Consider the following 46,665-nt stretch of genomic DNA (forward strand, 5'->3'; position numbering starts at 1 on the left):
ACCACCACGCGCTTGATCGGCACCTCGTCGTGCAGCGGCTTGAGGGCCACCACCAGCTGGGCGGTCGAGCAGTTGGGGTTGGCGATGATGTTCTTGGGGATGGAGTTGACGGCGTCCGGGTTCACTTCCGGCACCACCAGCGGCACGTCCGGGTCCATCCGGAAGTGGCTGGAGTTGTCGATGACGATCGGACCGGCCGCGCCGATCTTCTCGCCCCAGGCGGCCGAGATCGACCCGCCGGCGCTCATCAGCACGATGTCGACCGTCGAGAAATCGAACTGCTCCAGGTCCTCGCACTTGAGGATCTTGTTGCCGAACGAGACCTCGGTGCCGATGGATTTGCGCGAGGCGATGGCGTGCATCTTCTCCACGGGGAATTTCACTTCCTCGAGGATGTTGAACATCTCGCGGCCCACGTTGCCCGTGGCGCCGACCACGGCGACCCGGTAACCCATCGCAGTCTCCAATCTTTAAGCCCCCGAAGGGGAAATGCGCCGTCCCGTTACGCCTCGTATCGCGGGTAAGCAAGGGCAGGGTTTTCCAAAGGCGGCGGCTTATGGCCGCGCTTGAGGGAATATTTTTGCGGAGGCTCTTGGCGACCGTCGCGCAGGGGCCGTCGGACCTTCCGTCCAACTGGACAGCGAGCCCGCCGCGAGCGCATACCCACGCCATGCGCAAGCACGACGCCGACGTCATCATCGCCGGGGCCGGCATGGCCGGAACCACCCTGGCGCTCGCCCTCGCCTCGGCCGGGGTCAAGCCGCTGCTGGTCGATCCGCAGCCCTTCGACGCCCAGCTGGCCCCGACCTTCGACGGCCGCTCATCGGCCATCGCCTATTCGTCGTTCCGCCAATGGCGGGCGATCGGCGCGGGCGAGGCCCTGGTGCCCCACGCCCAGCGGATCGAGCAGATCCTGGTCACCGACGGCAAGGCGCCGGGCGCGGCCTCGGGCAAGCCGTCCTCGTTCTTCCTGCGCTTCGACAGCGGCGAGATCGCCGACCGCTCGGAAGGCGAGCCGCTGGGCTACCTGATCGAGAACCGCCAGATCCGCGCGGCCCTGTCGAAGACGGCGCTGGACAAGGGCCTGACGGTCATCGCGCCGGCGGGCGCGGCCGGCCTGGAGATCGACGCCGCCGAGGCCCGGGTGACCCTGACCGACGGCCGGGTGCTGAGCGCGCCGCTGGTGGTCAGCGCCGAGGGCCGTAATTCCGTCCTGCGCAAGGCCGCCGGGATCGGCGACATCGGCTGGGGCTACGGCCAGAGCGGCGTCGTCGCCACGGTGCGGATGCAGCGCCCGCACGAGGGCGTGGCCCACGAATATTTCCTGCCCAGCGGGCCGTTCGCCATCCTGCCGCTGACCGACAACCGCGCCAGCCTGGTTTGGACCGAGAGCACGGCGCGGGGCGAGGCCCTGCGGGGCGCTTCGCCCGAGGCCTTCCACGCCCACCTGATGCGCCGGTTCGGCGATTTCCTCGGCGAAGTCGAGATGGCCGGACCGGTGTTCGTCTATCCGCTGTCGCTGTCGCTGGCCGAGCGCCTGACGTCGCCACGCCTGGCTTTGATCGGCGACGCCGCCCACGGCGTGCACCCGATCGCGGGACAGGGCCTGAATCTGGGTCTCAAGGATGCCGCGGCCCTGGCCGAGGTGGTGGTCGAGGCGATCCGCAACGGCGAGGACATCGGCGCCGAAGCCACACTCGAGCGCTACGCCCGCTGGCGGCGGTTCGACAACGTCACCAACGCCCTGGCCTTCGACGGCTTCGTGCGGTTGTTCTCGAACGACAACGCCCTGCTGCGCGTCGCGCGCGGCATCGGCATGGCGGCGGTCAACCGTATCGCCCCGGCTCGCCGGTTCTTCATGCACGAAGCCGGCGGCGGCGTGGGCGACCTGCCGAAGCTGCTGCGCGGGACGGCGCTTTAGGGCGGTTAGTGGTCCTCGTCCTTCGACAGGCTCAGGATGAGGACCAATTCAGGCTCGGCGCTCGATCGAAAACCTCATCCTGAGCTTGTCGAAGGACGAGGTTTTCGCTGCGCCGGGTCTTACTCCCCGTCAGCCAAACTCCGCGCCTCTTCCGGCAGCATGATCGGCACGCCGTCGCGGATCGGGTAGGCCAGCTTGGCCGTGTGGCTGACGAGCTCGCCGCGGGCGCGGTCGTAGAACAGCGGGGCGCGGGTCACCGGGCAGACCAGCACCTCCAGCAGGCGCGGATCGACATCGACGGGCGGGGGCGGAGGAGCGGCGGTCATGGCCCTGTTCTAGAGCCCACCGCCGAAATGGGAAAGCCCCGCCGCCGGACGTCCCGGAACCTCCGTGCGTGGCCGCGGTTGTCGCAGGAGCGATAACAACGATCCTGGAACCTCATTCATGACCGTCATCGAACGGACCTTCCTGGCCGCCGCCGCGGCCACCAGCGCCCTGACCCTCGCCGCCTGCGGCTCGATGGGGGGCGGCGACGGCGGCTATTCCCCGCGCCTGGCGACCAAGGCCAGCGACGAAAAGGCCTTCGCCTCGACCTTCGCCTCGTGCCGCGACGAGGTGCGGGCCGGCAAGACCAGCGGCTTCAAGGTGCACCCGGCCAGCGCCACCGCCCGCGACCTGCCGCCCGGCCCGACCGGGCTGGTGCTCAAGGTCCCCTACGACAAGGCCAAGGGCAGCAAGAGCCAGCGCGCGGCCTATGACGAGCGCCACAAGGCGGCCGTGGCCCAGTGCCTGTCCGAAAACGGCTACCAAGTGGCCGCCTGGGATGCAGTGAAGCCGTAAGGCCGGCGTCTTTCGGACAGAGGCTTTTCATCGCGTCGCGACATGCTACCGTGAGTGGTGTTTTATCGGGAGCTCGCCGTGTCGATATTCAAGCCGTTGATCCGCTTCGCCGACTTTCGGGGGCGTTCCGACCGATCGGAGCTCCTGCAGTTCCTGATGCTGTCCCTGACCCTGCTCTTGAGCGTGGCTTACCTGTGGGGGATGGGGTGGGGCTTGGCTGACGGCCTGAGGGGCGCCCCGCCGCGGTCGCCGGCCCCCGTGGCGCAGTACCTGGGCCTGCTCCTGCTGCTCCCGGCCCTGTCGCTCAGCATTCGCCGCCTGCACGACATCGACCGCAGCGGCTGGTGGCTGCTGCTGAACCTCGTGCCGGGCGGGATCGCCGTGCTGATCGTCTTCCTGCTGCAGGACGGAGGCGTCGGCGACAACCGCTTCGGCCCGCCGCAACCGACCGCTCAGGCCGGCGGCGCGACGGCATCGGCCTGAGCCATCGCCTACTGCAACAACGGCGGGTCGTCGTCGTCCTGGGCGGCGTCGATCTCCAGCAGGGTGACCAGGGTGCTGCGGCGGTCGGCCAGGGTGCGGGCCTCCAGCAGCGCCTGCTTTTCCAGAGGATCGAACGGCAGGGCCATGGCCAGGCTGTTGATCAGGGCGTCGGACGGCGCGGCCTGGGCCTCGGTCCAGTCGATGGCCAGGCCGCGGTGGTCGAGATAGCGGCGCAGGGCGCTGAGCAGCGGCGCGCCGTCGCCGGCGGGCTCCTGCTGGTCTTCATGAAGGTCGAGGTCGTAGGGCGCGAAGTCGGCCCGTACCTGACGATAGGGCGTGCGCACCGGCAACTCCTCACCGACCTGGAACCGCGCCACGCCCGTCAGGGTGATCAGGTAGCGGCCGTCGCTGGTCTCGGCGAAGCTGGTCACCCGGCCCGCGCAGCCCACCGGCGCCAGCGAGGGCCTCTCGTTATCGCCGCCCGCTCGCGTCTGCACCATGCCGATGATCCGCTCGCCCGACATGGCGTCGTCCAGCATGTTCAGATAGCGCGGCTCGAAGATGTTCAACGGCAACTGACCGCCCGGCAGCAGCAGGGCGCCGTCCAGCGGGAACACGGGTATCACCAGCGGCAAATCGAGGGTCTTCCGGTAAACGCCCGGCATGGCGGCCTCCTTGACTGGAATTGTGAACGGCGTGGTCCCGCCAGGGTTTCCTAGCTGAACAGGATCGACGACAGGCGCTTGCGGCCCTGCTTGGCCACTTCCGAGGTCGGACCGGCGGCCTCGAACACGGTCAGCAGCTGCTTGCGGGCGGCTTCGTCGTTCCAGGCGCGGTCGCGCTGGATGATGGTCAGCAGGTGATCGCTGGCCGCGTCGAGGCGCCCGGCGCCGGCCAGGGCCTTGGCGAGTTCGAACCGGGCCTCGTGGTCGTCGGCGTTGGCGGCCAGGCGCTGCTCGAAGGCGGCCGTCTCGGACGGAGCGGCCTCGGCCAGCTTCAAGGCGGCGCGGACGCTTTCGAGGTCAGGATCCTTGGCGGTCGTCGGCGCCATGGCGGCGATCTCGGCCGCGCGCTCCAGGTCGCCGCCGGCCAGGTAGACGCGGGCCAGACCGCCCAGCGCCTTGATGTTGTCCGGCTCCATCTGCAGCACCTGGGCGAAGGCCTGGGCCGCGCCGCCCAAGTCCTCGACGTCCAGGCTCTCCTTGGCCATGGCCAGCAGCTCGTCGACGGCGCCGGCCGCGGGCGGACCCGAGATGCGCTCGACGAACTGCTGGATCTGGCTTTCGGGCAGGGCGCCCTGGAAGCCGTCCACGGGCTGACCGTCGACGAAGGCGTAGACGGTGGGGATCGACTGCACGCGCAGTTGGCCGGCGAAGCCCGGGTTCTTGTCGACGTCGATCTTGACCAGCTTGACCGCGCCCTTGGCGGCGTTGACCACCTTTTCCAGGGCCGGGGTCAGCTGGCGGCACGGGCCGCACCAGGTGGCCCAGAAGTCGACGATCACCGGCTGGACCTTCGAGGCCTCGATGACGTCGGCCAGGAAGCTGTCGTCGGTCCCGTCCTTGATGTGCTCGCTCTTGCCGCCGCCGGCCTGGATGGGGGCGGGCTTTTCACCGATCAGGGACATGGGGGGTCTTCTCTCACGCGCGGGTCGTTCAGCGCCGCAACATGGTCCTTGAGCGCGCGGTTCGCAATCGTCGCCGTCAGCCGTGGCCGAGGATCGCCCACAGGACCCCCGCGCCAGCTCCCAGCAGGCCCAGCCAGGTTAGCACCATGCCGATGGCGCGCGGCGGCACCTTGGCGCCGGTCAACATGCCGATGGCGTGGATCAGCCGGCCGACGCCCAGGGCGATGGCGCTGGCCAGCACCAGGATGGTCGGTGCGCCCTGCAATTCGGCCAGGCCCATCGCGATCAGGCCCAGCGGCATGTACTCGATGAAGTTGCCGTGGGCGCGCATGCGGCCGGCCAGCACCGCGTCGCCGCCTTCGCCCAGTGAGATCCGCGTGCGTGTGCGGCGCAGGGCCACGGGCAGGCTTAGCCCGACCAGGCCCGCGACGCTGGCGATGCAAAGAACGGACGTGATCGGCAGCCACACCATGGTTTCATCCCCTTTTGGTTATTGTGGGCGGATGATGTGGCTTATGGTTGTGTCGCGCAAGGGCGCCGGGTCGCCCGGGTCCTCGGGTCCTCAGCCCACCACGGCCATCGCCTCGAAATCGACGATCATCGGCTCGATGCCCAGCGCCGCCAGGAATTTGCGGAAACCCGCCTGGCTGACGGCGGTGGTGGCGTCGTTCTTCAGCGGATGGAAGTTGACCGGATCGGCCTGGGCCAAGGCCTTGTCGAGCACGAAGCGCACCTTGCGGTCGCCGTCGTTGATCAGGCCGAAGGCCGTCACCGAGCCCGGCGTCACGCCCAGCGTCTCGACCATCATCGCCTCCGGGCCGAACGACAGCCGGCCCGAGCCGATCACGTGGTGCAGCTTCTTGAGGTCGATCGCCGTCTCGCCCAGGGCCGAGATCAGCCACAGCTGGCCCTTGGCGTCTTTCAGGAACAGGTTCTTGGTGTGACCGCCGGGCAGGGCCTTCTTGATCTCCAGCCCCTCCTCGACGCGGAACACCGGCGGGTGGTCGAGGGTGGAATGGTCGACGCCGTGGGCGTCGAAGAAGGCGAACAGGTCGGCGCGGGTCTTCATGCGCCCGTTCTAGCCAGGAGAGGGGCGGCCGGTCGAGCCGGCGCGCCCCCCATTTTTGGCGCTACTGGGTCAGCGGGCGCAGGATGATCTCGACCCGGCGGTTCTGGGCGCGGCCCTCGGCGGTGTCGTTGGTGGCGATCGGCTGGCGCTCGCCCTGGCCGGCCACGAAGACGCGGTCGGGCAGCACGCGGCCGGGGCCGGTCAGATAGCCGGCCACCGAGCCGGCGCGGCGCTCCGACAGGGCCTGGTTGTAGTCGTCCGGACCGCTGCTGTCGGCGTGGCCGACCACGTCGATCGTGGTCTGGGGATAGGCGTTCAGGGTGCGGGCCACGTCGTCGAGCACGCGGGTGAACTGCGGCTGCACGTCCGACTTGTCGACGGCGAAGGTCACGTCGCTGGGCATGACCAGCACGATCTGGTCGCCGTTGCGGCGGATGGCGACGCCCGAGCCTTCCAGGCTGCGGCGGAAGTCGGCCTGCTGGCGGTCCATGTAGTTGCCGACGGCGCCGCCGGCCAGGGCGCCGATGCCCGCGCCGATCAGCGCGTTCTTGCGGCCCTGCTCGCCCTTGTTGGTGTTGGTCAGGTAGCCCAGCAGCGCGCCGCCGGCGGCGCCGGCCAGGGCCCCGGTGCCGGTGTTGTTGCGCACCGGCATGCCGGTATAGGGGTCGGTGGTGGTGCAGGCGGTCATGGCGCCGGCGCCGATCAGGAGGGCGCCGAGAGCGGCGGCGCGGAAGGCGGTCTTGTTGGTCATCTGCCGTCTATCCCGTGAAGTGTCGGATCAGCGGGTGAAACGCACCCGTTATGGTCAAGTTCCGACAAACGACATGAGCGGGGGATCAACGGCCTTCGTTCCGCCGCCTCTTGGGTGTAGTAAGGCCCGTCTTACTAACTCTGAAGGCCAACCGTGTCCGCATCCGCCATCGAGCCCGTCTCGTTCACTCTCTACAGCAAGGACTTCGACCGTTTCGCCCGCGAGCTGGGCGCCTCGTTCGAGCGCTATGGTTTCGCCGTGCTGGCGGACTATGACCTGCCGCAGGACCGGATCGACGCGGCCGTCGACGACGCCAAGGCCTTCTTCGCCCTGCCGGTCGAGACCAAGAAGCAATATGCCGGGGTCAAGGGCGGCGCGCGCGGCTACATCCCGTTCGGGGTCGAGACCGCCAAGGGCGCGACGCACCACGACCTGAAGGAATTCTGGCACATGGGCCGCGACCTGCCGCCCGGCCACCGCTTCCGCGCCACCATGGCCGACAACGTCTGGCCGGCCGAGATCCCGGCCTTCAAGCACGACGTCAGCTGGCTCTACAACGCGCTGGACGGCATGGGCGGCAAGGTGCTGGAGGCGATCGCCACCTACCTGAAGCTCGACCGCGACTTCTTCAAGCCGACCGTCGAGAACGGCAACAGCGTGCTGCGCCTGCTGCACTATCCGCCGATCCCGCAGGACGCCACCGGCGTGCGCGCCGGCGCCCACGGCGACATCAACACCATCACCCTGCTGCTCGGCGCCGAAGAAGGCGGGCTGGAGCTGCAGGACCGCAACGGCGAATGGCTGCCGATCAACCCGCCGCCGGGCTGCATCGTCGTCAATATCGGCGACATGCTCGAGCGCCTGACCAACCATGTCCTGCCCTCGACCATCCACCGCGTGCAGAACCCGCCGCCCGAGCGCCGCGGCGTGCCGCGCTACTCGACGCCGTTCTTCCTGCACTTCGCGTCGGACTACGAGATCAAGACCCTGCCCAGCACCGTCACCGCCGAGAACCCGGACCGCTATCCGGACTCGATCACCGCCGACGAATTCCTCCAGCAGCGCCTGCGCGAGATCAAGCTGGCCTGACCGGCCGGTTCTGGTCCCTGAACGCCAAAGGCCCCGTCCTTGCGGACGGGGCCTTTTTCATGGGCCGAATTCGTGGGGCAGGCCCGCTATTTTGCGATCCGTAGGGCGGAAATGTCCTGGGCGATCGACTTGAAGGTCGCCTTCAGCTCCGAGCCGGTGGAGGGGAACTTGGCCTTGTCGCTGTCGGTGGCGCACTTGGTCAGCATGTCCTTGGCGTCGGCGTCGCTGCCCACGTCGAAGCCGACCGTGTAGATCACGATGTTCTTCTTCTTCATCGCCGTGCAGGTGGCCTTGGCCTGGTCGAACAGGTCGCCATTGGTGGCCGAGCAGTCGATCTTGGTCCCGCTCTGGCCGGAATCCTTCGACATAACCCCCCGACAATAGCCGGTGTTGAAGGCGCCGTCGGTCATGATGATGACCACTTTGAGCAGATCGGTCGCGCCGTAGGCCGCCGGCTTCTGGGTGCTGCTGGACCATAGTGAGCTGAAGTTGGGCGAGACCATGTACCAACCCCAGTCGATGCCGATCTGGCCGGCGGTCGAGCCCGAGGCGGTGAAGGCGGTGATCTTGGCCTTCAGGGCGGTCTTGTCGCTCGACAGCGGCATGATCTCCTCCGAGGGGCAGGTCGTGGCGCTGTAGTAGTGGCGGCCGACAAGGGCGGTGCTCGGCGAGTCGTCGGTATAAGCGTAGTCGGTCGAACCGGATGTTCCCGAGCGGTCGGTGGCGCAGGTGGTCAGCTTATAGGTGGTCGTGCTGTTGGACGTACTGTTGAAGGTGAAATTGGTGCAGCTGAAGGCGTAGCTGGTGGTGGTGTTGCAGGTCGCCGTGCCGCCCGAGGTGTAGGTCGACAGCGTCGTGCCGGCCACGCCGGTCAGCTCGAAGGTGTTGGTGGCCACCGTGCCGATCGTATAGCTGTTGCCGTTCAGCTGGGTCATGCCGCCGACGCTGGCCATGTCGACGATGTCGCCGTTCAGGTAGCCGTGCGACGCCGCGGTGACCACGGCCGTGCAGCGGGCGTTCGTGCACTTGGTCGTCGTGCCGCTCGACGTGTAGGTCGAGTAGCCGCTGTCAGTCCTGATATTGAGTTTGATCTTGTTGGCGTCTACGACGCTGGCGACCGTGACGATCTGGCCGTTCAGCTGGGTCATGCCCTTGACGCCGCTGATGTAGAGCGTGTCGCCGGCGGAATAGCCGTGGCCGGTGATGGTGACGACCGCCGGATTGGCCTTGGTCACGCCGCTGATGCTCTTGCCCGAGGCGGTGGTCCAGTTGGCGATGTTGGTCACAGTGCGCACGGCCACGGGACCGCGCACCGTGTCGGCATAGGTCCCGACGTCGACGCCCACCGAATAGGGGATGATGGCGATCTTCGAATAGAACGGGGTCTGGGTGTCCTGGACGATGGTGTCGATGGCGTCCGACGCCGCCGTCTTCAAGTCGGTCAGGCGGGTGCCGAACATCGAGCCGGTGGTGTCGAGCACCAGGGCCACTTCCAGGTTCTTGGACGAACGGACGACCTCGGACTTGGCGCTGACCGCCAGGGTCTTGGACGTGGTCCACAGGTTCAGGATGATCGGGGTGATCGAGGTGCTGGCCTTGCCGACCACGGTCTCGGGCGTCGCTGCGCTGGTGCTGGTGGCGGCCACGGCCGCCACGCGGGTGAACGTGGCGCTGGCGGGGGCGTAGCCCAGTTCGGCCGTGAGGGCCGGCAGGCCGATGGCGGTCAGGGAGGTCGCGTCCGTGGCCGTCGAGCGCGCGGCGATCAGGGTCGCGGCGTCCAGGGCGTCCTGCAGATTGCGGCGTTCCAGGGTCGCGCGGCTAATGTCGGCGATGCCGAAGCACAGGATCGACAACGGAATGAGGCTGAGGGCCACCCATACGGCGATGGCGCCGCGGGTGTCGGCGCACAGGCCCCGCAGGCGGGCGAGCGCCGCGTCGAGGCGAGCGGACAGGCGTCTGCGGACGGTCATAGGCGGTGGCCCCTCGTTCTTTCGCGCACGAGCATGGCGGAAGACGGTGAACAGGCGGCAAACGCCGAAAAAGATTCAGCTTCCCCCGCGCCGGGCCCGAACGAAGTCGACGAAGGCGCGCAGCGGGGCGGGCATGTGCCGACGGCTGGGATAGTAGAGGAAGGGCCCTTCGAACGGCGGGTTCCAGTCCTCCAGCACCGGCACGAGGCGTCCGGCCGCCACCGAAGGGGCCAGGAACCCCTCGAAGCTGGCGATTACCCCGAGGCCTTCCTCGGCGGCGCGGATCTCCAGTTCGGAGGACGAGGTGATCAGCGGTCCCTCGGGCGAAACCCGGATGATCTCGCCGTCCTTCTCGAACTCCAGCACGATCAGGGCGCCGCTGGGAAAGCGGTGGCGGATGCAGGGCATGGCCAGCAGGTCGCGGGGATGGCGCGGGGTTCCATAGCGTTCCAGGAAGGCCGGCGAGGCCGCCGCTTGGTAGCGTTCCGGGCCTGACAGCGGCACGGCGATCATGTCCTTCTCCAGCCGCTCGCCATAGCGCACCCCGGCGTCGGCCCCGGCCGCCAGCACGTCGACGAAGCTGTCCTCGACCATGATTTCCAGCGTGATGCCCGGATGGGCGTGCAGGAACGGGCCGATGATGTCGGGCAGGGCCAGCCTCGCGGCCGAGCCGGGCACGTTGAGGCGCAGGGTTCCGGTCGGGCTGTCGCGGAACTGGTTCACCGCGTCCAGCGCGCCGGCCACGTCGGCCAGGGCCGGGGCCAGCCGCTCCAGCAGGCGCTCTCCGGCCTCGGTGGGCGTGACGCTGCGTGTGGTGCGGTTGAGCAGACGCACGCCGACCGCCGCCTCCAGCCGCCGCACAGCCTCGCTCAACGACGAGGGCGACACGCCCCGTCCTACCGCGGCGCCGCGAAAGCTTCGCGCCCGGGACACGGCGGCGAAGGCGTCCAGGTCGGCGAGGTCGGGCGTGGCCATTGTGCGAAATTTCGAACGGCTCGTGCGAGGTTGAACGGATTATCGCACAGGTCGCGCGAAGGCATAGTCGGCGCGTTCAACACCGGCGCTCCTCGCTCCCCAAAGGGGCGCCCGTTCGAAGGAGATCGCCATGCGCACCCTCAAGCTCGGAACCACCGGTCCCGCCGTCTCCGCCCTCGGCCTCGGCTGCATGGGCATGTCCAACGACCTCTACGGCCCCGCCGACCGCGCCGAGAGCATCGCCACCATCCATGCCGCGATGGAGGCCGGCGTCACCCTGCTCGACACCGGCGACTTCTACGGCATGGGCCACAACGAGATGCTGATCGCCGAGGCTCTGCAGGGCAAGGACCGCGACAAGGCCGTGATCAGCGTCAAGTTCGGCGCCCTGCGCGGCCCCGACGGCGCCTTCCTCGGCTACGACAGCCGGCCCAAGGCGGTGAAGAGCTTCCTGACCTATTCGCTGCGCCGCCTGCAGGTCGATCACATCGACGTCTACCGCCCCTCGCGCCTGGATCCGGACGTGCCGATCGAGGACACCATCGGCGCCCTCGTCGAGCTGCGCGACGCCGGCTACATCCGCCATATCGGCCTGTCGGAAGTCGGCGCCGACACCATCCGCCGCGCCGCCGCCGTCGCCCCGATCAGCGACCTGCAGATCGAGTATTCGCTGCTGTCGCGCGGCATCGAGGACGCCATCCTGCCGACCACCCGCGAGCTGGGCATCGGGATCACCGCCTATGGCGTACTGTCGCGCGGCCTGATCAGCGGCCACTGGGACAAGGACGCCGTCCGCGGCGCCCGTGACTTCCGCACCATCAGCCCGCGCTTCCAGGGCGAGAACCTCGACCGCAACCTGGCTTTGGTCGAGGCTCTGCGAGCGGTGGCGGAGGCCAAGGGCGTCTCGACGGCCCAGGTGGCCATCGCCTGGGTCGCCTCGCGCGGCGACGACATCATCCCCCTGGTCGGCGCCCGCCGCCGCGATCGGTTGTCGGAAGCCCTCGGCGCGCTCGACGTCGTGCTGACCGCCGAGGATCTCGCCGCCATCGAGGCGGCCGTGCCCAAGGGCGCGGCGGCCGGCACGCGCTACGCCCCGGCGATGATGGCGCATCTCGACAGCGAGAAGTGAGGGGGCGTCCTCGCCCTTCGACAAGCTCAGGGTGAGGACGACTTCGGATGGCGCAGTAGAAATCCTCACCCTGAGCCTGTCGAAGGGCGGGATTTCGGCTCCGCGAGCGCTCGATGGTTTCCACGAAAGCCGACAGGCCTTAGGCAGTCCTCGAAGCAATGCACGAGGCTGGCATGACGGTTTGGAACAGGCGCACGGTGCTGGGCGCGACGGCCGCGAGCCTGATGCTGGCGCCCGCCGCTCTTGCCGCCACCGGCCGGGCCAGGGTGCTGATGCTGTCGGACCTGCACTCGGCCTACGGGATCATGCCGGCCCTGCTGGAGGCCATGCGCCGCATCGTCCGCCGCGACGCGACGCCCAGCCTGATCCTGCTGAACGGCGACCTGTTCGAGGCCGGCAACGTCGTCGCCAAGCGCACCGGCGGGACGCTGGACTGGGCGTTCCTGGAGGCCCTGGCCAAGCTGGCGCCGACCGTCATCAACATCGGCAACCACGACGCCGACCTGGTCGAGGACGTGGCCGCCGCCGCTGATCGCGCCCGGGCCCTGGGCATCACCGTGGTCAGCAATATCGTCGACAAGCGCACAGGTCGTCCGGTGGCCTCGTCGCGAGCGACGCTCGATCTCGGCTTTCCGGTGCATCTGGTCGGCTGGGCGACCAATTCGATCGACACCTATCCCAAGGCCATCCGCCCCGATCTCTCGATCCCCGCCCCGACCCCGTGGGCGCAATCCAATTTGCCGGGCTCGCCGCCCGACGACGGCCTGCTGGTGGTGATGAGCCATGCTGGCCTGCCCGCCGACCGGCCGCTGCTGCCGTCGCTGCCCGACCGCACGCTGTTCCTCGGCGGCCACAACCACCTGACGGTCGAGCACGCGCAGGGATCCAGCCGCTACGTCCACACCGGCGCCTGGGGCCAGCCCCTGACCGTCGCCACGATCGACCGCTCGCGCGCCAAGGATCCGATCCGCATAGCCCGCGTCGTCGTCGATCCGCGCGGTCCGGCCGATGCGGCCCTGGCCCGCCAGGTGCGCGAGACCCTGGCCGCCACCCTGACGCCGCAGGAGCGGGCGGTGGTCGCGAAAATCCCCAAGGCCCTGTCGCTGGGCGACAGCGGCCGCCATGTCGCCGGCCTGATGGCCAAGGCGGCGGGCGCCGACGCCGGGTTCATGGGGCACACCACGATGGGCATGGGCCTGCCGGCCGGCGACCTGACCCGCTATGCCTACGACTCCGTGGTGCGTTTCGACGGGACGATCATGAAGGCGGAGATCGATGCGAAGACCCTCGCCGACATCCTGTCGCGCGCCGACCAGGACCGGGGCTTCCCGTTCGACAAGCTGACCGGCGACTTCGCCTATGCCGGCGGCCGGGTGGTCCCGGACAAGGCCCGCCTGACCCTGGTCACCACCGACTGGTGCGCCAAGCGCCAGAAGGAGTATTTCGGCCGCGAGGATCTGGTGTTCGGCGAGACCGACCTCAGGGTGAAGCCGGCGATCCTGAAGGGGTTGGCGGGTTAAACCCCAGCCAGCCTTTCAAAGAAGTCATCGCCCGCTTCATGCGGGCGACCCAAGCTGAGCCAGCCATACCCTGACATTCCGCTTGGGTCGCCCGGACAAGCCGGGCGATGACTTCTGTTGGGGGGATGCGCGTTCTGCTTCGGAAAGGCGTTATTCCACCGTCACCGACTTCGCCAGGTTCCGCGGCTGGTCTACGTCCGCGCCCTTGATCACGGCGACGTGGTAGGCCAGCAGCTGGATCGGGGCCGACATCACCAGGGTCGAGACCAGCGGGTCGCTGGCCGGGGCGGTGACGACGACCTTGGCGCCGGCCGGGGCGTGCTTCACGCCTTCGGTGTCGGTGATGAAGATCACCTGGCCGCCGCGCGCCATGACCTCGCTCATGTTCGAGGCCGACTTTTCGAACCAGCTGTCATGGGGCGCGAGGATGACGATCGGGGTCTTGTCGTCGACCAGGGCGATCGGGCCATGCTTCAGCTCGCCCGCGGCGTAGCCCTCGGCATGGATGTAGCTGATCTCCTTGAGCTTCAGCGCGCCTTCCAGGGCCAGGGCCGACATCGGACCGCGACCCAGATAGAGCACGTCGCGGGCCTTGGCGACGTCGGCGGCGATGTCCTTGAGCGCATCTTCCAGGCCGATGGCCTCGGCGATCAGGCGCGGGGCCTCCAGCAGCACCTTCACCAGGCGCTGTTCCTCGGCCGCGTCGATCGTCCCGCGGGCCTTGGCCGCGCCGACGGCGATGGCGGTCAGCACGCTGACCTGGGCGGTGAAGGCCTTGGTCGAGGCGACGCCGATCTCCGGCCCGCAGTGGATCGGCCAGACCACGTCGACCTCGCGGGCCATCGTGGACTCCGTGGCGTTGACCACCACGGCGCTCTTCATGCCCTTGGCCTTGCAGTAGCGCAGGGCCGCCAGGGTGTCGGCGGTCTCGCCCGACTGCGACATGGCCACGACCAGGGCGCCGGGACGCAGGGCCGGCTGGCGGTAGCGGAACTCCGAGGCGATCTCGACGTCCACCGGCAGGTCGGCCAACTGCTCGATCAGGTACTTGCCGACCACGCCGGCGATGTAGGAGGTGCCGCAGGCGACGATCTGGATGCGTTCCAGCTTGGCCCAGTCGATGTCGCCGGGCACGGCGGCGCGGCTGGTCAGGGCGTCCACATAGGCGGCGATGGTGCGCTGGCACCCCTCCGGCTGGTCGTGGATCTCCTTCTCCATGAAGTGGCGGTAGTTGCCCTTCTCCATCATCACGGCGCTGGTCGGCACCACGCGCACGGGGCGGGTCACCGCCGCGCCCGAGGCGTCGAAGATCCTGGCGCTGTCGTGGTCGAGGGCCACGTAGTCGCCCTCGTCGAGATAGATCACCCGGTTGGTGAAGGGGCCGACGGCCAGGGCGTCGGAGCCCAGGAACATCTCGCCCTGGCCCTCGCCGACCACCAGCGGGCTGCCGCGGCGGGCGCCCAGCACCAGGTTCTCGGCGCCTTCGATCAGCACGGCGAGCGCGTAGGCGCCGGCCAGGCGGTCGAGCGTGGCCTTGAAGGCCTCCAGCGGGGCCAGGCCGGTGGCCAGTTCGGCGTCGATCAGGTGGGCGATGACCTCGGTGTCGGTGTCGCTCTCGAACACCCGGCCGGCGGCGGCCAGCTCGGCCTTCAGCTCGGCGAAGTTCTCGATGATGCCGTTGTGGACCAGGGTGACGCGGCCGGCGCTGTGCGGGTGGGCGTTGGCGACATTGGGCGCGCCGTGAGTGGCCCAGCGGGTATGGCCGATACCGGTCGTGGCGGTCAGCGGCTCGGCCGCCAGCACCTCTTCCAGGGCGACGATCTTGCCCTTGGCCCGGCGGCGCTCGACTTTGCCGCCGACCACGCCCGCCACCCCGGCCGAGTCGTAGCCCCGGTATTCGAGCCGCTTCAGACTCTCGACCAGACGCTCGGCGACGGAGGCCTTACCGACGATGCCGATGATGCCGCACATGGGACATGATCCTTTGTAGAACCGGCCGGGAGGATTATTGCTGCCGGCACGGGATATTTCGAGCGCGGCCTTTAGCACTCGTGCAGGGACCAGCGACGTAAATCTGCATTTCGGATCGTTTCGCGGTCCAGACTCCGCCCCGGCGAGGCTCTATATGGGCCGCGCAAGTTCACTTAAGCGACATGAAGACCCCCATGAGCAAGCGCGCCTATTTCGGCACCGACGGCATCCGCGGCCAGGCCAACAAGCACCCGATGACCGCCGAAGTCGCCCTGCGCGTCGGCCTGGCGGCCGGCAAGCTGTTCCGCTCGCAGGACGACCGCCGCCACCTGGTGGTGATCGGTAAGGACACCCGCCTGTCGGGCTACATGATCGAGCCGGCCCTCGTCGCCGGCTTCACCAGCGTCGGCATGGACGTGCGGCTGTTCGGCCCGCTGCCGACCCCGGCCGTGGCCATGATGACCCGCTCGATGCGTGCCGACCTCGGCGTGATGATCAGCGCCAGCCACAACAACTTCGCCGACAACGGCATCAAGCTGTTCGGCCCCGACGGCTACAAGCTGTCGGACGAGCAGGAACTGAAGATCGAGGCCCTGATGGACGAGGGCCTGCAGGAGGGCCTGGCGCCGCCGCGCGGTCTTGGCCGCGTCAAGCGCATCGACGACGCCCAGGCCCGCTATGTCGAGATCGTCAAGGCGACCTTCCCGCGTCATCTGTCGCTGGCCGGCCTGCGGATCGTCATCGATTGCGCCAACGGCGCGGCCTACAAGGTCGCCCCGACCGCGCTCTACGAACTGGGCGCCGAGGTGATCGCCCTGGGCGACACGCCCGACGGCACCAACATCAACGAGGAATGCGGCTCGACCCATCCCGAGGCGATGGCCAAGCTGGTGCGCGAATACCGCGCCGACATCGGCATCGCCCTGGACGGCGACGCCGACCGGCTGGTGATCTGCGACGAGAAGGGCCTGATCGTCGACGGCGACCAGATCATGGCCATCATCGCCGGCGCCTATGCCCGGGCCGGCAAGCTGAAGGCCGGCGGGGTGGTGGCGACCGTGATGTCGAACCTCGGCCTCGAGCGCTCGCTCAGGGATCTGGGCCTGACGCTGGAGCGCACCGCCGTCGGCGACCGCTACGTCATGGCCCGTATGCGCGAGGGCGGCTTCAATGTGGGCGGCGAGCAGTCGGGCCACCTGATCCTGTCGGACTTCTCGACCACGGGCGACGGCCTGATCGCCGCCCTGCAGGTGCTGGCGGTGATGATCGAGACCGGCCAGCCGATGAGCGCTCTGGCCCGCCAGTTCGAGCCGGTGCCGCAGCTGCTGGAAAACGTCCGCTTCGCCGGCGGCAAGCCGCTGGAGGCCAAGGCCGTCAAGGAGGCGATCGCCGACGGCGAGGCCGCCCTGAACGGCAATGGCCGCATCGTGGTGCGGGCCTCGGGCACCGAGCCGCTGATCCGTATCATGGCCGAGGGCGACGATCCAGCCCTTGTTCGCAAGGTGGTTGGCGACATCGCGGCGGCCGTAAAAGGCGGATAAGGCGGGTTTTCGCGTGTAATCGCACGAAATCAGGCGAAAAATGGGCTGAAATTCGCCTGAAAGGCGAAGGCTCAGGTTGTGTTTCGTCAGTTTCGTGACATCGTCGCGCCGTGGTTAACGGTGCGAGCCCCCACAGCGCCGAGCCACGGGAGGAGACCAAGGTGTTTCACACGCAGGATTCGCGACCCGTGGTCGCGCCCGGCCTTCTGCACAGCCGCGACTTCCGCCGCGCCCTGGTGTTCGGCGGTGGTTTCTGCAGCGTCTTCTGGCTCGCGACGGCCTATCTCGCGATGCGCCTGTTTCTCGCCCTCTGAGGCGTTTTTCCCGAGAGCATGGAGCCGCCTCACCAAAGGCGGCTTCTTCGCATTTTCCAGGACGTCCGTCGGACGCGCCTTGCGTTGTTGTCGCCGTCAGGCGTCCAGCGTTGCGAGGGGGCGTTGCGACGCATGCGCCCGTCGCCCCGCTCCAGGCGCGCCTAAAGAGGGTTGCGGCCCGGCGGCGAACCCGGCGACCCTCGGCGTCACCTCACAACAAGCGAAGCCTGCTCATGACGTCTTCCGCCGCCGCGACCTCGACCATCGCCCCGGCCCCAGCCGCCGCTCCAACCCCAGGCAAGAGCCACTACGTCATTCTCGACGGCCTGCGGGGCGTGGCCTCGCTGCTGGTGGTGGTCTTCCACCTGTTCGAGGCCTATGCCGGCGGCAGCCCCCAGAAGCAGATCATCAACCACGGCTACCTGGCGGTGGACTTCTTCTTCCTGCTGTCGGGCTTCGTCATCGCCTACGCCTATGACGACCGCTGGGGCGGCCAGGGCCAGGGTCAGGGCGAGAGCATGAGCCAGTGGAGCTTCTACAAGCGCCGCCTGGTGCGGCTGCAGCCGATGATCGTCATCGGCGGCCTGGTCGGCGCGGCGCTGCTGGCCTTCCAGCACTATTCGATCTTTCCCAAGCTGCCGACGGCGACCACCTGGCAGGTGATCGGCGTGCTGCTGCTGGGCTTTGTGATGATCCCGCTGCGGCCGTCGGCCGAGATCCGCGGCTGGGGCGAGATCTATCCGCTGAACGGCCCGCAATGGTCGCTGTTCTACGAGTACATCGCCAACATCCTCTACGCCGTCGGCCTGCGGAAGCTGCCGATCCGCTGGCTGGGCGTGCTGGTGGCCGTCTCGGCCCTGGCGCTGGTCGGCCTGCTGGTGCTGGGCCCGCGCGGCGACGTCATCGGTGGGTGGGCGCTGGACGCCAACGGCATCCAGATCGGCCTGACGCGGGTGATGTTCCCGTTCTTCGCCGGCGTGCTGCTGATGCGGCTGGGCAAGCGGATCAAGGTCCGCCACGGCTTCGCTCTGTGCAGCTTGCTTCTGGTGGCTGCATTGGCGTTGCCGCGCTTCGGCGGGACCGAGCGGCTGTGGCTGAACGGCCTCTACGAGGCCGCGTGCATCATCCTGCTGTTCCCGCTGATCGTCGCCATCGGGGCCGGCGAGAAGGACGCCGACGGTCCCAGCGTGCGGATCGCCCGCTTCTTCGGCGACCTGTCCTACCCGCTCTACATCACCCACTATCCGCTGATCTACATCTACACCGGCTGGGTCATCGACCGGAAAATCCCCGCCGCCCAAGGCGCCCTGGTCGGGGCGGGGGTGTTCGTGGCGGCGGTGGCCATCGCCTGGGCCTGCCTGAAACTGATCGACGAGCCGGTGCGGCGCTGGTTGTCGGCCCGGGTGCTGGCGCGGGGGTAGGGTCAGGCCACCTTCGACTCGCCGAGCTTCTCCTTGAGCCAGTCGCGCCATTGACGCTCGAGGCCCTGTCGGTCCGGAGCCAGCCCCTTCTCGGCGCCGTCGACGCGCAGCCAGTCATCGAAGGTCTGGCCGCGTTTGAAGGCGTCGAGGATCGAGCCGAAGACCGCCGGATCGCCCGTCCGGGCCATCAGGAAGTCGGCGAACATCCTGTCCTTCACGTAGAACAGATTGATGGGGCTGACGGGACCGCCCTGCGAGGTCTCGACCCTCACGGTGACGCCCGGCTTCGGCGGCGGCGCGCCCGCCGCCAGGTCGCGCGCGTGGGCGGGATGGACCTGGTCGAGGAAGCCGGACAGGTCGAGCAGGTCCGCCTGGGTGAGCGCGCCGGATGTCTGCGGCTGGGCGGCCAGATAGAGGTCCCTGAACTGGCCGCGGCGGGCGTCGGCGTTGGCGTCGCTCTCGGCGACGATGGCCGAGAGCTCGTCCATCCAGTCCGGACCGGGGCCGCCGTAGTGGCCGCCGACGTCGCCGCGCACGCCGGGCCAGCCGGACTCGACGTACCACTGGTGCGCCAGCTCATGCGGCACCACCGACGCCTCGCGCTGGTCGATGCTGGCGTCCATGGCTGCCTGGCGTCGCTGCACGACCTGGTCGATGAAGGCCTGGGGCTTGCCCTGGGCCTGCATCTGCTCGACCTGCTGCTGCAGGGCCTTGCCGAGGCTGTCCTTCTGCGTCTGCTTGGTCGGCCAGGCCAGAACACGGTCGTAGCCGAGCTTCAGCAGGGCGGCGTTGGCCTGGCGCGTCTGGGCTAGGTCGGCGGTCTCGTAGACGATATAGGGCGTCGCCGGGCGGGCGAAGCGGGCCTGGAAGCGCTGCTCGCCCGCCGAGGCGTAGCGCGCCAGCTCGTCGGCGCGCGCGGGATCCGGCGCGAGCGCCGCGCCGTGGGCGGTGGCGACGCAGATGAAGCCCGGCAACGCCGGCGCGGCCTTCGCGCAGACATCCTCGGCCTGAGCGACGCCGCCCGCCATCGCCAGGCCGACGCCCAGCACGCCCATCCAACGCATGATCGTTCCCCTCCGGTCATGAAGCTTGACCGAAGGATCGCCCGCCGCATCCGGCGGATTGATGGCGCGAATGTGCTAAGGTTGCGTCACGTATTGACGCAATCTCGGGTGGATGATCAGAACCCGATCTTCGGCGCCTTCAGGCGACGCTTGTTGACGTGACCCTTGGGGGCAGGCGCCTCGATTTCCTCGGGCAGCTCGCCCTTGAAGTAGAAGCGCTGCCAGGCCTCCTTGGTGGCGGCCGGGTCGCGGGCGGCGATGCGGGCGTTGAACTCGCCGCGCTTCTCGGCCCAGACGTCGTACTGCTTGCGGATGTCGGGGTTGGAATTCATGTGCCGGATCACCGGCTGCACGTTTTCCAGCGGCTTGTCCTGGATCATGGTGATGAAGCAGAACGGCTCGCCCTTGGCGAACTTCACCGTGCCGGGGCGGGTGAAGATCCAGTTCATCGTGAAGGGGAAGGGCAGCCAGTCGGTCTCGACCAGGCCGGCCAGGGGCTGGATGCCGTCCTTGATGTGGTTGGGCGGGCCCATGGTCCAGATCAGCCAGTCCGGCGGGGTGCGGAACAGGTAGCCGGTGTGAAAGGTGATCGTCCCGCGCGAGAAGTGGGACTTCACGAAGTCGTCGAAGCCCGGGTGCGGGTGGTCCGAGCGGAAGGTGATGTCGTTCTGGTGGACGCCGCCGTTCCAGGTGGCCTCGAACCCGACCGGGCACAGAATCTCCCAGCCGGTGGTGTTGGCCATGGTCAGCGGCAGGCAGCGATAGGGATGGCGGTCGGCGAAGTGGTCCATCCAGGCCCGCTGCGGACGCCCAGGCACGATCTCCGGCGGCCGGCTCTCGGTGGGATAGCACTCCAGATACATGCCGCTTGTTTCCCGTTGTTATTGACGACCTTCCTCCTGCCTTAGCCCTGCGGAGGCGCTCCCGTCCAGCCGTCGGCGTCGACGGGCTCCACGTCCCCGCGGCGCTGGGCCAGCTTGCGCAGCTCCTCGTCGCGGGTCGCCGTGTCCCAAGCCCCGCCCAGTTCGCCCGGACGCATGCGCGCCAGGTCGGCGGCCAGCAGCCGGTCCATGGTCTGGGCCGCGTCGCGCGAGGCCAGGATATAGGCCTCTTCCTGGCCCCACATCGGCTTGAGATCCTCGAAGGTCTTGCGGTCGTGGCGACGGAAGAAGGCCGTGGCGCGGAAAGCCTTGTGGGCCCGGAAGCCCAGCTTCTGCAAAGCCGTCGACCCCAGCGACAGGGCCGCCTCGAAGGTCTCGCGCTCGACCGCGTCGGCGCCGTTCGACAGCAGGTCGTAGGCGTGGCGGCGGTCCCAGGCGCGGGCCAGGATGATCAGGTTGGGGAAGGCCTTGCGGGCGGTCTCCACCAGCTCGGTGGTCTTGTCGCGGTCGTCGAGGGCGACGATCAGCATCCGGGCCTGCTCGGCGCCGGCGGCGCGCAGCAGGTCCAGGCGCGTGGCGTCGCCATAGTGCACCCGACGGCCGAAGCGACGCAGCAGCTCGATCTGCTCGATGTCGCTGTCCAGAACCGTCGACTTGAAGCCGTTGGCCTGCAGCAGGCGGCCGGTGATCTGACCGAAGCGACCGAAGCCCGCGATGATGATGTCCGGCTCGCCCTCGTCGAAATTGGGGGCCTCCGGCTCGACATCGGGGATCGAGGCGTTGATCAGCTCGGCGATGCGCTCGTAGAGGATCATGGCCACCGGCGTCAGGGCCATGGAGACGGCGACGGCGGCGGTCAGCAAGGCCGCGAGATCCGCGCCGATGACGCCGGCTCCGACGGTGAAGGTCAGCAGCACGAAGGCGAACTCGCCGCCCTGGGCCAGGGCCGTGGCCACGGCCGCCGCCCCGCGTCCGGGCGCGCCGGCCAGGCGGGCGATGCCGAACATGACCAGGAACTTCAGCACCATCAGGCCCAGAACCAGGCCGATCAGGGTCAGGGGCTGGCGGGCGATCAGCATCAGGTCGATGCCGGCCCCGACGGTGATGAAGAACAGGCCCAGAAGCAGGCCGCGGAACGGCTCGATGTCGGTCTCGAGCTCGCGGCGGAACTCGCTCTCGGCCAGCACCACCCCGGCCAGGAAGGCCCCGAGGGCGGGCGACAGGCCGACCGACTGCATCAGCCCGGCCACGCCGACGACGATCAGCAGGGCCGCGGCGGTGAAGATCTCGCGCAGGCGGGCCTCGGCGATGAAGCGGAAGATCGGCCGCACGACGAAGCGGCCGCCGCCGACCACGGCGCCCACCGCGCCCAGCACGGCCAGGCCCTGGGCCCAGGCCGGCAGGTGCGAGATCAGGCTGGCGCCATGGCCGCCGGCCTCGGCCGCGTGGGCCTCGGGCGCGACCGTCGCCAGCAGCGGCAGCAGGGCGAACATCGGGATCACCGCCAGGTCCTGCAGCAGCAGCACCCCGAAGGCGGCGCGGCCCACGGGACCCTGGCGCAGGCCCTTCTCGTCGAGGGTCTGCAGCACGATGGCGGTCGACGACATGGCCAGGACCAGCCCCACGGCCAGGGCCGTCTGCCAGGGCAGGCCCAGCAGGTAGCCGGCCACGGCCACGGCCAGGGCCGTGCCCACCACCTGGGCGCCGCCCAGGCCGAAGATGGTCTTGCGCATCTCCCACAGGGTGGAGGGACGCACCTCCAGCCCGATCAGGAACAGCAGGATGACCACGCCGAACTCGGCGAAGCGCATGATGTCGCCCTGCTCGCCGACCAGCGACAGCATGGCGGGACCGATCAGCACGCCGGCGATCAGGTAGCCCAGCACCGAGCCGAGGCCCAGGCGCTTGGCGATCGGCACCGAGATCACCGCGGCGCCCAGATAGACCAGGGCCTGCTTGAGGAACGGCTCCATGCTTTACGCTCCTTCCGCGGCGTGGTCGGCGGTCAGCAGGGCCGACAACCGCGCCTGGTAGCGCAGGGCCTCGGCCTTCAGCTGCTCGTCGTCCTTCATCGCCGCCCCGTGCACCACGAACGGCGTCTCCCAGACCATGCCGCACAGATAGGCGGTCTGTTCCAGCGGGCGCAGGAATTCGTCCAGGGTGAAGCGGTTGTAGCCCTTGACGTGATAGGCCTGGGCCGGGCCGCCGGTGGTGCAGGACACGAACAGGCGCTTGCCCGCGAGGGCGTCGCCGCCCAGGCCGTAGGCGAAGCCGTGCAGCCAGACGAGATCCAGCCACTCCTTCATCAGGGCCGGCGGCGAATACCAGAACAGCGGGAACTGCAGGGCGATGATGTCGTGCTCGACCAGCTTCTGCTGCTCGGCCTCGATGTCGATCGCGAAGTCCGGATAGGTCTCGTACAGGTCGTGGAAGGTGACGCCGGAAAGGGCCTTGGCCGCCTTGGCCAGGGCGCGATTGGCGCGCGAGCGTTCAAGCGCCGGGTGCGCCAGGGTCAACAGGGCGCCGGCGGTGGCGGGCGTCACGATCGCGGTGCTAGGCTCGCTCGTCACGCGCGCTCACCGATCGAAGTCGCGTGGCGGGAAAATTTATTCATCAAGGCTTGAATTTCTCCAGCCGGCGCTTCAGAGCAGTCGGCGAACGTCGCTCCGGGAGGAACCATGGTCGACAAGGTGAAGTCAGACGCCGCGGAAGCGTTGGCGGGTCTGCTGTTCGACGGCATGACCATCATGGCCGGGGGCTTCGGCCTTTGCGGCATTCCCGAAAACCTGATCGCGGCGATCCGCGAAACGGGGGTCAAGGACCTCACGGTCATCTCCAACAACTGCGGGGTCGACGGGTTCGGCCTGGGCATCCTGCTGGAGAACCGTCAGATCAAGAAGATGGTCTCGTCCTATGTGGGCGAGAACAAGCTGTTCGAACAGCTATACTTGAGTGGGGAGCTTCAATTGGAGTTCAACCCCCAGGGCACCCTGGCCGAGCGCATTCGCGCCGGCGGCGCGGGCATCCCCGCCTTCTTCACGCGCACCGGCTACGGCACGCTGGTGGCCGAGGGCAAGGAGACCCGCGAGTTCGACGGCGAGATGTACGTGATGGAGCGCGGGCTCACCGCCGACCTGTCGATCGTCAAGGCCTGGAAGGCCGACGCCGAGGGCAACCTCGTCTACCGAAAGACCGCCCGCAACTTCAATCCGATGATGGCCACGGCCGGCAAGGCCACCGTCGTCGAGGTCGAAGAACTGGTAGCGACCGGCGCGCTCGACAAGGACAACATCCACACCCCCGGCATCTTCGTCGACCGCATCATCAAGGGCGCGAAGTTCGAGAAGCGTATCGAACGGGTCACCACGCGCCAGAAGGAACAAGCGTAATGGCCTGGACCCGCGACGAGATGGCGGCCCGCGCCGCCAAGGAGCTGCGCGACGGCTTCTATGTGAACCTCGGCATCGGCATCCCGACCCTGGTGGCCAACTACATCCCCGAGGGCATGCACGTGACGCTGCAGAGCGAGAACGGCATGCTGGGCATGGGCCCCTTCCCCTATGAGGGCGAGGAAGACGCCGACCTCATCAACGCCGGCAAGCAGACGATCACCGAGCTGGATTCCAGCTCCTATTTCTCGTCGGCCGACAGCTTCGCCATGATCCGCGGCGGCCACATCGCCCTGTCGATCCTGGGCGGCATGCAGGTGTCCGAGACGGGCGACCTGGCCAACTGGATGGTGCCCGGCAAGATGGTCAAGGGCATGGGCGGGGCCATGGACCTGGTGGCCGGGGTCAAGCGCGTGGTCGTGGTCATGGACCACTGCGAGAAGTCGGGCGCCCCCAAGCTGCTGAAGGCCTGCTCGCTGCCGCTGACCGGCGCCGGCGTCGTCGACCTGCTGATCACCGAACTGGGCGTTTTCGAGATCAACCGCGGCAAGACCCCGATGAGGCTGATCGAGCTGGCGCCGGGCGTCACGGCCGACGAGGTCAAGGCCAAGACCGAGGCGGCGTTCGAGGTGGCGGTCTAATCTCGCTCTCTATTTCTTCCCGTCATTCCCGCCCTTGTGGCGGGAACCCCTGGTTCCGCTCGCAATGGCATTGCAAGCGGCGTGCTGAGCACGCCGCCTCATTCTCACCTGCGGCTGATAGAGAGGTTCCCGCCACAAGGGCGGGAATGACGGGCGTATAGGGTAGCACTTACCTTGCACCGCCTTCCAAGCTGCCCTTGCACCTCCCACCAAGCTGAGCCATCTGCGAACCGGGCGGCCCGCAACCCGCCCGCGTCCGGAGCCGACCTGATGCGCGACTACTTCATCCTGATGGCCGGCTACAACGCCTGGGCCAACCAGCGCCTGCATGCTGCCTGTGAAGCCCTGCCCGAAGGCGGCTTCACCGCGCCGCGCGGCGGTTTCTTCGGCTCGATCGCCGGGACGCTGAACCACCTGTTGGTCACCGACCGCATCTGGACGGCGCGCCTTTCCGCAACGCCCCTGCCGCCCTATGGCCTCGACGCCGTACTGTTCACCGACCTCGCCGAACTGCGCGCGGCCCGCGACGCCGAGGACGCGGCCCTGATCGCCCATGTCGCCGGCCTCACCGACGCGGCCTGCGCGGCGGAGTTCCGCTGGACGCGCATGGCCGACGGCGTCGAGGTGGTCGGCCCGCTGTGGAAGACCCTGGCCCACCTCTTCAACCACCAGACCCACCATCGCGGCCAGGCCCACGACCTGCTGAGCCAGGCAGGCCTCGCCCCGCCGTCGCTGGACTTGCCGGTCTATCAGCGGGAAGCGGGCGTCTGACGTCGATGCTGGGCCCATCCTTCTAATCCCGTCATTCCCGCCCTTGTGGCGGGAAACCCTCTATCAGCCGAAGGTCGGATGGGGCGACGTGCCGAGCACGTCGCTGGCGCCTCACGTGAAAGCGGAACCAGGGGTTCCCGCCACAAGGGCGGGAATGACGGGAGAAGGGGAAGGAGGATAAAGCGGCAAGAGACTCCACGCGGTTCACACCTGTAGCTCCACCCCCTGGATGTGCTAGATCGCGGCCATGAAACGCGCCGTCGAGCACCGTATCGGGGTCCAGGCCCCCGCCGAGATCGTCTGGGAAGTCGTGTCCGACTTCGACCGCTGGCACGAGTGGAACCCGCTCTACGTCAAGGCGGCCGGCCAGCTGAAGATCGGCACGGCCCTGACCCTGGAAGAGGCGATCGGCGATCGTCCGGTCAAGGTGATCCAGCCGATCGTCCAGGACTGGGTGCCCTATGAGCAACTGCACTGGCGCTCGCAACGCCTGGGCGGGTTCGTCACCGCCATCCGCTACATCGAGGTCGAGAACATGGGCGACACCAACGCCACCTTCTCGAACGGCGAGCTGTTCATGGGCCTGCTGGTCAAGTGGATCGGCAAGGACGAGCGCAAGGCGCTGCGGGCGGCGTTCACGGCCATGGGCGAGGCGGTGCGCGACCGGGCCGAGGCCCTCTGGCGCGAGCGCTCGGCCGCCCCATCTGAAGCCGGATGATCGACGATCTATACAGCGCCAGGATCCTGACGCTCGTGGCCAACCTGCCGCGGGCGGGCCGCCTGCCTGCGCCTGACGCCAGCGCCGAGAAGACGGCCAAGCTGTGCGGCAGCCGCATCCTCGTCGATGTCGTGGTCGAGGACGGCAAGGTCGCCGACTTCGCCCAGGAGGTTTCGGCCTGCGCGCTGGGCCAAGCCAGCGCCGCGGTGCTGGGGGGCAACGTGATCGGCGCGGATCTTTCCGAACTTGAGTTGGCCCGCGACGCCCTGGCCGCTATGCTGAAGGCGAACGGTTCGCCTCCTGCGGGCCGGTTCGCGGAGCTCGCCGTGCTGGAGCCGGTCAAGGACTATCCCGCCCGTCACGCTTCGACGCTTCTGGCGTTCGAGGCCACGGTCGAGGCTGTCCGGAAGGCCACAGCCGCCGCCCAAACGCGAACTAGCAGCGCCGGCGCCGCTTGATCGGAGCTTTTCGCGGGTGCGATAAGTCCCCGACTCCGTTCGCAAAGCGCCGGCATGAGCTTTTATGACCGCACTGTCGACCTGGGCCTGCGCGCCTACAAGTTGACGCTCTCGCCTCTCATCGGGCGCCAGTGCCGCTTCCTGCCGACCTGTTCGGAATATGCGGCCCAGGCGCTCAAGGATCACGGACCCGCCAAGGGGTCCTGGCTGGCGTTGCGACGGATCTGCCGATGCAATCCGTTCGGCGGCTGGGGATACGACCCGCCGCCGCCGCGCCAGCCGCGTAAATGGATGTGTGAAGAATGATCGATCTGGTTTTCCCCGACGGCTCCTCCCGTCAGTACCCCGACGGCGCGACGGGTCGCGACGTGGCGGCCGCCATCTCCAAGTCGCTGGAGAAGAAGGCCCTGCTGATCAAGCTGGACGGCCAGGTGCTCGACCTCGACCGCGCCCTGACGCCCGACCTGCTGGCCGGCGAGCGCAAGTTCGAGATCCTGACGCGCGACGCGCCCGAAGCCCTGGAGACGATCCGCCACGACACGGCCCACGTGCTGGCCGAGGCCGTGCAGGAGCTGTTCCCCGGCACGCAGGTGACGATCGGCCCGAACGTCGAGGACGGCTTCTATTACGACTTCGCCCGCGACGAGCCGTTCAGCCTGGATGACCTGGCGACGATCGAAAAGCGCATGAAGGAGATCGTCGACCGCGACGAGAAGATCACGCGCGAGGTCTGGGACCGCGACGAGGCCATCAAGCATTTCGACGAGATCGGCGAGCAATATAAGGCCCAGATCATCCGTGACCTGCCGGGCACGGACACGATCACGGTCTATCGCCAGGGCAATTGGAAAGACCTCTGCCGCGGCCCCCACCTGCCGTCGACCAAGCATGTCGGCAAGGCCTTCAAGCTGACGAAGCTGGCCGGCGCCTACTGGCGCGGTGACCAGAACAACGCCCAGCTGCAGCGCATCTACGGCACGAGCTGGGCCTCGGAAGCCGATCTCGACGCCTATCTGAAGCGCGTCGAGGAGGCGGAGAAGCGCGATCACCGCAAGCTCGGCAAGACGATGGACCTCTTCCACATCCAGGAAGAGGGCAAGGGCATGGTGTTCTGGCACCCCAAGGGCTGGGCGCTGTACCTCGAGCTGGAGGCCTATATGCGCCGCCGTCTCGACGCGGCCGGCTACAAGGAAGTGAAGACGCCGCAGATCCTCGACAAGAGCCTGTGGGAGAAGTCGGGCCACGCCGAGAAGTTCGGCCACGCCATGTTCATGTGCGAAAGCGCCGAGGGCGAGGTCCTGGCCGTCAAGCCGATGAACTGCCCCGGCCACATCCAGATCTTCAACGTCGGCCAGAAGTCCTACCGCGAACTGCCGCTGCGCATGGCCGAGTTCGGCGCCTGCCACCGCTACGAGCCGTCGGGCGCCATGCACGGCATCATGCGGGTGCGGGCCTTCACGCAGGACGACGCCCACATCTTCTGCCGCGAAGAGCAGGTCACGGAGGAATCCGCCCGCTTCATCGAACTGTTGCGCAGCGTCTATAACGACCTGGGCATGGAACTGGCGGACGTGAAGTTCTCCACGCGCCCGGAGCTGCGCGCCGGCACGGACGAGGTCTGGGACAAGGCCGAGCACGCCCTGGCCACGGCCGCTGAGGCCGCCGGCGAGCGCCTGGTCGACCAGCCCGGCGAGGGCGCGTTCTACGGCCCGAAGCTGGAGTTTTCGCTGAAGGACGCCATTGGCCGCGTCTGGCAATGCGGCACGCTGCAGCTTGATTTCGTGCTGCCGGAACGTTTGGACGCCGAGTACGTTGCCGAAGACGGATCCAAGAAGCGGCCGGTGATGCTGCATCGCGCGATCCTGGGGTCGTTCGAGCGGTTCATCGGAATTCTTTTGGAAAACTACGCGGGCCACCTGCCGCTTTGGTTGGCGCCGACCCAGGTGGTCGTGGCCACGATCACGTCCGACGCCGACGAATATGCGCTGGCTGCCGTTGAGCGGTTGACGGCGCTTGGATTGCGCGCGGAAGTCGATTTGCGTAACGAGAAGATCAACTACAAGATTCGCGAGCACAGCCTCGCCAAGGTGCCGGTGATCGCAGTGGTGGGGCGTAAGGAAGCTGAGACGGGCCATCTGGCCCTGCGTCGCCTCGGCGGCGAGGGTCAGCAGATCCTGTCGCTCGACGAGGCGCTTTCGGTGCTCGGCCAGGAAGCCACGCCGCCCGACCTGGCGCGCGCCAGGGCGCCGGAAGCCGCGCAAGAAGCCGCGCAGGTCTGATGAACAGCATTCTCCCGTCCTTTACGGTCTTCGCCGCAGGCGCACGCCCCGCCAAGCCCTTGGTTTCGGTGGTGATGGTCGTCTATCGGACGGGAGAAGCGCTGGTCGACAGCATCCGCCACGTGCTGGCCGAGCCGATGGTCGACGAGTTCGTCATCGTCGATAACGGCTCGCCCCCGTCCGAAGCCGAGATGCTGCGGGCGCTGGGCCTGACCGAGCCTCGCGTGCAGCTGCTGCAGGGCCACGGCAATGTCGGCTTCGCCAAGGGCGCCAACCTGGGCGCCTCGATCGCCCAGGGCGAATATCTGGTCTTCATCAATCCGGACGCCAACCTGCAGCCCGATTGCGTGCCGGCCATTGTCACGGCCTTCCGCGACCAGCCCACGCCGACGGTGATGGGCGCCCGCATCATGAACATCGACGGCACCGAGCAGCGCGGCGCGCGGCGCGGCGAGGTAACCCCGGTCACCACCCTGATGAGCCTGTCGCAGCTGAGCCGCAAGGTGAAGCGCTTCGCCGGTTTCGAGATCCACCGCGAGCACGAGCCTCTGCCGTCCGCCCCGACCCCGGTGCCGACCATCTCGGGCGCCTGCTTTGCTTTGCGGCGGCGCGACTTCGACGCCCTGTCCGGCTTCGACGAGGGCTATTTCCTGCACGTCGAGGACGTCGACCTGTGCTGGCGCGCTCGCCAGGCCGGCGGCCAGGTGCTGTTCCATCCCGACGCCCGCGTCGTCCACCTGGGCCACACCAGCCTCGAGCACCCGGTGAAGGTCGAGTTCCACAAGGGCGTGGGCCTGTCGCGCTACTTCATCAAGCGGGCCGATAACTGGCAGCGCTACATCCTGGCGGTGATGCTGGCCCCGCTGATCCTGGCCCTGTCGGTTTGCCGCCCGGCCATCAACGCCCGCCTGCGCAAAGGCTGAGGCGGGCTCAGCCTTTCAGGCGTCCCGCATAGCCGAAGATCACGCCCAGCCAGGGATGGGCGACCAGAACCCGGAAGCGGTAGGTCCCGCCGCGCGCGAAGGTCCGGGCCCGCACGCGCGGCCCCCAGGCGGCGGGCAGGGGCAGCGGCCCCAGGCGCCAGCTTTCGAAGATCCAGGAAAAGCCGCTCGGATAAGGGGCGGCGTGGAAGCGGAAGGTCAGCGGGCCGACCGTCTCCTCGAAGGCGAACGGATCGTCGGGCGCCGCCATGATCTTCGAGCGGAAGGTCCGCGCGCCGAACCGCCGGGCCCAGGTCTCGCCGCCGGCCTGCGGGACGATGCTCACCTCCAGGGCGTGCAGTCCGGGCGCGGGCAGGCCCTGCAGTCGCCTGGCCAGCGCCGCCGGCCCGCGTCCGCCGCGGGCCCGGGCGCCGCCCTGCGACGTCAGGGTTTGCTCGCCCCCGTGGGCGTGCCGCACCACCGGCGGCAGGGCGTCGAAGGCCGACCCCAGCACGCGGGGGAAAAGGCCGGGCGCGACCGGGGCGGCGCGGTCGATCCGCGTCCGGATCGGCAGGCCGGCCAGCGGCGCCAGCAGGGCCTCCAGCGGAGCGAGGCCCACGCAGGCGCCGGCCCTCGGCGGTCCCAGGGCGTCGTCCAGCAGCGCAGCGACCATGGCCGCCGCCGGGGCGGCCGGCACGTTGGGTCCTGCGCCGTCCTCGGCCCACAGGCTCCAACGGGCCGCGACCGGGGCGCCGGCGCCATCCAGACCCTCGACCCGCACGGTCATGCCGCCCCGGTCAGAGCCCAGCGGCGCCGCCAGGCCGGCGCCGGCGTTCAGCAGCACCGCCAGCGGCTCCAGCGTCGGCAGCAGCCGCCAGCGGCGCAGCAGGCTCAGCGCCCACAGGCCCAGATGCAACGGGGCCAGCTCCAGCCCCGCCCCGAACAGGGCGTCCCGCGTCGGGGCGTAGCGATGCTTCAGCTGGTCGAGGTCGGGCGTCTCGGCCAGGCTGATCCAGCGCTGTCCCAGGCCTGGAAAGGCCACGCGGCGCGGGGCGCTCCAGCCGGGTCGCACGGTCTGCTCGCCATCGATGAACACCGCCACCGGCCCGCCGGCCCAGCGCAGGATGGCCTGCACCACCGACAGGCCGCGCGGCGCCCGCGCCCCGGGCGAGATCGCCGCGTCGATTCGGTCGATCCGCGTCCAGCCTTCGGTCAGCCGGTCGACGGCGGCGCAGGTCAGGGCGGGGGTCGAGCTGGCGCCGGTGATCGCCCAGCGCCGGGCCGCCTTGACCGGAACCGCCAGGCGTTCGGAAAAGGCGGCGACGAAGTCGCGGGCGTCGGCCAGGTCGACGAAATGCGCGCCGGCCGCCAGCGCGGCGGAGGGAAAGGTCGCGTCCTGGCCCTGGAACGGCCCGGCCGCATCGACCACGACGAAGGGCGCGAGAGCCGCCAGCGCCGTCGGCCGGTCGCGATCGACGACCGCGACCGAGATCCTGGCCGGCGAGCGGCTTCTGGCCAGCTCGGCCTGCAAGGCCTCCAGCGGGGCAAGCCGCCGGGCGGCCAGCACCAGCTCGACGTCGGGCCGCCTGGCCAGCATCCGCGCCAGCCGCGCGCCGAACACGCCGGTGGCGCCGACCAGCACCACGCGCTTCATCGAAGGGCTCATGCGGCGGGTGGCTCCAGCACGAAGCGGGCCCGCTGCGCCGGCGTTGGAACCATGCAGGTCGCCTTCTTGCCCATCAGCCGGTAGCGGTTGGCGGCGATCCAGTCATAAACCGCGTCGCGCCAGGTCTCCGGCAGCACGCCGATGACCGCCAGCCACGACCAGGGCGCGCCCAGCCGCCTCAGCAGCGCCAGCACCGCGGCGCTCTTCTCCAGCGCCCGGCCGCCGTCGATCAGCAGGAAGCTGGCCGGATCGTCCGGATCGAGCCCGTGGGCCAGGGCCAGTTGGCGGCCATAGTCCGACTGGATCGGCGTGAACCAGACGATCCCCTTGCGGTCGATGGCCAGCACCGTCTGCACCGAACCCGAACAGAAGTTGCACACCCCGTCGAACAGCCACAGCGGTTCGGGTGGAGGAGCGAGCGTCACGGGCGGGTCTCCAGGCATTCGCGTTTCAGGGCCAGCAGGGCGGCGGGCACGTCGCGGCGCATGGCGGCGGCGGCGAACTCCGACGGCAGGCCGAACGGCGCGCTGGCCCGGTTCTCGTAGATCACCCGCGTGCCTGCGCCCTGGTTCAGCGGCGTCAGCAGCCAGCGGCCCTCGCAATCCTTGATGTCGCCGTCGATGCAGCGGAAGGCGATGCGCCGCACCGGGTCCAGCTCAAGCCGCGAGATTGAGCGCAGCAGGGGCGAGAACAGGCCGCGTTTGATCTGATGTTCACGAGTTTCCATACGTCCGTCGGGCGAACGCTCGAGCACGATGCAGCGCTTGACGCTTGGCGTCATCCGGCGCGCCCGCGAGCAGTCGAGGATCACCTTCCAGACGTGTTCGGGCGGTGCGGCGATATCGATTGTGGCCCGCACCTCGCCGCGACCGTCGGGGCCGGCTCTCACCTCGGCGGCGACTTGGGGAGAATTGTCCGGGCTGGACGCCGCCACGCCCGGGGACGCGGCGGCCAACCACAGGAGGGTGAGAGCCAAACCTTGCATGGCGTCGAGGCTAGAGGGTTTTCGCCACGCCGTGAAAGCCGCTTTCGGCGGATCAGCGCGCCAGGGCCGTGGCGCCATTGGCGTGCCAAGCCCAGGCGTGTTCGATAATGTCGTTGAGGCTATAGCGCGGGGTCCAGCCGAGCAGCTCCCTGGCCTTGCTATTGTCGGCCACCAGGCTTGGCGCGTCGCCGTCGCGCCGCGGCGCGGGCTCCAGCGGGAACGGGCGGTTGGAGCGTCGCTCGATCGCGTCGACCAGTTCCTTGACCGTGGTGCCGGTTCCGGTGCCCAGGTTGAAGACCGCGCTGTCCTTGCCAGCCAGCAGCCATCGCAGCGCTGCGACATGGGCGTCGGCCAGGTCCAGCACGTGAATGTAGTCGCGCACGCAGGTGCCGTCGCGGGTGTCGTAGTCGCTGCCGAACAGCGTGAACTTGTCGCGCTCGCCTCGCGCGGTGGCGATGGCCAGCGGGATGGCGTGGGTCTCCGGCTCGTGCTTCTCGCCGATGCGGCCTTCCGGATCGGCGCCGGCGGCGTTGAAATAGCGCAGCGCCACCGAGCGGAAGCCCTTGTAGCGGTCCATGTCGCGCAGGATCTCCTCGACCATCAGCTTGCTGCGGCCATAGGGATTGAGCGGCGCCTGGGGATGGGTCTCGTCCATCGGCACCCGCACCGGCGCGCCGTAGGTGGCGCAGGTCGACGAAAACACCAGCTTGTCGATCCCGGCGCGTCGCGCGGCCTCGATCAGGGTGAGCGATCCGCCGACGTTGTTGGCGTAGAAGGAGCCGGGCTCGGCGACCGAGAAGCCGACCTCGATGAAGGCCGCGAAGTGGATCACGGCGGCGGGCCTGTGCTTGGCCAGCACCTCGTCCAGTCGCGTCGCGTCGTTGATGTCGCCGACTTCCAGTGGTCCCCACTGGACGAAGCTTTCCCAGCCGTTGGACAGGTTGTCGTAGACCACCGGCGTGAAGCCGGCCTCGGCCAGCCGCAGGCAGGTGTGCGAGCCGATATAGCCCGCGCCGCCGGCCACCAGAATGGTGTCACCCAAGGTCGCACTCCGTTTCAGCGAAAAATCAAAGTTCGCTACAGGCTCTTCTTGGCGGAGGCCCTGTATTGGTCAAGGGTTATTCAGCGAGATCGTGCTCTATGACGGCTTTGTCTTGGGTGTCGCCTGTTCAGAAGGCCTCGGCGATGATGGTTCCGTCGGACAGCAGGGCCGCGCGCTTGAGGCCGCTCGACGCGAACGGCATGGCGACATTGCCCTCGCGGTCCACCGACACCAGCCCGCCGTGACCACCGAGCTCGGCGACGCCCGCGATGGCGCCGGCGGCGGCCTCGTCCAGGCTCTGGCCGCCGAAGCGGATGCGGTGGGCGACCTGGGCGCCGACGGCGGTGCGGATGAAATATTCGCCCTGGCCGGTGCACGAGACGGCGGCGAAGCCGTCGGCCCAGGCGCCGGCGCCGATGACGGGGCTGTCGCCCACCCGGCCCGGCAGCTTGCCGAACACGCCGGCGGTCGAGGTGGCGGCGGCCAGGCGGCCGTCCTGGTCCAGGGCCACGCAGCCGACCGTGCCGGTGGGCAGGACGTCGGGGGCGGCGTTGTCCTCGAAGGCGCCGGCGCGGGTGTAGTAGGCTTCCGGATCCTCGACCATCTCCAGACCCTGGGCGCGGGCGAAGGCCATGGCGCCCTCGCCGGCCAGCATCACGTGCGGGGTCCTCTCCATTACCGCCCGGGCGGTCCGGATCGGGCTGGCGAAGCCCTGCAGCGCCGCCACCGAACCGGCCCGGGTCGTGGCCCCGTCCATAAGGCTGGCGTCCAGCTCATAGACCCCGTCGGCGTTGGGCGAGGCGCCCTTGCCGGCGATGTAGAGGCCCGAGGCCTCCAGCGCCGCCACCGTCTCGACCACCACGTCCAGCGCCGGGGCGCCGGCGGCCAGCCGCTCGCGCCCGGCTTCGATCAGACCGCGCATGTGGGCGATCTCGACCGAATAGTCGTGGCCGCGCTTGGCGCCGGCGCCGCCGTGCAGGGCGAGAGTAAAACGGTTGTTTGACATTCTGCTTCCTTGGCCGCGCGGCCTGCGTTAGCGTCGGCGTTCTAAAGAAAGAATGCGGGAGAAGCGAGATGAAGGCGGTGCTCAGCAAGGCGGTCGGCGGACCCGAGACCCTGGTGCTGGAAGAGCTGCCCGATCCGACTCCCGCGCCCGGCCAGGTGCTGATCGACGTCAAGGCCTGCGGGGTCAACTATCCTGACCTGCTGATCATCCAGGATATGTACCAGTTCAAGCCGGCCCGCCCCTTCGCCCCCGGCGGCGAGGTCTCTGGCGTGGTTGCGGCCCTGGGCGAAGGCGTCTCCACGCTTTCAGTGGGCCAGCGGGTGCTGGCCTCCACCGGCTGGGGCGGCATGGCCGACAAGCTGGCCGTCGAGGCCGCCCGCTGCACGCCGATCCCCGACGCCATGCCCTTCGACGAGGCCTCGGCCTTCATCCTGACCTACGGCACTTCGTACTACGCGTTGAAGGACCGGGGCTTCCTCAAGCCCGGCCAGACCCTGCTGGTGCTCGGCGCGGCCGGCGGCGTCGGCCTGGCGGCGGTGGAACTGGGCAAGGCCATGGGCGCGCGGGTGATCGCGGCGGCCTCGAGCCAGGAGAAGGTGGACCTGGCCATCTCCCGCGGCGCCGACGCCGGCGTGGTCTACGGCCGCGGACCGTTCGACAAGGACGGCCAGAAGGCCCTGGCCGACCAGCTGAAGGCCGCCTGCGGTCCGAACGGCTGGGACGTGGCCTATGACGCGGTCGGCGGCGACTATTCGGAAGCCACGATCCGCGCCGCCGGCTGGGGCGGCCGTTTCCTGGTGATCGGCTTCCCGTCGGGCATTCCGAAGATCCCGCTGAACCTGACCCTGCTGAAGTCCTGCGACATCGTCGGCGTGTTCTGGGGCGCGGCCGTGGCTCGCGACCCGGCCGGCCACGCGGCCAATGTCCGCGAGCTGATGGACCTCTACGCCGCCGGCAAGATCAAGCCCTACGTCTCCGAGCGCTTCCCCCTGGAGAAGGCTGGCGACGCCATCGCTCACCTGGCCAGCCGCAAGGCCATGGGCAAGGTGGTGGTGACGGTGGGGTAGGGGCCGCAAACTCCCGTCATTGCCGCCCCTGTGGCGGGAATAACGCGTGGAAGAGGTTTCTTCTCCGCCGTCCATTCTGAAACACCATCAAAATCATACGGTTAAATCTCGCTAAGGACGTCCTTTAGCGAAGCGGTTAGGGCAACGGGGCTATTGCTGATCTTCGAATTGTCGGAGGCGGCGTTCAGATGTTCCTTCCCGCTCGCGACGCGTTTCCCACGGAGCCGCGTCGCCCGTTTCGCATGAGCCGTCGTCCCGAAGAGCGCGTGAAGGTGCTCGGGGGCGAGATGGATCTGGTGCGCCCGGAAGAGGTCTTCCACTTCGTGGCGGGCCGGATCTCGGCGGGCAAGGGCGCGATCGTCGCCAACCACAACCTGCATAGTCTCTACCTGCTGCAGAAGGACCGCCAGGTCGTCGACTTCTTCAAGGAAGCTGACCTGATCGAGGTCGATTCCGTGCCGCTGATCTTCTGGGCCCGCATCGTGGGCCGGGCCAGCCGGCGCTTCCACCGCTGCACCTATCTCGACTGGCGCAACGACTTCTGGGCTCGCGCCACGCGCGAGAACTGGAAGGTGTTCTTCGTCGGCGGCGCGCCCGGCGTCGGCGACAGCGCCCTGGAGGCCATCCGCAGGGACTGGCCGACGGCCCGGGTCGAAAGCTGTCACGGCTATTTCGACGTTACCAACGGCTCGGCCGAGAACGAGGCGGTGATCGCCAAGATCAAGGCCTACAAGCCCGACGTGCTGCTGGTCGGCATGGGCATGCCGCGCCAGGAGAAGTGGCTGCTGGAGAACCACAAGAAGCTCGACCCTTGCGTGGCCTTCACGGTCGGCGGCGCCTTCGACTACGAGGCCGGCGTCCAGCTGGCGGCGCCGCGCTGGATGGGCCAGGTGGGCATGGAGTGGCTGTTCCGGCTGATGGTCGATCCGCAGCGGCTGTTCACGCGCTACTGCGTGGAGCCGTGGCATCTGTTCGGTCCGGCCATGGTCGACGCCAAGAACGCCCTTGCGCGTCAGTTGAAGCCCGGCCAGAAGAAGAGCGAGGTCTCGCCCGAAGCCTATCGGCGCGTGCCAGCGCTCGAACCTTAACCTGATGTCCGTGGGGGACCTATGGGTTTGAAAATCGACATGCCGCGCCGGCGTGCGGCGGAACAGTCGAACGCCTGGCAGCGCGTCTCCGCTGCGGCGGGGCTCGCGGGCTTGGTGCTGGCCTGGGCCTTGATGCTGGTGCCCTGCGCCCTGTGGCTGCTATTCAGCCTAGTCGCCCGGTGCTGGGCTGGCATTGTGCGCCCATTGAACCGCGGCCTTGGCGCTTCGCGAGGCTAGATCCGGCACGGGGCGTCAAGCGCTCGGGCGTTGAGAGGCTATCTCCCGCGCGCGAAGACCCTCTGATTGCGGTGGATATTGTCGCGCCGAGGGCGGCCTTTCGCACGCGAAACGTTTTCGCATCTGCACCTCAAGGCGCAAAGCGAGGCTCATGTCTGGCCTCGGCGGTATGAAAACGGCCGGCGCGCCTCAGAAAATAAAGCCGATGATAGCGGCCCAAAGCGCCGCGGTTCCCCCCACGACGACCACTACGCGCACGGCGAGCGGAAGCGGGCGAACCGTCGGTTCCGCAACCCTGCTTTCGAGCCAAGCCTGCGCGGCGATGGCGGGCGAAATCTCGCTAGGTGCGTCCTCGCCGCCGGCAAGCCGCACGTTGCGGCGTGTTTCCCCTGCCTGAGCCTGCTCGGCAACCATGTCGCCGGTCGTCGAGGCCTTGGTGTGAGCACCGGAATTCTTGAGCGCGCGCATGATCACCTCTTTAGTTGATCATGGCTTGGCAAGCCTTAATCGCGCCTTTGAAGTCGTGCTTAATTGTCAGTAAGCGTTGCTGTGGAAGGGGGTGACGAACAGGGTCTTGATGAGAATCCAGAGATCGAGGAGGAAGCTCCACTCTTCGATATAGTTGTTGTCTTCGCGGATGCGTTCGACGATCTGGTTATCCGAACGAATTTCGCCGCGCAGACCCTTCACCTGGGCCAGGCCGGTGATGCCCGGGCGAACCCGGAAGCGCATGGGATAGTTGCGTACGATGCGGCCAAAGTGCTGATCATGCGCCAGAGCGTGGGGTCTGGGGCCGACAAGCGACATGTCGCCCATCAGGACGTTCCAGAACTGAGGCAGTTCGTCGATGCTGAGCCGGCGCAGCACCGAGCCGACCCTGGTCACGCGCTGATCGGTTCGCGACGCCTGAGAAACCTTGGCTCCATCTTCCAGCACGGTCATCGTGCGGAATTTCAGGATGCGGAATTCAACGCCGTCCAATCCGGTTCGACGCTGGCGAAACAGGATCGGGCCGCCAGACTCCACAAAGATCGCGATCGCCACCAAGGCGAAGGTCGGAAGGAAGAAGACGAGGAGGAACGCCGAAAGCGCGATGTCGAGGCCGCGCTTCATGCGGCTCATGGCTGCCGGAGAGCTGGCGGTTTCGACCGCCTGGCCTTCCTTGCGCGGCGTTGCCATCGCGATCTCTTCACGCCCAAGATCATACATCGTGTCAGCTCCCGGAAGACGCCGGTCAAAAAGCAATAACTAAGCCAACCAACCGCGTTGATTTTCGATCGCACCGCTGGCGTGCGGCGCTGATGAGCCAAATGTTACATCGACGACTAATTCTGGCACGTTGCGAATGGGCTGTTCTACCTATTACGCCCAAAACGCGTAATCTGCCTATCCATTCCATACATTTGGAGCGTTCTGCGGTGAACGGACAATTTTGCATCTGCCCCGTATCGAAACAGTACGATCTTGATGTCGCGGCGCCAAGATCGCATGATGCGAAGAAAGAACAAGCTTGAGCATAAGCGGCCGGCTACCGATTTCAGCCCCCTGCCGAAGTTGCCTCGAATAAGGTCCAGTACTGCTCGGTTATGATCGGTGCTGCGAACGTCTCGGCGCGTGTGCGGGCCAGTTCACTCAAGCTTGAGCGTAGAATCGGATCCGTCAGTCTGGCGATTCCGGCCGCCAGCGGGGCGGTCCGGTTGAGGGGGGAAAGTAGTCCGTAGGTCGCCAGGGCAGGCGCTTCGGCTTGGGGATCGACGGCGCCATCCAGAATCTCGGCGGGACCTGACGGGCAGTCGGACGCCAAGATCGGCAAGCCGAGCACCATGGCCTCGACCATGGCGTTGGGGAAGCCCTCGTTCAGCGAAGCCGAGATATAGGCGTTCGCTCGTCCTACCACCGAAAACGGGTTCGCCAGGAAGCCCGGCATGTGGATCCGGCCCTCCAATCCCAAGCGACGGATCTGAGCGTGAAGCGCCGGCCGCAGAGAGCCGTCGCCCAAGATCACGAGGTCGGAGGGCGGGTTCGAAGCGGCGTAGGCGTCGATCAGTTGAGCAAAGTTCTTGCTGGGCTCCAGCCGCCCCACCGCCACCAGGAAGTCGGCGGGCAAGGCGATCGCCGGCGGCTCGGCCGCGGCCTGACGGATGCGTTCGAGTGGGTAGGGGTTGAAGATTGTCTTGGCTAAGCACGGCGGTACGCCGAAATTGGCGAGGAGATCGGTGGTCACGCCGCTCGACACGCCTAGAACTACCTTGGCGTTGCGATAAGCCGCTCGCAGCGCCAAGCGAAGCACGGCGAGGGGCGTTGGCTTATAACGCGCCTCCAGGTGCGACGACAGGTGCATGCGTTCACAGATGATCAGCGGGAAACCCTGAGCCCAGGCCGCCAGGCCCGAGGCCAGATTGGCCCGCACCAGGAAGCTTACGACGAGGTCGGGCTTGAGGCGGGCAAGCAAGGCGTTGAGGCGCAGGACGCTACGCAACGCGCTGCCTCGGCCATCGAGAGTGTGTTTGATCACATAGGCCGGAAAGGCGCGTGCTTCCGGAAGGTCATCGAGCAGGACGAGGTGCAGTTCGTAATGTTTTATCCGGTCGCCAACACCCGACAAGATGATGTCGAGGGCGCGCTCGGCGCCGCCTTGGCCAATCGAATTGATTACGAAGACTAGTCGCTTTCGCACGAGCGCGCCCCCAGGTGTCGCCGCATTGCTGCGGCTCAGGAGGCCGTGATGGCTGCGCCGAAGTGCGAGCGCGCCTCGGCCTCCTCTTGGCGACGGCGCTCGGCCTTGCGGCGGCGTTCGCTGGCCGTGAAGCTGGCCACGGTGGCGCCGCAGAGCACGCCATAGAAGATAACGCCCTCGATCATCCATAGCGGCATTGTGGCCATGTTCAAGATGAAGAAGCTGGCATGGGCGGCGAGCAGCAGTAATCGCGAACCGTCAGTCACGCGGGCCGCCAGGACGATCATCCAGGTCCACAGGAACAACGTGGCGAACACGCCGAAGGCGCCGATCTCATAGAGAGCCGAAATCAGAGTGTTGTGGGCGTAGGTCGAAAACGTGCCCTGCCAGGAATTCACGCCGAGGCCGAAAGCGTGCTGGATTGGCTTGGCGTCTGCGTAGCCGAGCAGATAGCCGCTCCAGATGAATGGGCGGCCCGAGAGCAACCGGCGGTCCTCGGAGGTGAACTGATCCTGGGGCTTGATCAGTTCGGTGCGCTGTTCGTAGGCCGTACCGATGTCAGCGAAGCGCTCGGCGCCGGCGATTGCGCCGATAAGGATGATCAGCGCCCCGACGACGCCCATCGCGCCGGCGATGAAGGGGCGTTGCTGAGGTACGAAACGACGAACCACGCCGTGCATGAGCGTGGCTACCACTAGGGGGCTCATGGCGAGGATGGCGGTGCGATAGTTGGCCAGCACGATGCCTGCGCCGCACAGCAGCAGTAGGAGGAGCTTCATCGCCGCGCCGAAACGGCGGCCCAGGCAGACGACCAGCAGGCCCGTGGCCAAGGCTACCGAGAAGGCTGCTTCGTGATTGAAGCCGCCGATATAGCTGGCCGAGCCGTCGCTCTCAGTGGCCTTGGCCGCGCCTAGCATCACCGAGATCGCCTGTAGGCCAAACGGGACGATGAACGGCCAGAGCATGAACTTGAAGAAGGAGTCCGCACCCATGTCCTCAATGGCGTCGACCGTGGCGAGCACGACGACGGCCAGATAGATGAATTTGACGATCGTATCGGCCGTACCGGCCATGTTGTCGTTGACGGCGGCGCTGGCGAGCAGGGCCGCCAGCATCACGTAGAAGGGCGACAGGCCAACGTCGAAAATCTTTCGGCTGCGGATAATCAGCAGGCCGACGGCGCAGATCGCCAGCGAACCGAGCGCGTTCCAGGACAGCCCGAGCGGCGAGGCCGCGAAGGTGAAAGTGTGAAAGGCTGAAAGGATGTAACGCAGCCAGACCGCGAAGACGACGAAGCGCGTGGCCCGAGTCGGCGCCTTCCAGGCCACCAGCGCAATCACGACGGCGAACGCTGCCGTGGCGGGGATCAGGGCGAACGGAGGAAGCGAGCGGCCTACGGCTAGAGTCTGATCCATGATCGTCCTTAGCAAACCTGTGTTCTGCTTACCAGTTTCAGCCTTTTCCGAAGGCGCAATCCACGCCGCCATGGGCCGGTCTGATCGCCTTTGCGGCCTATCTGGCGAATCTTCAGCATGGCGGCGAGCGCGCCGCCGTCGGCGCGGCGTTCGAGCCGTCCAGCTGGGCGTAGAGAAGAGCGTGTTCGGCGGCGCTGCTGTCGGAACTGTAGCGCGTGCGCAAGGTTGCTATGTCGACCTTGTCGCCCTGCCGACCTAGAGGGCCGGAAAGAACGTCGGCCATATGTCGGATGTCGCCGACGGCAAAATAGGCGGACTCGGCGAGTGCGAATTCCCGGTGGGCTGGAATGTCGCTCAGCGCCACGCGGCTGCCGGCGATCAGGGCTTCCAGCACGACTAGTCCGAAGCCCTCCATTTCGGACGGCTGTATAAAGAGCCCTGCAGAGCGATAGAGCGCCTCCAGCTCGCCGCCGTTGCGGTAACCAGCGAAGATGACCCGTGGATGGCGCTTGGCCAGCAGTGATTTGGCATAGTTGCTGTCCTCGACGGCGCTGCCCACAATCACCAGCGGCGGCGCATCGGTCGCGGCGCGCTCCATCGCTTCGACAAGGTCGTGAAACCGCTTGGTGGCGTCCAGACGGCCGACGGCCAGGCTGTAGCGGCCGACCTCCAGGCCAAGCTCGGCCAAAACGCGTTCGCCAGCTGCGGCGTCGTGCTCGGATCGGGGCGCACCGTGTCGGATCGTTACGGTCTGCGCGGCGGCGTTAGGGTGGCGCTCTAGGAACTCGTCGCGCAGGGCGTCGCTGACGCAGATGACCCGGTCCGCGAAGCGGGCGGCGATCACCTCGCCGGCCATGAGGAACGCCCGCGCGACGAGGCCCCACTTGGGGCGGGCGAAGTCGGCCGCGTGGTGGGTCACGATCGTGCGCATGCCCAGGAGGCGCGAGAGCGGCGCGAAGAAGGCAGGTCCGATGCCGTGCAGGTGGACCAGGTGCGCGTTCAGCCGGATGCGCGCGTACAGGATCGCGAACAGCGTGTGCAGCGCGGCCTCGCTGCCCATGCCGCGGGGCGCCCAAAGGCTGGTTACGCGCACGCCCTTGAAGTCGAATCCGCCGCTCGGCGTGTAGCGCCGGCGCGCTATGAGGAACAACTTCGCATCCGGAGACAGCTTCGCAAGATCAGGATAAAGCCGCTCGCAATGCGTTTCTATACCCCCGATTACGCCGGGCAGGCCTCGAAGGCCGATAACAGCAATTCGCATTCTGCCCAGCCCAGGAAACGGCCCTGGTTCCTTACGGCTTCTCGTTCATCGTGTCCATGATGAGCTGACCGACCACGTCCTCGCGCTCGGCGTCGATCGGCACGCTGACGCCGAGCGGGCGCGCGGGAGGGGGGGGCGCAGCGGGGCGCATCGCGGCGGGCGCGGCGGCAGGGGTCAGCATGGGCTTGAATTCGCGATCACGGGGGCCGGTCACGTTGTCGACGACGGAGATCAGCGGTTCCCAGGGGGTCCAGCCCTTGCGCTTGACCTTGTCGAAGTGGGTCTTGGGGTCATAGGCCTGAAGGCCGTCGACGAGCTTCGCGGCGCTGAGCCGCCCCATAGCGTTCAGCAGGGAGGCCTGGCCGACGAAGCGGGAGTACCTAGCCTGGACGATAAGCAGCTGGGCCTCAAGCAGGCGCTGTTCCTCGTTGAGCACTTCGAAAAATGAGCGGTAGCCTTCGCGATACTCGAGGCGGGCGCCTTCGGACGAGGTCTGCGACGCTCGCACCGCGTTGGCGCCGTAATTCATCTGCTGGTCGGCGACGACGATCTGGTTCCAGCTTGTGGACACTGACTGGAGCGCGGCGCGTCGCGCGAGTTCGATCTCCGAATACAGCGCCTCGTGGTTCTGCTGCGCCTCGCGGACGAGCGATCGATTATAGCCGCCGGCCAGCAGCGGCATGCTGAAGCCGACGCGGCCGATCAGCTCGCTGTCGATATTGGCCCTTTCGAAGGGTTGGGCGCCAGTTGCGACGTAGTCGCCGCTCAAGGATACGGTTGGGCGCGACTGGGCTCGGGCCGAGCGGACGTTGGCGCGCCCCACCTTCTCGTTCATTACCGCGAGCAGGACCGACGGATTGTCGGCTTCGGCGTTCGCGAAGGCTTTATCGAGGTCGGTGGTGTCATCCTGGATCTCCGGCTCCGGTTCCAGGGTGCCGGGATTCTGACCCACCAAGGCCGCATAGGTGGCGCGGCTGGCTTGCAACTGCGCCTGGGCTAGGGCGAGCGCGGCCTGCGAACTGGCAAGCTGCGCCTCGGCCTGGCCAAGGTCAGTGAGGGTGCTGTCGCCCCCCTTGATCCGCCCGTTGGTTTGGTCGACCTGGCTTTGGAACGCCGAGACGGTGCGCGTGCGGATCGCCACGATCTGTTCGTCCCGGCGCACGGCCGCGTAACTCTCCATCACGCTCAGCAGGATTTCGCCTTCGGCCTTGCGTAAATTTTCCCGTCCGGCGAGGACCGTAGCCTCGGCGATCGAGATTTCGGCCGCCGTCTTGCCGAAGCTGGACAGTACTTGTGTCGCAGAAATCGAAGCTTCGGCGTTCGTGAAGTGGCGATCATCCAGAAAAGTCGGAGCGCCCTTGATCGAAAGCGTGCTTTGAGTGACGGCTCCAATCGTGACATTCGGACGCAGGCCGCTCTTCGCCTGCACGTATCGCTCATCCAGAGCGCGTAATTGCGCCCTCTGGCTCACCAGGCTGGGATTGGTTCGGTAAGCCAGCGCAATTGCTTCCGCCAAACTCTCGGCATGTGCGGTTGCACCAAGGAAAGTCAGCGCCGTGGTCAAGGTGAGCGTGGAGATGCAGACGGAGCGTGCCATTTTTCGCCTTCCAATGACCTAGTCTAGCGCGGGCGCTAGATTTTCCTGAGGCCTGATCATCGCCCGACAACAAGCAAAAATGAACAGTAATTCTTGGCCTGGTCAGAGGCTATTAATCTCTTGATCGGGGTAAATGCACTCTTAATAGCGGAAAAGTAGCGGCGCTGTAGTCTGAAAAATAAGGGAAATTCGCAGGTCGCGCCTTTTGTCGACTAGAGATCTCAACCCCGGCGAGTGGTCTTAATTCCGGATTCATCTCGTTTGTCAAGACATAATCAGCGGCGGTGGCAGAATTTTGGAGGCCTGGGCTGAGGGCGCCCGTCACCTTCAAAACGAGCCAATTTCGCAATGTCTACGATGTACATCTCCCCGACCGGCTCTGGGAACCGTAGCGGTTCTGACTGGGCGAACGCCGCCACTATCACCAGTCTCGACACCATGATCAAGAAGGCCGGCGCCGGCGGATCTGTCCTGCTGCTTGCCGATGCCGGCGACTACAAGGTATCCGGCCCGATCAACATCACCGCCGCCATGAGCGGCGCTGGCGTCACCATCAAAGGTGTCACCAAGGCGGGCGCCGACATGGACGCCCATATCGAAGGCACGCGCCCCGCGACCTACAGCGCCACCAACGCCGCCGGCAACGAACTCTTCAAGTTCCAGGCGGGCGCTTCCGGCCTGACCTTCGAAAACCTGTCGGTCGCGAACACCGGTACGGTCTTCCGCGCCGCGGGCGACGTGAGTAACATCACCATCCAGCACATTGAAGCCGACAATGTTCAGCGCTTTTTCGAAGACTACGCAGGCGGCTCCAACAAGACGGCCACCGTCACTGGCCTGACCATCCGTGATGTTGACGTCGAGGGCTTCTCCAAGGGAGTCATCCGTCTGCAGTATAACAGCAGCAACATCCTGATCGAGGACGTCCGCGGCGACAGTGAGCGGCAGGATGGTGACGATTTCGCTATCGGCGTCCACCTCGCCGGCACCGTCCATGACGTGGTCATCAGCCGGACGACCATGGAGAATGCAACCGCCACCACCACGGGCACCTACTGGAACGGCGACGGCTTCGCCACCGAGTCCCAAGTCTACAACGTCACGTTCAAGGACACGATCTCGCGCGGCAACACCGACGCAGGCTACGATCTGAAGTCCAAGTCGACGACCCTGATCAACGCCCTGGCGGAGGACAACTCGCGCAACTATCGGGTCTGGGGCGACGTCGTGATGGTGGACTCCGTCGGCTTGGATCCCGACAAGCGTGGTGGGGCCACCAACAGCCAAACCCAGGTGTGGGTGGCGGCTGGCGCCAAGCTGGATATCAAGGGTGGCTACTTCTCCGACGCGGGCACCGGGACCAGCGTCTTCTATAATGAGGGCGGCAAGGTCACTCTTTCGGGCACGGATGTCACTTACTCGGCAACTGGCGCCAAGCTGGTCGTCGGTTCGGCTGTGACGGGTCTGGCGGCTTCGGATGTCACCAAGGTGGACGCTGTCGGCAAGACGTCTTCCACCGCCGATCTGGGCGTGGTGGTTTACAAGGCCACGGTGACCGAAAACGAGGGCTACACCTCGATCAAGGCCACGGCGACCGGCGAGGTGTTCTCCGCCACCGCCAAGTCGGAACACTTCATTTTCGATCAGACTGCGAAGATGGGCTCCGACGTCATTCAGGGCTTCGGCAAGAATGATGTGTTGGTCACCACAAAGAAGCTCGCGGATGGTAATGGTGACGGTCTCATCGCCTTCGGCTCGAACAATGTGATCGACCTGGGTTACAAGGCTGGCAACGTGAAGATCGCTGGCCTTGCCAGCGTGCGCGCTCTGGGTCAGACCGACGAGGGTTTTGTTTACGGCGTCGCTTCGGTGCGTCCGAAGGGGGCTGTCGAAAGCAAGCTGGGCGTCTCCGACACCCTCCAGGGCGACAAGGCAGACAAGGCCGTCAACAAGTTCTTCTTCGACACCGCTCTCGACCTGGGGCTTGGCGAGGACAAGATCGTGTCGATGGGGGTCAAAGACATCCTGGTCACTACCGCCAAGCTCAGCGATGGGGCTGCGGGCTCCAAGCTCACCGCGACCTCGGCTTCGGCGGGTTTTGATCTCCACAAGGGCGCCCACGACCTGGGAGGCGTGCTGATCACCGATACGGCTGGTTCGGCGGTCAATGTCATCGAGTTCGACGGTTCCAAGATCGTCGGCGGAGTCGAGTACTTCGTCTACAGCCTGGTGGGCAGCGCAGCGGGCGTGGCTGATCTGGCATGATGATACGTACGGCGACGCTCGCTCATCGAGCGTCGCCGTTCCGAGCCACCCCGGCCGTCTGCGGCCGGAAGGGGCGGCGAGCCATGGCTCGCCGCCCCTTTTTATTTCAAGCCGATCCCCGCCGGCGGGCTTGCGACGGGTTGCCGCGCCACTGGCCTGCTGGTGTCGGAAGGCTGATCTCGCGGACCTGTCTCTGCAAAAACAGTTCGAAGGCGGCTTGCGTCGGCAAGGACTGGCTCGTGCTGATTTCGCTAGCTTAGAAGCGTCCAGAAGCCCATCGGCGTCGGGCTGCGACATAGTAACCTTCCAAAGCACTAGTAATGTGAAAGCTTGACCAAGAAATTGATTATATTTTACTGGGCCGTTGGAGAGCTTAAGTCATTAGAAACCGCATTTTAGACAAATTTTGACAGAGTTAATTTGTAATTAAGGTATCAAATTAAGAAGCAGGAAATGTTTCAAGCCCGATAGTCCACATGTCAGGGGCGCTTATTACCGAAATATATCTCGGTCGCCTGCATTAAAATACTCAGGCTTAACTCGGGCGCTAAGGGCGCCGCAAGCTTCGAGTGGGTTTGCAACATTGCTGGAGACGGGTGATGACTTCTATTAGCGGT

45 protein-coding genes (1 of these 45 only partly in view) are annotated in these 46,665 nt (G+C 67.3%); 20 read left to right on the plus strand and 25 right to left on the minus strand.

Annotated elements, in window-relative coordinates:
- Nucleotides 1-455, minus strand: partial view of an aspartate-semialdehyde dehydrogenase gene (locus I4Q42_RS22125; RefSeq protein ID WP_198578263.1) — the start only. 574 nt of this gene lie to the left of the window's left edge; the window shows 455 of its 1,029 coding nt (coding positions 1-455); it begins with the start codon at nucleotides 453-455; its stop codon lies off the left edge, out of view.
- A gap of 215 nt (nucleotides 456-670) precedes the next feature.
- Between I4Q42_RS22125 and I4Q42_RS22130 the strand changes: the two genes are divergently transcribed.
- On the plus strand, nucleotides 671-1,921 hold the full coding sequence (locus tag I4Q42_RS22130; RefSeq protein ID WP_198578264.1) for a UbiH/UbiF/VisC/COQ6 family ubiquinone biosynthesis hydroxylase: 1,251 nt from the start codon (nucleotides 671-673) through the stop codon (nucleotides 1,919-1,921).
- Nucleotides 1,922-2,040: 119 nt separating this feature from the next.
- On the opposite strand, the gene I4Q42_RS22135 is transcribed toward I4Q42_RS22130, so the two are convergent.
- Complete coding sequence (locus I4Q42_RS22135) at nucleotides 2,041-2,247, minus strand: Trm112 family protein (protein ID WP_058348402.1); 207 nt, start codon at nucleotides 2,245-2,247, stop codon at nucleotides 2,041-2,043.
- 118 nt (nucleotides 2,248-2,365) lie between these two features.
- Between I4Q42_RS22135 and I4Q42_RS22140 the strand changes: the two genes are divergently transcribed.
- Complete coding sequence (locus I4Q42_RS22140; protein ID WP_198578265.1) at nucleotides 2,366-2,761, plus strand: hypothetical protein; 396 nt, start codon at nucleotides 2,366-2,368, stop codon at nucleotides 2,759-2,761.
- 78 nt (nucleotides 2,762-2,839) lie between these two features.
- The gene (locus I4Q42_RS22145; RefSeq protein WP_198578266.1) at nucleotides 2,840-3,244 is read left to right on the plus strand and encodes a DUF805 domain-containing protein; all 405 of its coding nucleotides are present in this window, start codon (nucleotides 2,840-2,842) and stop codon (nucleotides 3,242-3,244) included.
- A gap of 8 nt (nucleotides 3,245-3,252) precedes the next feature.
- Here I4Q42_RS22145 and I4Q42_RS22150 read toward each other — a convergent pair whose 3' ends face one another.
- The 5 genes from I4Q42_RS22150 to I4Q42_RS22170 form a co-directional block, all read right to left on the minus strand.
- Nucleotides 3,253-3,909, minus strand: coding sequence for an LON peptidase substrate-binding domain-containing protein (locus tag I4Q42_RS22150; RefSeq protein ID WP_198578267.1), 657 nt, complete (start codon nucleotides 3,907-3,909; stop codon nucleotides 3,253-3,255).
- 50 nt (nucleotides 3,910-3,959) lie between these two features.
- Nucleotides 3,960-4,871 carry a thioredoxin gene (trxA, locus tag I4Q42_RS22155; protein ID WP_198578268.1) on the minus strand — a complete coding sequence of 304 codons (912 nt, stop codon included), beginning with the start codon at nucleotides 4,869-4,871 and terminating at the stop codon, nucleotides 3,960-3,962.
- A gap of 76 nt (nucleotides 4,872-4,947) precedes the next feature.
- Nucleotides 4,948-5,343: an MAPEG family protein gene (locus I4Q42_RS22160; RefSeq protein ID WP_198578269.1), complete on the minus strand. Its 396-nt coding sequence runs from the start codon at nucleotides 5,341-5,343 to the stop codon at nucleotides 4,948-4,950.
- Nucleotides 5,344-5,433: 90 nt separating this feature from the next.
- Nucleotides 5,434-5,940 (minus strand): prolyl-tRNA synthetase associated domain-containing protein, encoded by a 507-nt coding sequence (locus I4Q42_RS22165; protein ID WP_198578270.1) that lies wholly within the window; start codon nucleotides 5,938-5,940, stop codon nucleotides 5,434-5,436.
- 61 nt (nucleotides 5,941-6,001) lie between these two features.
- Nucleotides 6,002-6,691, minus strand: a complete 690-nt coding sequence (locus I4Q42_RS22170) for an OmpA family protein (RefSeq protein ID WP_198578271.1) — start codon at nucleotides 6,689-6,691, stop codon at nucleotides 6,002-6,004.
- A 153-nt stretch (nucleotides 6,692-6,844) separates the two neighbouring features.
- Here I4Q42_RS22170 and I4Q42_RS22175 point away from each other — a divergent pair, with 153 nt between their 5' ends.
- On the plus strand, nucleotides 6,845-7,780 hold the full coding sequence (locus I4Q42_RS22175; protein WP_198578272.1) for an isopenicillin N synthase family dioxygenase: 936 nt from the start codon (nucleotides 6,845-6,847) through the stop codon (nucleotides 7,778-7,780).
- A gap of 86 nt (nucleotides 7,781-7,866) precedes the next feature.
- On the opposite strand, the gene I4Q42_RS22180 is transcribed toward I4Q42_RS22175, so the two are convergent.
- Complete coding sequence (locus tag I4Q42_RS22180) at nucleotides 7,867-9,750, minus strand: ubiquitin-activating E1 FCCH domain-containing protein (protein ID WP_198578273.1); 1,884 nt, start codon at nucleotides 9,748-9,750, stop codon at nucleotides 7,867-7,869.
- Between the two features lie 75 nt (nucleotides 9,751-9,825).
- On the minus strand, nucleotides 9,826-10,725 hold the full coding sequence (locus I4Q42_RS22185) for a LysR family transcriptional regulator (protein WP_198578274.1): 900 nt from the start codon (nucleotides 10,723-10,725) through the stop codon (nucleotides 9,826-9,828).
- Between the two features lie 130 nt (nucleotides 10,726-10,855).
- Between I4Q42_RS22185 and I4Q42_RS22190 the strand changes: the two genes are divergently transcribed.
- Both I4Q42_RS22190 and I4Q42_RS22195 read left to right on the plus strand, forming a co-directional pair.
- Nucleotides 10,856-11,854, plus strand: a complete 999-nt coding sequence (locus I4Q42_RS22190; protein WP_198578275.1) for an aldo/keto reductase — start codon at nucleotides 10,856-10,858, stop codon at nucleotides 11,852-11,854.
- A gap of 173 nt (nucleotides 11,855-12,027) precedes the next feature.
- A complete protein-coding gene (locus tag I4Q42_RS22195) occupies nucleotides 12,028-13,374 on the plus strand; it encodes a metallophosphoesterase (protein WP_198578276.1) in 1,347 nt (448 codons plus the stop codon).
- 150 nt (nucleotides 13,375-13,524) lie between these two features.
- Here I4Q42_RS22195 and glmS read toward each other — a convergent pair whose 3' ends face one another.
- Nucleotides 13,525-15,345, minus strand: coding sequence for a glutamine--fructose-6-phosphate transaminase (isomerizing) (glmS, locus tag I4Q42_RS22200; protein ID WP_198578277.1), 1,821 nt, complete (start codon nucleotides 15,343-15,345; stop codon nucleotides 13,525-13,527).
- A 194-nt stretch (nucleotides 15,346-15,539) separates the two neighbouring features.
- On the opposite strand from glmS, the gene glmM reads away from it, so the two are divergent.
- From glmM to I4Q42_RS22215, 3 genes are all read left to right on the plus strand, one after another.
- Nucleotides 15,540-16,886 carry a phosphoglucosamine mutase gene (gene glmM, locus I4Q42_RS22205; RefSeq protein ID WP_198578278.1) on the plus strand — a complete coding sequence of 449 codons (1,347 nt, stop codon included), beginning with the start codon at nucleotides 15,540-15,542 and terminating at the stop codon, nucleotides 16,884-16,886.
- A 161-nt stretch (nucleotides 16,887-17,047) separates the two neighbouring features.
- A complete protein-coding gene (locus I4Q42_RS22210) occupies nucleotides 17,048-17,200 on the plus strand; it encodes a hypothetical protein (protein WP_198578279.1) in 153 nt (50 codons plus the stop codon).
- A gap of 233 nt (nucleotides 17,201-17,433) precedes the next feature.
- Nucleotides 17,434-18,621, plus strand: coding sequence for an acyltransferase family protein (locus tag I4Q42_RS22215; RefSeq protein ID WP_198578280.1), 1,188 nt, complete (start codon nucleotides 17,434-17,436; stop codon nucleotides 18,619-18,621).
- Between the two features lie 2 nt (nucleotides 18,622-18,623).
- Here the strand turns inward: I4Q42_RS22215 and I4Q42_RS22220 are convergent, their stop codons facing one another.
- The 4 genes from I4Q42_RS22220 to kefF form a co-directional block, all read right to left on the minus strand.
- Nucleotides 18,624-19,685 (minus strand): hypothetical protein, encoded by a 1,062-nt coding sequence (locus I4Q42_RS22220; RefSeq protein ID WP_198578281.1) that lies wholly within the window; start codon nucleotides 19,683-19,685, stop codon nucleotides 18,624-18,626.
- 116 nt (nucleotides 19,686-19,801) lie between these two features.
- Nucleotides 19,802-20,548, minus strand: a complete 747-nt coding sequence (locus I4Q42_RS22225) for a DUF6065 family protein (RefSeq protein WP_198578282.1) — start codon at nucleotides 20,546-20,548, stop codon at nucleotides 19,802-19,804.
- Between the two features lie 41 nt (nucleotides 20,549-20,589).
- Nucleotides 20,590-22,539, minus strand: a complete 1,950-nt coding sequence (locus I4Q42_RS22230) for a monovalent cation:proton antiporter-2 (CPA2) family protein (RefSeq protein ID WP_198578283.1) — start codon at nucleotides 22,537-22,539, stop codon at nucleotides 20,590-20,592.
- A gap of 3 nt (nucleotides 22,540-22,542) precedes the next feature.
- Nucleotides 22,543-23,136, minus strand: coding sequence for a glutathione-regulated potassium-efflux system oxidoreductase KefF (gene kefF, locus I4Q42_RS22235; RefSeq protein ID WP_198578284.1), 594 nt, complete (start codon nucleotides 23,134-23,136; stop codon nucleotides 22,543-22,545).
- 108 nt (nucleotides 23,137-23,244) lie between these two features.
- Here kefF and I4Q42_RS22240 point away from each other — a divergent pair, with 108 nt between their 5' ends.
- The 8 genes from I4Q42_RS22240 (at nucleotide 23,245) to I4Q42_RS22275 (ending at nucleotide 29,745) form a co-directional block, all read left to right on the plus strand.
- Nucleotides 23,245-23,955 carry a CoA transferase subunit A gene (locus tag I4Q42_RS22240; RefSeq protein ID WP_198578285.1) on the plus strand — a complete coding sequence of 237 codons (711 nt, stop codon included), beginning with the start codon at nucleotides 23,245-23,247 and terminating at the stop codon, nucleotides 23,953-23,955.
- Nucleotides 23,955-24,596 (plus strand): 3-oxoacid CoA-transferase subunit B, encoded by a 642-nt coding sequence (locus tag I4Q42_RS22245; RefSeq protein WP_198578286.1) that lies wholly within the window; start codon nucleotides 23,955-23,957, stop codon nucleotides 24,594-24,596. Before I4Q42_RS22240 ends, I4Q42_RS22245 begins: the two co-directional genes overlap by 1 nt.
- A gap of 270 nt (nucleotides 24,597-24,866) precedes the next feature.
- Complete coding sequence (locus tag I4Q42_RS22250; protein WP_198578287.1) at nucleotides 24,867-25,367, plus strand: DinB family protein; 501 nt, start codon at nucleotides 24,867-24,869, stop codon at nucleotides 25,365-25,367.
- Nucleotides 25,368-25,614: 247 nt separating this feature from the next.
- Nucleotides 25,615-26,085, plus strand: a complete 471-nt coding sequence (locus I4Q42_RS22255; RefSeq protein ID WP_198578288.1) for an SRPBCC family protein — start codon at nucleotides 25,615-25,617, stop codon at nucleotides 26,083-26,085.
- Nucleotides 26,082-26,543 (plus strand): iron-sulfur cluster assembly scaffold protein, encoded by a 462-nt coding sequence (locus I4Q42_RS22260; RefSeq protein ID WP_198578289.1) that lies wholly within the window; start codon nucleotides 26,082-26,084, stop codon nucleotides 26,541-26,543. The genes I4Q42_RS22255 and I4Q42_RS22260 overlap by 4 nt, the downstream gene beginning before the upstream one ends.
- Before the next feature lie 54 nt (nucleotides 26,544-26,597).
- Entirely contained in the window at nucleotides 26,598-26,849 is a 252-nt protein-coding gene (gene yidD / locus I4Q42_RS22265) for a membrane protein insertion efficiency factor YidD (RefSeq protein ID WP_198578290.1), read from the plus strand.
- Nucleotides 26,846-28,822: a threonine--tRNA ligase gene (gene thrS, locus I4Q42_RS22270; RefSeq protein WP_198578291.1), complete on the plus strand. Its 1,977-nt coding sequence runs from the start codon at nucleotides 26,846-26,848 to the stop codon at nucleotides 28,820-28,822. The genes yidD and thrS overlap by 4 nt, the downstream gene beginning before the upstream one ends.
- Nucleotides 28,822-29,745 (plus strand): glycosyltransferase family 2 protein, encoded by a 924-nt coding sequence (locus tag I4Q42_RS22275; RefSeq protein WP_198578292.1) that lies wholly within the window; start codon nucleotides 28,822-28,824, stop codon nucleotides 29,743-29,745. The genes thrS and I4Q42_RS22275 overlap by 1 nt, the downstream gene beginning before the upstream one ends.
- 7 nt (nucleotides 29,746-29,752) lie before the next feature.
- Here I4Q42_RS22275 and I4Q42_RS22280 read toward each other — a convergent pair whose 3' ends face one another.
- The 5 genes from I4Q42_RS22280 to I4Q42_RS22300 all read right to left on the minus strand — a co-directional run bounded on the left by I4Q42_RS22280 (nucleotide 29,753) and on the right by I4Q42_RS22300 (nucleotide 34,441).
- Entirely contained in the window at nucleotides 29,753-31,408 is a 1,656-nt protein-coding gene (locus I4Q42_RS22280) for a DUF4166 domain-containing protein (RefSeq protein WP_198578293.1), read from the minus strand.
- Nucleotides 31,405-31,833, minus strand: a complete 429-nt coding sequence (locus I4Q42_RS22285; protein WP_332873134.1) for a thiol-disulfide oxidoreductase DCC family protein — start codon at nucleotides 31,831-31,833, stop codon at nucleotides 31,405-31,407. The genes I4Q42_RS22280 and I4Q42_RS22285 overlap by 4 nt, the downstream gene beginning before the upstream one ends.
- Complete coding sequence (locus tag I4Q42_RS22290) at nucleotides 31,830-32,363, minus strand: SRPBCC family protein (RefSeq protein ID WP_232793351.1); 534 nt, start codon at nucleotides 32,361-32,363, stop codon at nucleotides 31,830-31,832. Before I4Q42_RS22290 ends, I4Q42_RS22285 begins: the two co-directional genes overlap by 4 nt.
- Nucleotides 32,364-32,445: 82 nt before the next feature.
- Nucleotides 32,446-33,435, minus strand: a complete 990-nt coding sequence (gene galE / locus I4Q42_RS22295) for a UDP-glucose 4-epimerase GalE (RefSeq protein ID WP_198578296.1) — start codon at nucleotides 33,433-33,435, stop codon at nucleotides 32,446-32,448.
- A 127-nt stretch (nucleotides 33,436-33,562) separates the two neighbouring features.
- Nucleotides 33,563-34,441, minus strand: a complete 879-nt coding sequence (locus I4Q42_RS22300) for an isoaspartyl peptidase/L-asparaginase family protein (protein ID WP_198578297.1) — start codon at nucleotides 34,439-34,441, stop codon at nucleotides 33,563-33,565.
- Between the two features lie 68 nt (nucleotides 34,442-34,509).
- On the opposite strand from I4Q42_RS22300, the gene I4Q42_RS22305 reads away from it, so the two are divergent.
- Together I4Q42_RS22305 and I4Q42_RS22310 are read left to right on the plus strand one after the other, a co-directional pair.
- Nucleotides 34,510-35,508 (plus strand): NADPH:quinone oxidoreductase family protein, encoded by a 999-nt coding sequence (locus tag I4Q42_RS22305; protein WP_198578298.1) that lies wholly within the window; start codon nucleotides 34,510-34,512, stop codon nucleotides 35,506-35,508.
- A gap of 188 nt (nucleotides 35,509-35,696) precedes the next feature.
- A complete protein-coding gene (locus tag I4Q42_RS22310) occupies nucleotides 35,697-36,596 on the plus strand; it encodes a WecB/TagA/CpsF family glycosyltransferase (RefSeq protein WP_198578299.1) in 900 nt (299 codons plus the stop codon).
- Nucleotides 36,597-37,022: 426 nt separating this feature from the next.
- Here the strand turns inward: I4Q42_RS22310 and I4Q42_RS22315 are convergent, their stop codons facing one another.
- The 6 genes from I4Q42_RS22315 to I4Q42_RS22340 form a co-directional block, all read right to left on the minus strand.
- Nucleotides 37,023-37,301, minus strand: a complete 279-nt coding sequence (locus I4Q42_RS22315; RefSeq protein WP_198578300.1) for a hypothetical protein — start codon at nucleotides 37,299-37,301, stop codon at nucleotides 37,023-37,025.
- A gap of 66 nt (nucleotides 37,302-37,367) precedes the next feature.
- A complete protein-coding gene (locus tag I4Q42_RS22320; protein ID WP_232793353.1) occupies nucleotides 37,368-38,042 on the minus strand; it encodes a sugar transferase in 675 nt (224 codons plus the stop codon).
- Between the two features lie 328 nt (nucleotides 38,043-38,370).
- On the minus strand, nucleotides 38,371-39,510 hold the full coding sequence (locus I4Q42_RS22325; protein ID WP_198578301.1) for a glycosyltransferase: 1,140 nt from the start codon (nucleotides 39,508-39,510) through the stop codon (nucleotides 38,371-38,373).
- Between the two features lie 35 nt (nucleotides 39,511-39,545).
- Entirely contained in the window at nucleotides 39,546-40,997 is a 1,452-nt protein-coding gene (locus I4Q42_RS22330; protein ID WP_198578302.1) for an O-antigen ligase family protein, read from the minus strand.
- Nucleotides 40,998-41,037: 40 nt separating this feature from the next.
- Complete coding sequence (locus I4Q42_RS22335) at nucleotides 41,038-42,186, minus strand: glycosyltransferase family 4 protein (protein ID WP_198578303.1); 1,149 nt, start codon at nucleotides 42,184-42,186, stop codon at nucleotides 41,038-41,040.
- 31 nt (nucleotides 42,187-42,217) lie between these two features.
- The gene (locus tag I4Q42_RS22340) at nucleotides 42,218-43,783 is read right to left on the minus strand and encodes a TolC family outer membrane protein (protein WP_198578304.1); all 1,566 of its coding nucleotides are present in this window, start codon (nucleotides 43,781-43,783) and stop codon (nucleotides 42,218-42,220) included.
- Between the two features lie 438 nt (nucleotides 43,784-44,221).
- Between I4Q42_RS22340 and I4Q42_RS22345 the strand changes: the two genes are divergently transcribed.
- Entirely contained in the window at nucleotides 44,222-46,048 is a 1,827-nt protein-coding gene (locus I4Q42_RS22345; RefSeq protein ID WP_198578305.1) for a hypothetical protein, read from the plus strand.
- The last annotated feature ends 617 nt before the right edge of the window (nucleotides 46,049-46,665 follow it).

Source organism: Caulobacter hibisci (genome assembly GCF_016135805.1).
Lineage (GTDB): Bacteria > Pseudomonadota > Alphaproteobacteria > Caulobacterales > Caulobacteraceae > Caulobacter > Caulobacter hibisci.

What these genes read in the sequence shown, in the direction of transcription:
- I4Q42_RS22130 (WP_198578264.1), top strand. Translation starts at nt 671, where the DNA reads ATGCGCAAGCACGACGCCGACGTCATCATCGCCGGGGCCGGCATGGCC.
- I4Q42_RS22135 (WP_058348402.1), bottom strand. Translation starts at nt 2,247, where the DNA reads ATGACCGCCGCTCCTCCGCCCCCGCCCGTCGATGTCGATCCGCGCCTG.
- I4Q42_RS22140 (WP_198578265.1), top strand. Translation starts at nt 2,366, where the DNA reads ATGACCGTCATCGAACGGACCTTCCTGGCCGCCGCCGCGGCCACCAGC.
- I4Q42_RS22150 (WP_198578267.1), bottom strand. Translation starts at nt 3,909, where the DNA reads ATGCCGGGCGTTTACCGGAAGACCCTCGATTTGCCGCTGGTGATACCC.
- trxA (WP_198578268.1), bottom strand. Translation starts at nt 4,871, where the DNA reads ATGTCCCTGATCGGTGAAAAGCCCGCCCCCATCCAGGCCGGCGGCGGC.
- I4Q42_RS22160 (WP_198578269.1), bottom strand. Translation starts at nt 5,343, where the DNA reads ATGGTGTGGCTGCCGATCACGTCCGTTCTTTGCATCGCCAGCGTCGCG.
- I4Q42_RS22165 (WP_198578270.1), bottom strand. Translation starts at nt 5,940, where the DNA reads ATGAAGACCCGCGCCGACCTGTTCGCCTTCTTCGACGCCCACGGCGTC.
- I4Q42_RS22170 (WP_198578271.1), bottom strand. Translation starts at nt 6,691, where the DNA reads ATGACCAACAAGACCGCCTTCCGCGCCGCCGCTCTCGGCGCCCTCCTG.
- I4Q42_RS22180 (WP_198578273.1), bottom strand. Translation starts at nt 9,750, where the DNA reads ATGACCGTCCGCAGACGCCTGTCCGCTCGCCTCGACGCGGCGCTCGCC.
- I4Q42_RS22185 (WP_198578274.1), bottom strand. Translation starts at nt 10,725, where the DNA reads ATGGCCACGCCCGACCTCGCCGACCTGGACGCCTTCGCCGCCGTGTCC.
- I4Q42_RS22190 (WP_198578275.1), top strand. Translation starts at nt 10,856, where the DNA reads ATGCGCACCCTCAAGCTCGGAACCACCGGTCCCGCCGTCTCCGCCCTC.
- I4Q42_RS22195 (WP_198578276.1), top strand. Translation starts at nt 12,028, where the DNA reads ATGACGGTTTGGAACAGGCGCACGGTGCTGGGCGCGACGGCCGCGAGC.
- glmS (WP_198578277.1), bottom strand. Translation starts at nt 15,345, where the DNA reads ATGTGCGGCATCATCGGCATCGTCGGTAAGGCCTCCGTCGCCGAGCGT.
- glmM (WP_198578278.1), top strand. Translation starts at nt 15,540, where the DNA reads ATGAGCAAGCGCGCCTATTTCGGCACCGACGGCATCCGCGGCCAGGCC.
- I4Q42_RS22215 (WP_198578280.1), top strand. Translation starts at nt 17,434, where the DNA reads ATGACGTCTTCCGCCGCCGCGACCTCGACCATCGCCCCGGCCCCAGCC.
- I4Q42_RS22220 (WP_198578281.1), bottom strand. Translation starts at nt 19,685, where the DNA reads ATGCGTTGGATGGGCGTGCTGGGCGTCGGCCTGGCGATGGCGGGCGGC.
- I4Q42_RS22225 (WP_198578282.1), bottom strand. Translation starts at nt 20,548, where the DNA reads ATGTATCTGGAGTGCTATCCCACCGAGAGCCGGCCGCCGGAGATCGTG.
- I4Q42_RS22230 (WP_198578283.1), bottom strand. Translation starts at nt 22,539, where the DNA reads ATGGAGCCGTTCCTCAAGCAGGCCCTGGTCTATCTGGGCGCCGCGGTG.
- I4Q42_RS22240 (WP_198578285.1), top strand. Translation starts at nt 23,245, where the DNA reads ATGGTCGACAAGGTGAAGTCAGACGCCGCGGAAGCGTTGGCGGGTCTG.
- I4Q42_RS22245 (WP_198578286.1), top strand. Translation starts at nt 23,955, where the DNA reads ATGGCCTGGACCCGCGACGAGATGGCGGCCCGCGCCGCCAAGGAGCTG.
- I4Q42_RS22250 (WP_198578287.1), top strand. Translation starts at nt 24,867, where the DNA reads ATGCGCGACTACTTCATCCTGATGGCCGGCTACAACGCCTGGGCCAAC.
- I4Q42_RS22255 (WP_198578288.1), top strand. Translation starts at nt 25,615, where the DNA reads ATGAAACGCGCCGTCGAGCACCGTATCGGGGTCCAGGCCCCCGCCGAG.
- I4Q42_RS22260 (WP_198578289.1), top strand. Translation starts at nt 26,082, where the DNA reads ATGATCGACGATCTATACAGCGCCAGGATCCTGACGCTCGTGGCCAAC.
- yidD (WP_198578290.1), top strand. Translation starts at nt 26,598, where the DNA reads ATGAGCTTTTATGACCGCACTGTCGACCTGGGCCTGCGCGCCTACAAG.
- thrS (WP_198578291.1), top strand. Translation starts at nt 26,846, where the DNA reads ATGATCGATCTGGTTTTCCCCGACGGCTCCTCCCGTCAGTACCCCGAC.
- I4Q42_RS22275 (WP_198578292.1), top strand. Translation starts at nt 28,822, where the DNA reads ATGAACAGCATTCTCCCGTCCTTTACGGTCTTCGCCGCAGGCGCACGC.
- I4Q42_RS22280 (WP_198578293.1), bottom strand. Translation starts at nt 31,408, where the DNA reads ATGAGCCCTTCGATGAAGCGCGTGGTGCTGGTCGGCGCCACCGGCGTG.
- I4Q42_RS22300 (WP_198578297.1), bottom strand. Translation starts at nt 34,441, where the DNA reads ATGTCAAACAACCGTTTTACTCTCGCCCTGCACGGCGGCGCCGGCGCC.
- I4Q42_RS22305 (WP_198578298.1), top strand. Translation starts at nt 34,510, where the DNA reads ATGAAGGCGGTGCTCAGCAAGGCGGTCGGCGGACCCGAGACCCTGGTG.
- I4Q42_RS22310 (WP_198578299.1), top strand. Translation starts at nt 35,697, where the DNA reads ATGTTCCTTCCCGCTCGCGACGCGTTTCCCACGGAGCCGCGTCGCCCG.
- I4Q42_RS22315 (WP_198578300.1), bottom strand. Translation starts at nt 37,301, where the DNA reads ATGCGCGCGCTCAAGAATTCCGGTGCTCACACCAAGGCCTCGACGACC.
- I4Q42_RS22320 (WP_232793353.1), bottom strand. Translation starts at nt 38,042, where the DNA reads ATGTATGATCTTGGGCGTGAAGAGATCGCGATGGCAACGCCGCGCAAG.
- I4Q42_RS22330 (WP_198578302.1), bottom strand. Translation starts at nt 40,997, where the DNA reads ATGGCGGCGTGGATTGCGCCTTCGGAAAAGGCTGAAACTGGTAAGCAG.
- I4Q42_RS22335 (WP_198578303.1), bottom strand. Translation starts at nt 42,186, where the DNA reads ATGCGAATTGCTGTTATCGGCCTTCGAGGCCTGCCCGGCGTAATCGGG.
- I4Q42_RS22340 (WP_198578304.1), bottom strand. Translation starts at nt 43,783, where the DNA reads ATGGCACGCTCCGTCTGCATCTCCACGCTCACCTTGACCACGGCGCTG.
- I4Q42_RS22345 (WP_198578305.1), top strand. Translation starts at nt 44,222, where the DNA reads ATGATCAAGAAGGCCGGCGCCGGCGGATCTGTCCTGCTGCTTGCCGAT.